Below are 57671 nucleotides of genomic sequence, written 5' to 3' on the forward strand. Positions count from 1 at the left end.
AACGTGATGGAGCTTTCCTGCCTCCTGCCTGCTCGACCGGATTGCTGCCAGGTGCTGGCAATCGTCCCCGGATATCCGTTAAGCACGCATGCCTGCAATTGTCCGATATCGATGCCCAGTTCAAGCGCATTCGTACTGACAACTCCGCGAATCTCCCCACTACGCAATCCGCGCTCGATCTCTCGTCGCAGCTGTGGCAAATAACCGCCGCGATAGCCGCGAATCGACTTGGTGCCCAGCTCATGCTTGGTCAGGTCCTGCAGATAGGTAAGCAGCAGTTCTACGCGTACACGACTTCTGGCAAATACGATCGTTTGTACACCTTGCTTGAGCAGCATGCCTGCTATTTTACGAGTTTCCAATACGCTGCTCTTCCTTATACCCAACTGTTGATTTACTACAGGCGGATTATAAAAAACAAAATGCTTTTCACCAGCCGGAGCTCCGTTGCGGTTCACCAATGAAACCGGTTCGCCGATTAGACGCTCGGCGTGCTCCTGTGGATTATCAATGGTTGCCGATGCACATATAAATTGTGGCGAGGATCCGTAGAATCGACAAATTCGCTTCAGCCTTCGAATCACATTGGCTACATGACTGCCGAATACGCCCCGATACGAATGTATTTCATCGATTACGATATATTTAATATTTTCGAATAGCTTAACCCACTTGGTATGGTGAGGAAGAATGGCGGAATGGAGCATATCCGGATTGGTCACAACAATGTGACCCGCATTCCGAATAGCCTGCCTCACCGTCGGAGGCGTATCCCCATCATAGGTGTGTGTCTTGATATCTGCTCCCATCCGGTTTACGGTTTCCTGAAGCTCCGATACCTGGTCTTGAGCCAATGCTTTGGTCGGAAACAAATAAAGCGCACGTGCGCTATCATTATTCAGTATTTCCTGTAAAACCGGCAGGTTATAGCAAAGGGTTTTACCGGATGCAGTTGGAGTTACAGTAACAACATGATGGCCTGCTGCTGCCTCACGAAACGATTCCGCCTGGTGCGTATACAGTCCTTCAATCCCTTTGACCTTCAGCGCAGCTAACAAAATCGGATGAAGCTCAGGCGGAAATGCATCATACATCGGATCACGCGGTGGAATCGTATGCCAGTATGTAACCTGAGACATCAGCTCTGGAGTATTTTTCACTAATTGGATCATTTCATCTATGGAATCAACCTTGCCGGTTAATGGGTTCATGGGATTCAAGCTCCTCATATAAAAGCCGGATTGTAGTAGCTTATATTATAGCGAATGTACGTTCTTATATCAATTATTTGTTTAATATTTATTTATCCCAATGCGCACATATAAAATAGCCCTGAACGGAATATCGTTCCGCCAAGGCCAGAAATTGAGCTTTTCAACAGTCAGAGTCCATATGTCATCTGTGTCTCTACGACCTATATTCACGCTAATTGCGATTTCATAGCAATCTCCTTTTCTTGTAAACCACTCGTAGCAATGAATTTCCCGAACTTACCAAGCGGTTTCTGACCTTTCGATTCGAAAAGGCAATATATAGGAGGCAGCCAAGTAATAGGCATCCCCCCCAAACAGTGAAGATAAATGAAGTAAAAACGCAGGAAATCATTAACAACCACGAACTCTTCTTAATTGTCCTTATAGGTCGGTTGATTAGAATCATTTCTCCAATTATGATAAACCATCCCTTTCCTTGTTTGTGTGATTCTCTAAATGGCTCAGATCGTCCACCTTGCTCGGCAGACTCTGTTTGTTGGAATAAAAATTAATAATGTCATCAATGGTCGAAAATACGACACTAACATTCGAATCGTTTGTATTTATTTTGATAAAAACCGCTTTTCTGATGTGGTCACATCTTTATTTAATAATAGCATGTGGTGGTATTTTACTTACTCATACTTGATGTCCGCTAATGTATCGGTTAAGATAAGAATATCATGTCCGCTAATGTAAGTCAAGATTTGGAGGCTTTGCTAATGATTAAGACGACCACCATTTCGGAACAAGGGGAGCAGACGATTCAAGATTTCATACACACTCTCACCATCCACGAGAATTTGAATCCCAAAACACTAAAGGAATACGCAAGCGACTTGAAACATTTTATTGGTTGGTTTGAGAACACCGAACACCAAGAGGAAGTAGTTGTATTTCACATTGAAGATGTCGCTACTCCAACATTGACACGATACCAGGAAGCCGCTCAAAAAGTAATGGAATTGAAACCGGCGACCATTAATCGGCGGCTTATAACACTGAAACGTTTTTTTGAGTGGGCTGCGTCGGAATCCAGGATTCGCCGTGATCCTTCAAAGCCGGTCAAATTGATTCCGGAAGAAAAAGTAAGCCCTCGACAGATGACAGACAAAGAAGAAGCTGCATTGATAGCTGCGGCTGAGCATGGTGGTTCTCTTCGGGATCAGACGATTCTTATCCTGATGTTTCATACCGGTTTACGAACAATGGAAGTGTGCGACCTGGCTCCTGGAGATATTCAAATCGGAAACCGCAGCGGCCAGCTCACGGTCCGATCCGGAAAACGGAATAAACAGCGGGAAGTACCTTTGAACGCTGCTTGCAAAGCTGCTTTAGAAAAATATTTGGCAGAACTCCCTCCGGACAGTCCTTATCTGTTTCCATCGGAGAAAACTGGCGATCGATTAACAGAACGTGCTTTGCGTCATTTGATTCAAAAATATATGAAAGCAGCTAGTCTCGAAGGATTGAGCTCCCACGATCTTCGGCACCGGTTCGGGTACGTGATGGCAGAGAACACGCCATTGCAACGCTTGGCGCAAATTATGGGACATGGTAGTTTGGGTACAACGATGATTTACGTCAAGGCAAATCGTGCAGATTTGCAATCTGAAGTCAAAAAATAGTATGGCAATGAGGGGATGAGAATGATATATCCGAGAGTAAGGGAACTGTTAGCTCCGAAGGAACGGCTGCAAGCTTAGAATATAAAAAAAACGCCCTCGATTCCGATAAAGGATGAGGGCTGTTCTCAATATATTGGCAAATATGCATCATTCTATAAGTTCAAGTTCATCAAGAGCAATAGTAAGTTTTAACGCAGCTTCTTTGCATTCTAATAATGCCTTTGTGACTCTTTCATCTGCTTTATTTGCCTTTAAAACCTTACACTTATTTAAAACATCAGCAGTGAGTGCTGCCATTTCGGCCGCGGCTGTGGCTTGAAATTGCTTTTTTATAGATTCTTACCTTAATTCATATGCAATTCTATTTGCTTCGTCAGCCTCTTTTCTAGCTCTGTTCATTAAAGTTATCAGTTCATTAAACTCTTCATACATCTTTAGTTTATGTCCCCCCAATTCTTGAGTGAAGATTAATGAAGGAATTATTTTCCAAAAGAGTAGAGGCCCATAAAGCGCGGCAAAATATTATACGCATGGAAAATCGCGTTAAGTATTACGAAGAAGATTCCGTATTTGCTAACTAAGGTAAATACTTAGGTTATTCAAATACTCAAAAAAGTATTGGATACTGAATGAGGAGAATTCTAAAGCTTGCTAAACTGAATACAAACCTTACTCCCCATTCATTTAGGCCACCCCTACAAGCTAGCTCGCTGAAGCTGGCGTGAGCTTAGAAGCAATCATGGAACGTCTTGGTCACCAAAACGACAGTACTACCAGATCCATTTCTTCACAAAAGTTCGCAGCACTCATGGATTCAATAAAATCAACCGATTACAGCAGGTCAGAAGAATCATCATAATCGTAGCGCAGTCCATCATGCTCTGCCTTTTGCAAGTAAGTACCGCCACTGAAGGCCGCAGCTGAATTGCTTTGCAGCTTGACTAACACTTCACGAAACTGCTGCGCTTTTGAATCGTTACCTCCCATGCTCATGGCCAGATGCAAGGCTTGTTCGATTACTGCAATATCGTGACTTGTAAAATCCATGCTGCAGCCCCTCCTGAGAGTAGTTTTTCACCTGAACTAGTATATCCCAAATCATGATCAATATGCCTAATTTCATGATGAAACGCGAAGTATTTTTTCGCGCTCCAGCTTCTGTTCAACTTCTTCCGTGAAATCGATTTTAAAACGTTCTTCTACATTGAACCAATAAAACCACTGCTCAGGGTGTTTGCGTATAACCGATTCCATATAACGATTGAGTAGTTGAGTAGCTTCAGACCGCTGAGAGCCCAGATAACAGGCATATAAATGCAGCGGCTGCTCGAATGTAAGACAGTGCTTGAATCCCTGATCTCTCCGTCCATAAAAGGGAATGATCGGTACACGTTGATCTATAGACAATAAGGCTGCACCCTCAGGTGTACGACTTTTTCTTCCAAAAAATTGAGATTGTGGAAAGGTAGGCCGCCAAAAATCTCCCAGAATGAACACAACCCCATTGCTCTTCAGATGCTTTTTCAGCTTACGAAGCAGCAGTAAAGGCGGGGTACGATCATAATCCAGGCCTTCACAGCCCATCAATTGAAACTGTTCGTAAAGGGGCCGCAGTTCAGGACTTTCGGCAGTAGCTATCGTGAGACAGTTATACTTTTGACTGAGGTACCAGTAGTAATAAAAAAAGTTCCCCTCATGTGGAGCGTAGATGATAGCACCTCGGCCAAGCTGGAGTGCCTCTTTAAGATGGTCTTCACCCTCAACCCGAAACCGCCAGGATTCACTGCCCTCCAGATATTTGGACTCCACTATGATTTCGTAAAGTGTGATGACCAAATTCCGAAAAAACTGATGGCGGATACGTGTTAACTCTTCTGCACTTCGATCCTTCAGCAATGTACTCAGGTTAGCCTCTACCTTGATACCCATTCCCTTGCTGAAAACTGACAGCTGCAAAATAGCCGCTGCGCATCCGAGCAGCATTAGCATACAAGATTTAGGTATCCATCTGCTCCATGCAGCCATTTTTTGTATCAATAGATGATTTTCCGTAATTTTACCAATCCAGTCATACATATAGAGGATGCCTCCCGGTTTACGATTTATTGATTAAGAAAATGCTTTTTATATTTACGAGCCAAGCGATCCTTTTCCAAAACAATGAAAAAATCTACCGTCTCAAACAACTTGTCGTAAGCTGGATCGCCTCCTATCTCTGCACCCAAGTATTGATAGCCCTTCATAAGCGGAGGCAGCTTACGGAATATTTCTTTTTCATTGAGTTCGCTTTGTATCTGCTGCAGACCTTGAATACGATGAGATTCCAGTGGTTGAATTCCGTAACTGTCAGTAATAACCTGCTTGAAGCGCAGCATGCTGTAGATGGTATTGAGATCCTCCAGAGAATTCACATGCATACTGGCACAGCCGATTAAATACTGATAATGATGCTCAGCGATATATTTGGCTATTCCTTCCCACAGCAGGTGAATCGCTTTACCACTTCGATAGGCAGGGGCAATGCAGCTGCGTCCCAACTCGAGCGTATGCGGTTTGTGCTCCTGAAACGATCTTAAGTCGAACTCTGTTTCCGAATAAAAGCCAACACCCGCCAATGCGCGTAAACCAGGCAAAAGCCTGTAAGTCCCCACAATTTGTTCCCGTTCCAAATCCGTTATAATCAAATGATCACAATACATATCATACGCATCCTGTTCCAAGCCACTTTCATTCAACATCTGCATATTCTTTTCCTCTTCTACAAACACCTGATACCTTAAACGCATGGCTTGCTCGATCTCCCATGAATTGGAAGTTACTTTCACAGACAAATTAGTTAGGGGAACAGGATTAGCTACAACTGGAATCATCATCAACACGCCCTTCTTCAAGAAAGTTGGTTTAGTGATATCCATAGCGTAGCAAAGAATTATTAAGTTGACGTTTGCGTGTTATGAATAATTTGTAAGGTTTTCGGGCAAATAAAAAAACCTCAAATCAATGAGGTTCTTCAGATAAATGCTAATGCAGCCAACTATATAGAGGAATAAATAATAGCGAAGTTATGATGGCAGCTGCTCCCATTGAAAATCCACTAATACTGCCTTGAAGCTCGGAATCTCTTATAACCCTCGCAGTTCCGATTCCGTGGGACGAGGTACCCATAGCCACCCCTATGGATATGTCGTCACGAACACCAACCAGCCGCAGCAGACTTCGTCCAAACATACTTCCGAACAGTCCGGTCAGTACCGTCAGTACAGCCGTTAGCTCGGGAATACCTCCCGCCTTACGCGAGATTTCGAGTGCTATCGGTGACGTTACTGACTTCGGCATCATGGTCACCATAAGCTCTGCCGTACCACCAAGACTCCATACCAGAACACCTGACAGCAGTAGAGCAGCAATGGAACCTATTGTGATTCCACTCATGATGGCAACAAGACTGGAACGGATGCGTCTAGCATTTTTATAGATCGGAATACCCAAAGCAACCGTTGCAGGTCCAAGCAGCAAAACCAGGAAATCACCACCAAGACGGTACGATTCATATGGAATATGTGCACACAGCATGAATCCTATAATAAGACCTGAGCTGATAAACAGCGGGTGAAGCCATTTCCATTGTTGATTTAATCGGAGAGCTATCGCGTAAGCAATAACTGATAGTGCTAATCCGAACATAGGCTGCTGCAGAAAGTCATGGAGACTCATTGCTTTTCTCCTTTCCCTTCAGGAGCTTGACACTCCAGCCTGTAATCATAAGAACTCCAATCGTGCTTACAAATAAACTTACTAGCAATTGAACCGCATTGGCTCCGATATACGGAAAGAAAACCATCGTTCCGACAACAAAAGGTATAAAAAATAATAGCATATGCTTGATTAAAAATTCCCCTGCTTCTTCCACCCATTCAAGTTTGATGATCTTAAAAAAAAGGCTCAATGTAAACAATATGAGCCCTATCACATTAGCCGGGATGGGAACCTGTAATCCGGTTTGAATCACCCATCCCAGTACATAATATCCAATTAATATAGAAAACCCTAACAATTAGTATCCCTCCGAAAGGCAGCTATAGCATATTGGAAACCAACAAACAGTTTACTTTACAATTTATCAAAAGCTACTTCTGGCTCGGTTTAACCCGCGGCACCTCATAGCTCCAATGGTCACGCGCCAAATAAACTTCGTCAAATATTTGTTGGGCCTCCCCACTCAAAAGGGCAGCCTCTTCCTTCTGATAACGTGAGCTAATGTGCGTTAAAATCAAAGCATGTGCGCCAGCATCTCGCGCTGTACGAGCGGCATCCACAGCTGTCGAATGATCGTAGGCAACAGCCAGATGCTTCTTACTCTCCGCAAAGGTTGCCTCGTGAACCAGTACATCCGCATCACGAGCAAGCTCCAATGAGTATTGGCAGGGCTGTGTGTCACCCAGAATGGTCACGATTCTTCCCTGAACATCAGGTCCGATATAATCCTTTGCCCTAAGTATTGTGCCATTCTCCAAGGTTATATCCATTCCCTGCTTGATTTTACCGAACAAGGGTCCTGAATTGATTCCAAGCTCCTTCAGCTTATCCGCTTGCAGGCTGCCTTTTTGTGGTTTCTCTACGATCCGGTAGCCATAGCTCTGAACCCGATGGACAAGTGGAGCGATGTACACCTCAAATTGCTTATCTTCAAACAACAGCTGCTGATCCACGGGTCCGAACTCAACAATCTTAAGCTCGTAGGTTAAATGAGCCTGACTTACAGCCAAAGCAGTGCGGATAAATAACTCCGTACCCTCAGGACCGTAAACAGTAAGCGTGTCATCGCCACCTTGATAAGAACGGCTCGTTAGAAGTCCTGGCAGACCATACAAATGATCCCCATGCAAATGAGTTATGAACAGCTTCTCCAGCTTGCTCGTCCGAATGGGTGAACGCAGAATCTGTTGCTGCGTCCCTTCTCCGCAATCGAACATCCAATAGCTGTTGTTTTCCGCCAACAGATTCAGAATGATCGAAGACACATTTCGTTCCTTCGAAGGCATACCTGCTCCTGTACCGAGAAAGTATATTTCCAAGCTCATCTTCTCCATTTCCTATGTCGTGCTGTATCCCTCTACATATAGTGAAGGAGTCGAGCCCCTATGACCCCACTCCTTCGCTAGTATATCCTAGACCTTATCCACGTTAAAATAGCGTGCTTCCGGATGTGAGAATACAATGGCTGATACCGAAGCTTCCGGCTCCATCATACTGCCTTCGGTCAACTCAATACCGATATCCTCCGGCTTCAACAATGCGAACAGCTGCTCCTGATCATCCAGATTCGGGCAGGCGGGATAACCAAAGGAGAAGCGTTGGCCGCGATACTTGGCACCAAACATCTCACCCATTGTCATGCCAGCCGGATCCGGGAATCCCCAAACATCGCGCATCATTTGGTGCACACGTTCAGCCAGCGCCTCCGCAGTTTCAAGTGCAGTGGATTGAAGAGCATGCGATCGTAAGTAGTCGCCTTTTTCTCTCCACTCTTGTGCCTTCTCACTTATGCCGTGACCAGCTGTAACGACCATAAAGCCAATATAGTCCATTTCGCCGCTGTCTGTCGATTTCAGGTAATCAGCAAGACAGAAAAAAGGTTCCGTCTGTTGTCTTGGGAAGGAGAACTTTTGCAGTACCTTGGTCAGATCATCCTTGTCATAAATGAAAATATCGTCACCCGATGACTGTGCCGGGAAAAACTGATACATACCATGCGCACGGATAATGCCTTCTTTTTGAGCTTCCGCCAAAATCCCGTCTACGGTTTCCTTGAGTTGAACCGCCTTCGGATCTTTATCAGCTAGAAGCTTATCGACTTTTCCTTTCAAGCCGAGATGATGTCCGAGCAGCATCTGCATATTAATATAAGGCATCACGTGACTCATAGGATAATCACGAATAACACGTCTCTCCAGACTTGGAGGTACCTGCACCGGTAAAGTACGATCAATCGTAGATTTCAACACCCGAGTCAAGACTGGCATTGCTTCTGTTTTCTTACCGGACTCCTTAACATCGGATTCCATCGCTTCACGTAATTCATCAATTAATTGCTGCTTCTGGAGTGGGTCGCTCAGCTTGTTCGCAATGTCCAGACCATCCATAGCATCTTTTGCATATAGAACAACACCTTCATATTCCGGTGCGATACGTGTTTTCGTGAATTTTCTTGTCAATGCGGCACCACCTACCAGAATAGGTACATCGATACCTGCATTTTTCAAATCCTGAGCGGTTATAACCATCTGCTGTGCAGATTTAACAAGTAGACCTGACAAACCAATAGCATCAGGCTTTTCTCTGCGGAATGCTTCAATAATTTGATCTGGCGGAACCTTAATACCCAGGTTAATAATTTTGTAGCCGTTGTTGGATAAAATGATTTCGACCAAGTTTTTACCGATATCGTGAACATCGCCTTTAACTGTAGCCAGCATGATCGTTCCTTTAACGGCACTGTCCGCTTTTTCCATAAACGGCTCGAGATGGGATACGGATGCTTTCATGACTTCCGCGCTTTGCAGCACCTCGGCAACAATCAGCTCATTGTTATTAAACAATCTGCCTACCTCTGCCATTCCTGTCATTAAAGGTCCATTAATAATATCCAGCGGCGCATACGTATTCATGGCTTCGTTCAAATCGGCTGCAAGGCCTTCTTTCGTACCTTCAACCACATAGGACGCCAATCGTTCTTCAAGCGTAAGATTAGAGATTTTCTCTTTCTTATCGACCTTTTTCTCACGGAAGTGAGCAACAAATTGGGCAAGTGTATCATCATTAGTTTCAAAGATCAGCTTCTCAGCAAGCTCTTTCTCATGATCACCTATGGATGCGTAACGCTCCAGGTTTTCTGTATTGACGATGGCAAAGTCCAGTCCGGCCTTGGTACAGTGATACAAGTACACCGAATTCAGAACCTCCCGCCCAGCAGGCGGAAGACCAAAGGAAATGTTACTAAGACCAAGAATGGTTTTACATTCAGGATATTTTTCTTTGATCATCCGAATACCTTCGATGGTCTCAACAGCAGATCCAATATACTGCGGATCGCCTGAGCCTACCGGGAACATATTCGGATCAAAAATAATATCTTCCGGATTCATCCCATACTTTTTGGTTAACAGCTCATAGGAACGTTCAGCAACTTCCATTTTGGCTTGCCGTGATACAGCTTGTCCGCGCTCATCGATGAGAATCATAACAACAGCTGCGCCATATCGATGGATTAACGGCAAAATAGCTTCAAACTTGCTCTCGCCATCTTCCAGGTTAATGGAGTTAATAATCGCCTTGCCTTGTGAATATTTCAAACCGAGCTCAATAATATGATCATAGGTCGAGTCGATCATCAATGGAACTTTAACCTTTTTGACAACCTCTTTCAAAAAGTTTTCCATCGCATACACTTCATCAATATCGGTATCCTGTACGTTGATATCAATGACATAAGCACCATTCTTCACTTGTGCACGCGCTATTTCTGCGCCTTCTTCAAACTTGCCTTCTTTCATCAATCGTTTGAACTTACGGGACCCTGAAATATTTGTACGTTCCCCAACCATGTAAGGACGGTTCGCATCTTCAATATAGACGGTTTCGATACCCGAAACTGCCGATAAGTGAGAAGCTGCATGCTCCCGAGGTTTATACTGGGATAAAGTCTCAGCCATCGCACGAATATGATCAGGAGTCGTTCCACAGCAGCCGCCAGCAATATTTAGCCAGCCTTGTTCGGCAAATCCAGCCATTTTTTTGGCAAGAGATTCAGGAGACTCATGATATTGCCCATTCTCGTCCGGCAATCCGGCATTTGGATAACAGCTGACAGCCGTAGTCGCGAGCTCAGACAAGGAACGGATATGATCACGCATAAACTCCGGACCCGTTGCACAGTTAAGACCAATAGAAATCGGATTTAAGTGCTCCAGGGAAATATAAAAGGATTCAATATTTTGACCCGCTAGCGTTGTGCCCATTGGCTCAATCGTTCCGGAAATCATTAATGGGAGTGTAATGCCAGTGGTCTCAAAAGCACGACGAATGCCAATACTACCCGCTTTAACATTCAACGTATCCTGAGAGGTCTCAAGAAGCATTGCGTCTACGCCAGCTTCGATCAGTGCTACAGATTGCTCGTAGTAGCTGTCAACGAGTTCGTCAAAGGTGACGCCTCCGGTTACGGAAAGTGTTTTGGTTGTTGGTCCCAAAGCACCTGCAACATAACGCGGCCACTCCGGTGTGCTGAATTTATTCGCTGCCTCAACTGCTAACCTGGCTGCTATCAGATTCAACTCTCTAGCTCGATCCTGTAAATCATATTCAGCAAGAACGACACTTGTCGATCCAAAAGTATTCGTTTCGATAATATCTGCGCCCGCTGCAAAATAAGCCTCATGTATTTTTGAAATGACATCAGGACGTGTAACTACCAAAATTTCATTACATCCATCCAGGTCTTCACTACCAAAATCTTCCTCGGTTAAGTTTTCCTGTTGGATCATTGTGCCCATTGCACCGTCCAAAATCATAATTTTCTTCTTAAGCTGTTCTTGCAAAGGTATTTTGCCCATGCTAATCTTCCTTTCAACGGCAACCGTCCAATTGTAACCTTTAGTGTACCAGAAACCTGTCATCATGAAAAGATAATGCGGACACAATTCGACAGAGATCAAATAAAGTTCAAACAATGCACATTTTCTTATTATTCATATCGGAATTATCAATGAAACAGATCGACAGCAGCCTGGAATTCTATTATAATATAGGTTAGAAACTTATTAAGTGTATAGAAAGAGGGATGACCGTGGCTGAAATCCGTATTCGCAATACTAATGAACGCATCTCTGGAGAAAGTAACGTTCAGGCATTTTTGGAAAAACAAGAGGTACTTTATGAGCACTGGAATGCAGGCAAGCTTCCTGCTGATTTACAAGAGAAATTCACTTTGACCGATGAGAATAAAGCGCAAATTCTGTCGACATTTGACGAAGAAATTCAGGAAATTGCGGCTAGACGCGGTTACAAAACATGGGATGTTATTGCTTTGTCCGAGGCTACACCTAATATCGAAGAACTTCTTACTAAATTTGAGCAGGTTCACACCCACACCGAAGATGAAGTAAGAGCTATTGTTTCAGGAAAAGGTATTTTTATTATAAAAGGCACTGAGGATGTTGGGTATTTTGATGTTGAATTGGAAGCAGGCGATGTTATTTCTGTTCCCGAGCACAAGGCACACTTCTTCACTTTAATGGACAATCGCCAAATTGTTGCTATTCGTTTGTTTATTGAAACCGATGGCTGGATCGCCCACCCTTATGCAGACGAATCCTTTCAGAAAGCATAAAAAGGTATTATCCATATACACAATATGAACAAAACCCGTCAGCCTGTTACTCAGCGCTGGCGGGTTTTTATTGCATTCAATAGTTTTTTTACACTTATGAACTTATGGAATCAATTACACCTTGAATATCTCGCAAACTTACAATCTCATAGGCAGGTATGATTTCATCGTCCCTTTGCAGCGCATGTCGATTAATCCACATGTTACGCATATTGATCCGGTTAGATCCCAAAATATCGGTTGTGAGCTTATCGCCAATCATTACTGCTTCATCAGCTGTAACCTGAAGCAGGTCAAGTGCATGATTGAATATTGAGGTTGCAGGTTTGCCCTCTCCGTGATTCCCTGATATGACAATATGGTCAAAATAAGGAGCAAGCTCAGGAACACCAGCCAGCTTTTCCTTCTGTAAATCCGGAGAACCATTGGTTAAGAGCAGCAGCTTATAGCTGCCTTTTAATTGATCCAGAACCTCGAACGTTTCCTCATATACAATAGGACGACTGCGACGTTCCATCGGGAATCTCTCCCCAAGCTCATAGCCAAGCTTTGCATCGTCTATACCTAAAGCTTTAAGACCAAGGGTCCATGATTCAGTACGATATTGAGGTGCAAGCTGCTCCAGTTTACGGAAATTCTCATTATCACCTTCTGTAAAGTTAGCCCACAACCCTTCAAAAGGGTTGATTCCAATCATTTTGGTAAAAGCAAATGTGTCGTATGACTCATATAGCTTCCGCGCCTCTTGTCTTACCGCCTGCTCGAGTTCGATAGGGTCAACTTCGACTTGCTCCGCTGCCGCTAAACATGTTGCCTGAAAGGCCTCTTTTACACTACGATCATCCCATAATAACGTATCATCCAAATCAAATAAAACTGCCTTAATAGCCATTGAGCCTCTCCCTTTCTACTCCACCTTCAAAGGTACTGCATGATTAGCGGCGAATTCCTTCAATCGCTCGGACATCGCCGAAATATCCATTCTATGATAAAAACGTGTAAACGACCATCTGATTTTGCTGCTCTTCAATGAAATGATGACAGCATCCGAAGATAATGCGATTTCTTTAATATCCGAAGCGGGCACTCTCTTGTCTCCCGTAAATCGACGGCTTCCCAAAAAGTCTTTGCCAATTTTAAGCTGCGGGCGTCTGACACCAAACATGAATAAGCTCAGCAGCATATAACTTCCGCCTGTTAGCCAGTACAAGTATTCATCCTGATTCGTGTTCTGAAAAGCTATAAAACAAAAAATACCTACGCAAAATAAAAATAACGATAACGTCCAATTGCGCCCTTTAATAGTAACCGAATCGTCTGATGATACGGTTTGGCTGATCGTTGGCTTGCCATGCTTGGCCCTACTTTTGTTAACTACTTTCGTATTCTTCTTGACCATTCGTTCCCACTTGCGAGACATAGGCAATCTCCTTTAATATACCGGCTACACTTCTCTTTTAAATTTTTCTATAAATCGGTATGGATAGTCATCCTCAAGCGCACTCACAGTATCCAAGCGGTTCCAATGATCTGTGGAGAGCTTCCAGCCAACTGCTCCCATATTCTCATGGTACTGCTCCAATGTCCTTGCACCAAATATAGGGGCGGTAATCCCCTTTTTATGTATAAGCCAATTCAAAGCCACCTGAACAGGTGTTTGATCAATTTCAGAGGAAACAGCAAGAACTTCTTCAAGTATACGGAAGTTTTTCTCCGAGTTGCGTAACATCCAGCTGCTTTCACCCGCTTTAGACGAGAGCCTACCTTCTGTCGGTGCTTCACCACGAGGGTATTTACCGCTTAGGAAACCGCCGCCGATAGGTCCCCATGGAATAATACCTACATTTTCTTCGATACATAAAGGCAGCACTTCTCTGTCCATCTGACGAGACACGAGACTATATTGCGGTTGATTGGAAATAAATCGGGCATATCGATTATGATCACTGATCCCAAGGGATTTCATAATTTGATACGCCAAAAAGTTGGAGCACCCGATGTATCTGACTTTTCCAGATGTCACCAAATCATCCAACGTACGTAATGTTTCTTCAATCGGTGTAATTTGATCCCAGACATGCATTTGATATAAATCGATATAATCGGTTTTTAAACGCCGTAAGCTGGCTTCTACCCCGTCTAAAATATGTTTGCGTGATAAGCCGACATGATTAACATTATTTGCTGTCGCAAAACGTACTTTAGTGGCCAGAATCACATCTGAGCGTCGACCGCTGATCGCTTTGCCAACGACTTCCTCAGAACGTCCTGATACATACACATCCGCAGTATCAAGAAAATTCCCGCCTTGATCCAAAAAATCGTGAATCATGGTCGTTGAGTCTTCCTCGCTGGTTGTATTGCCAAAGGTCATGGTTCCCAAACAAAGCTCAGAAACCATAACCCCGCTTTTGCCCAGTACTCGATATTGCACGCAATGGTTCACCCCTAATTATTTGTGCTGGTTCGTGTCACTATCCTCTTGTTCCTCATCAACAAATTTAATTGTCTCCAACTGACTGCGAAGATTGCCTTTAAAAGCTTCTATATAGCGTTTACGAAGCTCATTGCGTTCTTCCAGCTCATCGTCTGTCAGACCTACTGTTTTGGCTTTACGGGCCAATTCATTGATTCGTTGAATATATGGCTCTGTTCCATTATCCATGTAAAATCCTCCCGATCTTCTACAAAAATGCTTGATAAATGCATCAAAGTATACTTTGACATTATGGCCTACCATTGTCAAGAGTCAAGGAGGTGTTTCTATGTATTGTGTGCGTGAGAGTGTTAATTCCGACATACAAAATTAAGTCTACTCTTCAAGGAAGTCTAAGTGTTTGCCCTTCTTGAAGTAAGCTAGACTTTAATCCATTCACTTTCTTGAGGTTATAAATATATTCACGGACATCCTGTCCTTTATGTACATGTTTGCTGGCAATGGACCATAATGTATCACCATTAACGATCTCTACCGAATATTCAATAGGTGTGTGATCCGATGAAGCATAAGCATCCAGATCTCCGCCAAGCAATGAAACAGACAAGCTGATTAAAATAATAATTGACGCTGCTGCGAACAAGCCTGCATATCTCAAGAGCTTTTTTCGATAAGGAATAATGGAAGCTAGAAGCAGCGGAAAGGCAGAAGCATCCCTGGAAACAGACTCTCTCTTCGATAACAATTGTTCATTCATATACATAACAGCGCCCCCAAACATTTGTTCTGTTTTCAAAATAACACGAACAAATGTTTGTGTCAATCGAAAAATTAGAACTTATGTTTGTACGAACTCCGGTTCTATGTTATACTCTCACTAGTTATTACCAAGCATTGGAGTGATCCTAATGAGTAAGCTATCCATTCGACAATTGGCAATCCTGGATTTTATTAAGAATGAAGTGAAAGATAAAGGGTATCCACCTTCCGTTCGTGAAATTGGTGAAGCAGTTGGCCTCGCCTCCAGTTCTACTGTGCACGGACATCTGGAACGTTTGGAGAAAAAGGGACTCATTCGGCGTGATCCTACCAAGCCAAGAGCTATTGAAATTACGGACGGTACCCTGACAGAGGGCAGCAACTTTGCCTTATCCGTTGTTCGTGTTCCATTGATTGGACGCGTTACAGCTGGTATTCCGATTACTGCTACGGAAAATATCGAGGATTACTTCCCGCTTCCGAGTCATTATGTTGGCGATTACAATGTGTTCATGTTGAGTATCGAGGGCAACAGTATGATTGATGCCGGTATCAATGATGGGGATTATGTTATCGTCAGACAGCAGCAAACCGCCAATAACGGTGATATTGTTGTTGCAATGACCGAAGATGACGAAGCTACAGTCAAGCGGTTCTACAAGGAAAAAGATCATATACGTCTACAGCCTGAGAACTCTACTATGGAACCGATTCGTTTAAAGACTGTTACTATTTTAGGAAGAGTCGTAGGGTTGTTCCGAGACATCGTGTAATCATTATAATCAAGCACTTATTGAAGTCGACGTCAAGGCTACTTGACAGTCGGCTTTTTGCTATGAGCTGCAATCGCCTCCTCACATACAAAAAGAAGCTTTCCCGCAGTAAAATTTCTACATGGGGAGAGCTTCTTCTTGTCTATTCAAAGAAAAAAGAAATAATTCATATGGTGAACTAATTTTTAGTAAAGCGTCAAATACTGCTCGCGTTCCCATGCATGAACCTGAGTGCGATAGATATCCCATTCGATTTCTTTAAGCTCAATGAAGTGAGCCAGAGCGTGATCACCGAGCGCATCACAAATGACATCATCGCGCAGCATCTCTTCCAACGCAACCTTAAGGTTAACCGGCAGACTTGGAATTCCTTGATCCTCACGCTCTTCCTCGGTCATTACATAAATGTTACGATCCGTTGGCGGAGGCAGCTGCATTTTGTTCTTGATTCCGTCGAGACCAGCCTTCAGCATAACAGCTAACGCCAGATATGGATTAGCAGCTGGATCCGGATTACGGACCTCAACACGGGTGCTCAGTCCTCTGGATGCAGGAATACGAATCATTGGACTCCGATTGCTGGCAGACCAAGCAACATAACAAGGAGCTTCATAGCCTGGAACCAGACGCTTGTATGAGTTAACGGTTGGGTTGGTAATTGCTGCAAACGCACGGGCATGACGCAAAATGCCAGCCATATAATATCTTGCAGTTGCACTTAGACCCAGCTTGTCACTTTCATCATAGAACGTGTTCGTGGAACCATTAAATAACGATTGGTGAGCGTGCATACCCGATCCGTTCACACCAAACAATGGCTTTGGCATAAAAGTTGCGTGCAGGCCATGCTGTCTCGCTACCGTTTTAACAACCAGCTTGAACGTTTGAATTTGGTCAGCCGCTTTGATTGCATCTGCATATTTAAAATCAATCTCATGCTGACCCGGCGCTACTTCATGGTGGGAAGCTTCGATTTCAAAGCCCATTTCCTCCAAAGTCAATACGATCTCACGACGGCAGTTCTCTCCAAGATCCATAGGAGCCAAGTCAAAATATCCGCCTTGATCATTCAATTCCATAGAAGGATTGCCATTTTCATCGGTTTTGAACAGGAAAAATTCAGGCTCAGGTCCAACATTCATTGCTGTAAAGCCCATATCTTCGGCTTCCTTCAAAGCATTCTTCAGGATACCACGCGGGTCTCCAGGGAAGGGTCTGCCATCTGGCAAGTAAATATCACAGATTAAACGTGCAATGCGATCCTCAACCACCCATGGGAAAATAACCCAAGTGCTAAGATCAGGATACAAATACATATCAGACTCTTCAATACGAACGTAACCTTCAATCGAAGAACCATCAAACATCATTTTGTTGTCTAATGCTTTTTCCAGCTGGCTAATAGGAATTTCCACATTTTTGATCGTTCCAAGCAAGTCGGTAAATTGCAAGCGAATAAATCTTACATTTTGTTCCTTGGCAATCTTGATGATGTCCTCTTTTTTATAATTCTTTTCAGTCACTGTACATGTTCCTCCTTAAGTTGCGCAGTTTTATCAGTCTTTTTTGATAAGTCCGCATTTGAATCATTGGAAAGCGCTTATTTTTTGAAAAATCTGGATAGCTCGCCTTGGATCAGAGATACCTGCCCCAAACGTTTGCCTCCACCAAGCAGCTGCTGCTTTAACATGCGGTGAAGCTGTGAATCCGTCATTTCTCTGCGTTTAACTTCCGATTGCTCATTAAGAACAGTTGCGTCCTCTGAATCCTTGGACATAGGCAGCAGCACCTGTTTAATTCCGGCGATATTCACGCCTTTCTCAATCAAGTCTTTAATTTCCAGCAACCGCTCTACATCATTAAAAGAATAGAGACGCTGGTTCCCGCCTGTCCGGGCCGGTATGATCAACTCATGTTGTTCATAATACCGGATTTGCCTAGCTGTTAAATCTGTCAACTTCATTACGATACCAATGGGGAATAACGCCATATTACGACGTATATCATCAGCCACGATTCATCACCTCTGTGTACTTAAAACCTACCCCCATTCTACTCTTCCTACATAAACGTGTCAAGTTATGTTAGGTTCATGCAAAGTATAAGTCATTATTTTAATAAACCTTGTTCCATCATGCTACTCAGAGCTGTTAATACACCTAATTTACAATGGGAATAAGTTAATCCACCTTGCATATAAGCAATATACGGTTCACGGATCGGAGCATCTGCGGATAACTCCAGGCTCCCCCCTTGAATGAAAGTACCTGCAGCCATGATGACCGGATGCTCATAACCAGGCATGGCCCATGGTTCAGGTACCACATGTGCATCTATCGCTGAAGCTTGCTGAATACCTTGAACAAAGGCAATCAAATGCTCGGCACTTGTGAACTTAATCGCCTGTATTAAGTCCGTACGTTTGTCGTTCCAATGTGGATGTGTCACAAATCCAAGCTGTTCAAATACAGCCGCTGCAAATATAGAACCCTTGACCGCTTGTCCCACCAAATGTGGCGCCAAAAACAGACCTTGATAAATGCCGCGGGTAGTATCCAGCATGGCTCCAACTTCTCCGCCGATACCAGGCGCGGTCAAACGAAAGGAAGCCAGTTCCACATACTTGTGCTTTCCTACGATATATCCGCCCGTTGCCGCCAAGCCGCCCCCAGGGTTTTTAATTAAAGAACCTGCCATCAGATCTACGCCAACCTCTGTCGGCTCCTGAAGCTCCGTAAACTCTCCATAACAATTATCGACAAAAACAATAACATCGGATTTGAGTTCTTTTACAAAACGGGTCATCTCTTCAATTTGCGAGACGTTGAACGAAGAACGCCAGGAATAGCCGCGCGAGCGCTGAATACCGATAACCTTGGTACGTGTTGTAATGCTGCTGCCAATCGTTTCATAATCCGGGCTGCCGTCTTCCAGAAGAGCAACCTCGTTATAGATGATTCCCCAATCCTGTAAGGAGCCTTTGCCATCCTGAGGATGTCCAATCACCTTGTGCAGCGTATCGTAGGGACGTCCTGTGATCATCAGCAGCTCGTCACCTGGACGCAGCACACCGAATAAAGCTGTACTGATCGTGTGGGTCCCGGACACAAAATGAGGCCGCACCAGGGCAGCCTCCGCTCCAAACACATCTGCATACACCAGATCCAGCACCTCGCGGCCTCGATCATTATAGCCATAACCTGTAGAGCCAGCGAAGTGATAGTCACTGACCTTATGCTTTTGAAAGGCACGAATCACCTTCCACTGATTCTGATCAATGATCCGTTCCACTTCTTTAAACTTACCTTCAATCCGCTGTTCGGCAAGCTCCATCCATGCCGTTATGCGTTCATTAAACATACAACTCATTCTCTCCCTTATCCAGTGACTGATCTGTTGCATAAGAGGTTAACAAATGACTGATCTTTTCGTATTCCTGTTTATCTATGCGGACTTGAAACACCATATCATTGCCTTCCACTTCATTCTCCAGAACTTCGCCAATCCTGTACATTAATGAAATCATATCGCCTTTCTCCACAGGAATCCGAAATTTTTTGCTGTCTCCCATTAAGCGAGCTTCAATAAGTTCGCACACCAGTGCAAGATCGATTTCATTATAAGCGGACATCCGCAAGAAGTCACCCTCTGTAGAAAGCATTTGCATTTGTTCGGGTGTACACTGATCGATTTTGTTAAATAACGTAATCTGATCTTTCCCATGTGCATTGAGCTCAGTAAGTACCTGCTTAACGACATGCATCTGTGTTTCCATCATATCTGCTGAGCTATCCACGACATGTAAAATAAGGTCAGCTTCACAAACCTCTTCCAAGGTAGCTCGGAAAGCGGCAACCAAATCATGCGGCAAATTCTGAATAAATCCTACTGTATCCGTTAGCACAATTTCCTTGCCACCAGGCAGCTTCAGCATCCTTGATGTTGGGTCAAGCGTAGCGAACAGCTGGTTCTCGACGTAAACATCAGCGTCCGTCATTTGTCGGAGCAGCGTGGATTTTCCGGCATTCGTATACCCGACAATAGCAACCTGGAATACACCTGTTTTTTTGCGGCGTTCTCTGTGCAGATTACGATGCTTGACGAATTCAAACAGTTGCTGCTTGAGCTCATCAATCCGGTCACGAATGTGTCTGCGATCGGTTTCCAGCTTGCTTTCCCCTGGTCCCCTTGTTCCGATGCCACCGCCCAAACGTGACAAGTTCTTGCCTTGACCGGATAACCTTGGCAGCAAATAGCTAAGCTGGGCCAGCTCTACCTGTATAATCCCTTCACGGGTTTTGGCTCTTTGAGCAAAAATATCCAAAATTAATTGAGTTCGATCGATAATTTTCACATCCAGAAATTCTTCCAGATTCCGCACTTGGGCACCGGACAATTCTTGATCAAATATAGCTGTATTGGCTCCATACTCATCAATAAGCTCTTTGAGCTCAGCGGCTTTGCCTTTGCCTACAAACCATTTGGAGTCAATCTTTTCCTTGTTCTGCGATAAAGTTGTCAACACTTCTACACCTGCGGTCTCAGCCAAACTGACAAGCTCTGCCAAGGAATATTCTGCAGAATACGACTGCTCTCTTTTTTGCTGCGGGGTAACAAGGCTCATAAGAACAGCCCGTTCCAATTCGTGATCAATACTATGTGTGGTTGTTTTCATAAATATTTGTGGGTCTCCTTTGATTGTTTTCGTTCCAGCTTGACATCTTCGGCTCGAAGTGTCATTAAATCCTGTTTGCTAGGCTGCTGGACATGGCTGTTCAACAAACGTACGGCATGGTTTCGCATCGCTTTTTCAATCAAATTTCGCACAAAACGTGCATTACTGAAAGAAGCCTCGGAATCATTTTGCTGCTTTTCGCTGATGATTTGCTGACGTATTTTGCTCTCAGCTTGTGCATTCAATACATATTCCCGTTCCTTGATCATCATTTCAGTAATTTGCATGAGCTGTTCGACTGTGTAGTCAGGAAACTCCAGATGGATCGGAAACCGGGAAGGGAGTCCGGGATTGGTCTGCAAAAACTGATCCATTTCTTCAGAATACCCTGCCAAAATCAGAATAAAATGATTTTTGTGATCCTCCATTGCTTTGACCAGTGTATCAATGGCTTCCTTGCCAAAATCCTTTTCACCGCCGCGTGCCAGACTATAGGCTTCATCAATAAAAAGCACACCACCAAGAGCCTTTTTTACCATTTCCCGCGTTTTCAGTGCCGTATGCCCTATGTACTCACCTACCATGTCAGCACGCTCCACCTCGATAAGATGGCCTTTACTCAACACACCCATCGTTTGCAGCAGTTTCGCTATAATACGAGCTACAGTCGTCTTCCCCGTACCTGGATTTCCTTTAAAAACCATATGGTACACCTGCGAATTTGCCGTTAATCCGGCATCAGCCCGATAGCTGGCAACTCGCAGCAGCGCATAAATTTCAAATACAAGCTCCTTGATGGATTCCAAACCGACCATCCGGTCAAGCTCTTTCATGATTTCCCCAAAATGACCTTGCTGGGACAATGGCTTACCGTGAAATTGAGGCTCGGAATTAGGTGCAGTTAGGGGCTCCGAGTTGCGTAGAATCACATTGATTTGATGAGCATTTTGTGTAATTTGGATCTGATCTGTTGGCAGGACACGTCCACTCATGCATATCACCTCTTTACTTGGTGTTAGCAGTATACGCAGAAGCCCAGATGAATGTGCTCATTTTCTTCCTCTATTGTATAGTGAAACGTCAAAATTTCAAAACTAGCCCATCAACAACTGCTAAAAATGCTTGTCAGCATCCCAGATTCGTTCCATGGAGAGCAGACTACTTCGAGAGAAAGTCAGACGGTATACATCCGGATTGGTCAACCGACTCCAGGCTTCAAAACCAAACTGCTCATCATAATGGCCTAGCAGGAGAGCCATCACATTGCCATGAGTAGCTACAGCAAACGTATGTCTATCTGACGCAAGCAGTTCGTCAACTACCGATACCATGCGTTGTGATGCCGAATAACTGGACTCGCCATCAGGAAAGCACAGAAGCTTGTCATTGAAGGTCCGTTCCAATTGGATACGCCAATCCATCATCGACTCGCTGCTCAATATACGTTCGGACAAACGATGATCCACATGAATCTTTTGACCTGTTCGCAGGGCGGTGGGCTCCAGAGTTTGCTGTGCTCGCTTCATAGGACTTGCTCTGAACTCATCAATTTGAAGATGCGACAACAATCGGTCCAGCTGTTCCGACTGCTTCATGCCCAGAGGCGTCAGAATGGCTTCTGCCGCTTGCCCTTCAGCCTGGGCATGCCGAATTACGTATAAGGTCTTTAAAGCATCTGCAAGCTTATTGTAAGCCTCCCAGATCGGCCGTGTTACCTGATCCCATCTGTTCTCGTCCGATAGCGGCACCCATTCCAGAGAAACAATCGTTTGATTATCTGGATGCTCCACATCGACAGCCAGTTGACCACCAACAATATCCGCAAGATACGTATATTTAGATTCAGTGCGATGCAATAGATGCGTAATTTTCACATCATAGCCGGTTTCTTCCTTCACTTCACGAATACATGCCTGCTCAGGCGACTCTCCCAGCTCAATCCCGCCACCAGGAAAGTTCCATACCAAATCACCACGCTGGACATATTCGTGAAGCATCAGCACTGACCCATCTTTTATAAGCAAAGCTTGTGCAAGCATAGGGCACTCCACCTTTTGGATCAATCTGACAAACCTGTACTCAGTATCGTACAATGATCAGACAGAAGATGATAGAGATTTTTTATGTATTAGCCATTATTTCGTACAAAAAATTCGAATAAAACTTAAGTTTATGAGCTTTCATAATTTAATATTGAATTTTTATTCACTAAATAGTATATTTATACAATTATTATTAATTCATACATAGGAAGGATAGTGCGCGATGAACACTACAGGCTCCTCCACTGATCATTCTCAGCTTCAGCTTTTCCAGCAAATTGAACAATATGCTTTTAACACTTGGCCCGCTGCTACGAATACCAAACAGGGGAACTGGATTATGCGTGCGACAGACGGCATTACCAAGAGAGCCAACAGCATCTGGACAGGCGCTGGCGACTCCCTTCCTAAGGGAGAATGGCTGCAGGAAGCACGGCAATTTTACGACACACATGGGCTTCCAGTACGGTATCATATCAGCGATGCTTCTCCAAAGGGGCTCGACACCTTATTGGACCAGGCAGGCTTTCTCAAAGAAATCCCTTGTTCCGTACTAATTGCAGATACAGAGAAGGTCATATACCACACTTCCTCTGAATCCAGTAAGCTGAGTGTGGAAATACTGTCCGTTCATAATGAACAATGGTTGGAAGATTTCATCGATATGGAAGGCTTTGACAAGAGCAAGCTGCCTTTTTACGATTCTCTGTTTACACGCATTAACCAAACCAAATGCTTCTGTTCCCTTCAATGGAACGGCCAAAGTGTAGCAGTCGGTACGGCCGTTGTTGAGGGGGAATGGGCCGGACTTACCAATATCGTTGTCAACTCGGAGCTCAGAGGGCAAGGAATTGGCAAATTTCTGCTGAACGAGCTGGCTTCATGGAGTCTGAGCAATGGCGCTCAGCGAATTTACCTGCAGGTCGTTAATGATAATGTAGCGGCGCACCGTCTGTATCAAAAAGCAGGGTTTACTTCGTTGTTCCAGTTCCATTATCGTGTACAACCCTGAGAAAACCAAATGAATGGCAATAGCCTTCTTTCTCTCGCGTGGATTACAGCAAGGGAAAAAAGGCTTGTATGGTTTGAAGTCAATCCGATTGTACAAGCTATGTATCCATAAGTTAGCTACCTAATGCCATACGAAGTTTATCCAGCTTCCATTTAACATGAGCCAGCGTTTCACGAATCAGATTCCAGCTATTATTCACTGCTTTGGAATCTACCGGATAAGCCTCTACCTGCCTGTAATTTAAAAATTCTGCCATCTCCATTGCCCTGAGCATATGGTAACGGTGTGTAATAAGTACCGCTGAGTTCCATTTTTGCTGCAGCATGAACCGCTGACTGAACAATAAATTTTCATAAGTGCTGGTTGCTTCCTGTTCCATCATGATCACATTGTCCGCTATACCATGCTCCAACAAATAATTTCTCATTCCCTCAGCTTCGGTTAACTGGAACTCCGTACGATCCAAACCGCCAGATACAATAATATGCTTGATCTTCCCGTCTTTAAAAAGCTTAATCCCTCCATCCAGACGTTCCTGAAGTGAAGGAGTGGCTATGTTGTCTTTCAAGGAAGAACCTAGTATAATGCCTACTTCTCCGGCTGCTGAAGCATTGTCTGGAACATTCGCCATTCGGTACTGCAGTATGGACACCCACAACAAGCCTACGACAACACACAACCAAACGAATCTTCGTGTCCGTTTCCACGATGGCCGCTGCTTCTTCATTTAGTCAAGAAACGTTCGACAGAATGAAATACAGCCTGCGCTCCAGGCTCCAGACAAATCATATGACGAGCTTCGGGAAAAAACTCGATTTCCTTTTCCCCCTGAAGCTGATTAAATAAATAATGGGCACTCTTCGGATGAATAATGCCATCCTGCTCACCTTGTGCGATGAGTGTCGGCACTTTGATCATGGGCAGTTCGGGTCGCATCTGTTTATTCAGCATGATAAATTGCCTCGTAGCCTTCAACGGGGTCCTTCTTACCTTCCCCCAATTCGACCAGTCATCCATTTGAATTCTACGCACCAGTTCCCTCATAAATCGGTATGGACTAAAATAAAAAACAGCCGCGTTCAACAAAACAAGCCTGCGAATTGGATAACGATTCGCTATGTATGCCGAGATCAGTCCACCCATCGAAAAACCGATCAGATCGATCTCGCCATACTGCGCAGTTAAGCTGGAAGCCTCCAGAGCGGCAGCCTCCAGCCAATCATGCCAGTTTGTTTGTCCCAACGTCCTCAGCTCGGGGTCATGTCCTGGTAAAGTTGGCACATGGCATACAGTACCCTGCTCGGTTAAATACGCTGCCAAAGGAGTCAGTTCATAGGGTCCACCGGTAAAGCCGTGGAGCATAAGGCAATGTCTTTTTTCCAAGGCTGCACCTCTTTTACTTACAAAATAGGTCCTTTATTACTTTTCAGTAATGGCAACGGATTGGATGACAACTTTTTCAGTTGGAGAGCTCTTCTCACCTGAAGCGCCACCTGCAACTGGAGTTGCTGCGATTTTTTTGACAACATCCATGCCTTCAGTCACTTTACCAAAAATCGTATAGTTCGGTGATTTGTTCAAGTTCTTGCTGTCTTCGCCTGTGCAAATAAAGAACTGACTGCCGTTGGTGTTAGGCCCAGCGTTAGCCATAGCGACTATTCCCGGCTCATATTTATAGGGGGACTTCAACTCGTCTTGAAAGCTGTAGCCGGGTCCACCACTGCCAACTCCAAGCGGATCGCCAGTTTGAATCATAAACGATTCGATAATGCGGTGGAACACAATATCATTATAAAAGCCTTCTTTGGCTAGAAACACAAAATTGTTGACCGTAATCGGTGCATCTTTCGCATATAGATCGATTTTGAAGCTGCCTTTGGAGGTCGCAATTGTTGCCTGATATGTTTTCTTCACATCAATTGTCATCGCTGGTGGAGCCGTCCAGCTCTTCTTGGCTGCTGGCTTGGCAGTATTGGCTGGCTGCTGCGTATTGGCTGCTGGCTGACCGCCCTGCGTAGTTGTCTTTCCTGCATTGTCAGCAGGCTTTGTGCCGCAGGCCGACAGCATAAGCGCGCATACCACTGCGATAGCTGCCCACTTGGTCATCTTGGTTGTAGATATTGCTTTCATCTCTAATTCCTCCAGATCGTCATCTCTTATTGGGTAAGCCCCTAAAGTATTATACTACGACACGGTAAAAATTAACAAAGTCTCCTGATGATGAACCCATCGGAGACTTTGTTACCTTGCGTGCTAAAGCAGCTTCTCCATTCATTAATTAACGCACAACAGTTCCAGCAACAGGAGCTGTTCCCGTTCCGGCTCCTGGCGTCGTTCCCGTTCCGGCTCCTGGCGTCGTTCCCGTTCCAGCACCTGGCGTTGTTCCCGTTCCCGTACCTGGCGTCGTTCCCGTTCCCGCACCTGGTGTTGTTCCCGTTCCCGCACCTGGTGTTGTTCCCGCACCTGGCGTTGTTCCCGTTCCTGCACCTGGTGTTGTTCCCGTTCCCGCACCTGGCGTCGTTCCCGTTCCCGTTCCTGCACCTGGCGTTGTTCCCGTTCCCGCACCTGGCGTTGTTCCCGTTCCCGTACCTGGTGTTGTTCCTGTCCCCGCACCTGGCGTTGTTCCTGTTCCCGCACCTGGCGTTGTTCCCGTTCCCGCACCTGGCGTCGTTCCGTTTCCAGCTCCTGGCGTTGTTCCCGTACCTGTACCCGGCTTCGTTCCGGTACCTGGTGTTGTTCCGGTACCTGGTGTTGTTCCGGTACCTGGTGTCGTTCCGGTACCCTGACCTGGTACTTGCCCTGGTGGCAATGCACCATCGGCAGGGATAACCACAGTCACGGATGGTGATTGCGTCCCTGTCTTTTCGGTCTTCGGATCGTACGCTACAACTGCATACTGATAGGTTTCACCCGATTTTATTGTAATGTCTTTGACTTCCGTTTGAGTTGTTGTCAGCATCGGTTCAGACGAAAATTCCTTATCCTTATCTGTTTTACGCAATAAACGATAGGTCACGTTATCACCAAGCGATGACCATTTTAGTACGACAGATGGACCCCCATTGCTCTTAACATACTCCGCCTGAAGTTCACCCATATCCTTCACTGGAGGAGGCAGCTCTGGCTTAACCAAATCTGGAACTCCATCCGGTTTAACAAACTTCGTCATTGGGCGATTAGCCAGCGCCTTCTGCATCACTTCCTTGAATATAACCGCTGCACTGCCGCTGCTCATCGTAACATAATGCTTCGCATCGGACTTATCAAAGCCGATCCATACCGCTGCGCTCCACTCCGGTGTAAATCCGGTAAACCAGAGATCGCGGTTATATTTCTCCAGCCCTTTTATAACCGTTTGCGTGGAACCTGTTTTGCCTGATACCGGACGCTCGAATTTGGCCGCTGTCCCTGTACCGCCTGGCTCAACTACGCTTTGCATGAGCAAAGTCATGTAATAAGCAGTTTTGGCGCTCATCGCCGGAGTTACACGCTCCTGCTTGAACTCTTTGACCAAGGCGCCTTGGTCGTCAATAATTTTGATAATGGAGTGAGTCGTGTTCAAATATCCATTATTGGCGATTGCACCATAAGCTGCAGCCATTTGTAACGGTGACGCTCCTTTGGTCATACCTCCAAGGGCAATTGCAAGATTTCGATCCTTTTGCGGTTCAAAGGGAATTCCCAGCTTGGAGGCAAAATCCATCCCGGTTTTCACACCGATCTCATTGAACAACCATACAGCAGGCGCGTTAATGGATTTACGCACCGCTTCAAACATATCGACTTGTCCTCTATAGACACCATCATAATTTCGAGGCGCATAGCCATTGTAGTTAGCTTCCTTATCCTCCAGCATGCTGTAAGGATTGTACTTGCCACTTTCTAATGCAGGTGCATAAATCAATAACGGCTTGATCGAGGAGCCCGGCTGCTGCGGAACTACCGCACGATCCAATCCGGTTTGCACATAATCCCGTCCACCAATAATGCCAACTACCCCGCCATCCTTGTGATTGATGATAGCCATAGCTCCCTGCATCTTTTGCTCAGGACCGTTCTTTTGGAAAAATTTATCATTGGCAAACGTTTGCTCCATAATTTTCTGTGCATTGGAATCCATTGTCGTATAGATTTTGTAGCCATTGCTCAGCAATTCGGCCTCGGGAATACCATACACTTTCTCGGCTTCATTAATCGCGTAGTCGATAAAGGTCAGGTAGTCCTTGTTTCCTGTAGTCGGAGGGGCTTCGTAATCGACTGCAGCCGCTTCAGCACGCTCAGCTTCTGTAATATACCCCTGATCCTGCATAAGTTTCAGGACAACAGCACGTCGCTCCTTCGACTTATCCGGATTGGCAATCGGATTGTATACGCTGGGTGCCTTAGGAATTGCCGCTAGCGTAGCCATTTGCCATATTTTCAAATCCTTCAATTCACTTACATTAAAATATTTCTTTGCTGCCGCCTTAACTCCAAACACCCGGTTTCCAAAAAAGATCCGGTTTACATACAAGGCCAAAATTTCGTCTTTCGTTTTACGGTCTTCCAGAGCAACTGCTATGGACATTTCAGTAGCTTTACGGAAAAAGGTTTTATTATTATTCAAAAACATGTTTTTGGCGACCTGCTGCGTGATGGTACTGCCACCTTCAACTGCACTTCGAGCCACGACATCCTTCACAAGGGCACGTCCTATACCCAGAAAATCTATACCGGTATGCTGCTCGAATCTGCGATCCTCTGTTGCTATAAAAGCTTGTTGGAGCTTTGTAGGAATCTCTTCAGGCTTAACAATTTCCCTATTGTCATGCTCACCATGAAGAACAGCTACTTCGGTTCCATTCACATCAAACAAATGCGAGGCTTCGTCCATATCGAGCTTATCAAGATTTGCATCCAATATCTTGTTACCGTTGATTATGATAAAAATGTAGACGCCCAAGGCGCATATAATTCCAAGAACAGCCGTTACAAAAGCAAACATTAAAGCTTTACCAAAGCTGAACTTCTTTTTTTTCTTTTTAGCTGGTGTTTTTTTTGCAGGTGGTTTTGCTGTCGTTGTTTTTTTGTCAGTTGCCATCCTCTGCCTCCCCTAATTCTCTCTTTACAATAAAAGAACAACCCTAGCGGAACGGGTTGCTCTCATGGTTCCTATTCATTATACGAATGCTCGACTCAAAAAGTTGCCAAGTTGCAGTAACAAAGCTGTTTAATTGTCAGAGCTGCTGTCCGGTTGCTGCATTAAAGAAACCGAACGCTGTGGTGTGAAGGTAGAAATAGCATGCTTGTATACCATTTGCTGACGGCCTTCACTATCAATGATAATCGTAAAATTATCGAACGCCCGAATGACCCCACGGATCTGAAACCCATTGGTCAGGTATACCGTAACGGGAATATTTTCCTTGCGCAGCTGGTTCAAAAATGTATCCTGAATATTGATCGATTTATTCATCATGGGCCCCCTTGTGAGTTTAACGTTCGAATTTTAACTTATCTGCTATTATAGCATGAACTTCATTAAATTGCGTAGTAGAATTTGTCAATTCAGTCATATCCACCCAATTAATGTCCTTCATATGACGAAACCAGGAAAGCTGTCTTTTGGCAAATCTGCGGGTATCCCGCTTCAACAGATACACAGTCTCTTCCCAGGAACTTCTGCCTTCCAAAAAATCGATGATTTCCTTGTAGCCCAACCCCTGCATCGATATGTACTGCTTGCCATAGCCTTGATCCATCAGATGCTTAACCTCATCCACAAGACCTTCCTGAAGCATTAAATCAATTCGCTCTTCTATACGTTTATATAGCAAAGCTCTATCCATTGTCAACCCGACGATACATAGTTCGTATGGAGACTGTTTTTTCTGTTCCTTTAACCGCTCAGACAACCGTTCACCCGTTAAATGGAACATTTCCATTGCACGAATTATACGCCGTTGGTCATTGGGATGCAGCCGCTCTGCACTTGCAGGATCGATTTCCCGCAGCTTCTCCCACAACGCTTCGGGACCAAAAGTGTCCGCATAAGCCTGCTGCTCTTCACGGTATGCTTCATCAGAACCGGATTCACTAAACTGAAAATCATAGCAAACCGACTCCACGTAAAGTCCGGTTCCGCCCACAATGAACGGCAGTTTGCCGCGACTGGCAATGTCAAGGATCAATTTACGTGCGGTATCCTGAAATTCAGCTACAGAAAACGGGTGATCCGGTTCATGGATGTCAATCATATGGTGTGGCACCTGCTGCCGCTCCCAGGCGGTAGCCTTTGCTGTGCCAATGTCCATTCCCCGATAAACCTGCATCGAATCTCCGGAAATAATTTCCGCACTAAATTCTGCGGCTAATTTAAGGCTTAATCCTGTTTTCCCTACTGCCGTCGGTCCTACCAGCACAAGCAGCTTGGGTTTGGGTGGTGCCTTTGTCACAATCGTATCACTCCGTAAGCTATTTTCGTGGTGGAACGTCTTACTTCCTCAAATCCCAGACGATCAAATTCATCACTGCTTCTGTGCTCCTTCATAATTACGGCCCTACGCGCTACACGTAGCGCTTCCTTAATGGTCTGTTCGCTTACAGGTCTGGAATTTGCCAATGTACGAATCGCACTGATGGAGCTGGACTCATGGATCGGTTGTCGAAACATCGGATCCACATAAACGACGTCAAAGGCATTATCAGGCTGTCGCTGCAAATATTCACTATGATCCATCTGGATAACCTGTATACGGCGCATAGCCTCGTTCATACCAGGAATGTCGGAATCGTAAGTCATCAGACCTTGCTGAAGAATCAAATAAGGAATGGGCTCGCTCTCCAGAGCTACCACTTCTCCATTACCCTGCACTGCATAAGAATAAACAAGCGCATCAGAGCCAAGACCTGCTGTGCAGTCCAACACACGATCACCCGGCTGTATAGCTGAAAGCTCCATAAGCGGATCATGCTCACCATTCACAAGCCTTTTGACTCGAATCGCTGCCGTGCTTGGATGGAAAAATAAAGCAGACTGATCTTCATGATAATACTCTATCCGCTCCTTTGAAACAAGCAGGATATCCGAATCGTCATACAACGTCCGCAGTCGGGCTAACGAATGCCGCTTTCTTGGGACGAGTCGTACCGGATTATCTATCCCCTGGAGCTGCTTGATCGACCTGGCAAGCTGGGCTGCAGCTTCCAGGTGTTCAGCTTGAGGGTCGTAAGAGGTCGTTATGAGCACTTACATCACCCTTTTAAATAATTTTTCAAGTTCATAGGTAGAAAAGCTGATGACAATGGGACGACCATGCGGACATGTGTAAGGATTGCGGCATGATGCCAACCGATCCAATAGAGTTTCCATTTCGTTCACCCGCATGCTTTGATTCGCTTTTATGGAGGCCTTGCATGAGCACATAATCGCCGCTTTTTCCCGCAATCGACTTACATCTACACTCTTGCGCTCAGCTAACAGCCATTCCGTCATCTCATCGATCAGTGCTTTCTCATCGCCATCCGGAAACCAATGGGGATAGGCTCTTACCAGGAAAGAGTTGCCGCCGAAGGGCTCCACATACACACCAGCCTGCTCCAGCAGTGGCAGCTTGTCTTGGATTCGCACAGCATCCGATGAGGTGAATTCCAAGGTGATCGGTACGAGCAGCTCCTGGCTTGCCTCCGCTGGATTACCGAATTTTTCAAAATAATACTCATAATTAATACGCTCATGAGCAGCATGCTGATCAATCAGGAACAAGCCTTCCTCATTCTGGGCAATGATATAAGTCCCATGCATTTGCCCGATGGGAGATAGCTTTGGAAACGATGGGAGCACAGGGGCAGTCGTCTGCTCGTCAGCAGCCATGGTACGCAAAAGCACCTCATTAGCTGCTGCCTGCTCATTGAAGGAATGTACAGGCTCATTACGTAGCTGCTTGTCCCTCTGTTCGGTATCACGGGCAGTAGAATTGAACATATTGACCGTACGCTTCACATCCAATTCCCTTTCAGATCGGAGATCTGCCTGCGACCAGCGATTCAAGGCCTCAACGTCCTGCTTGCGATCATATGCCTTATCGATATTACCGTTGGCTGACGATGCAGGCGGAGAAGACCGGTACAGCTCCAGCTGCTCCTGAATATGATTAATCGGTTTGGACTTGGAAGGAGCTGCCCCTGTTGGAATTAGAACCTGTTGATTAAGCACATGGCGCACCTGCTCTTCAACAAATTGAATAAGCTCCTGCTCCTTGCTGAATCGCACCTCCAGCTTAGCCGGATGGACATTGACATCCACCAACGTCGGGTCCATTTCAATATGAATCGCAGCAACAGGAAACCGGTTAATCGGCAAAAAGGTATGGTAGCCCTGCAGCAGCGCATGAATTAAAGTGAAATTGCGGACGTAGCGTCCATTGATAAAAGTAGAAATTCCATTGCGATTAGCGCGTGTTGTCTCCGGCTTACCGATAAACCCGCGAATCGAATAGTCCAGCTGCTCACCCTCAATAGGAAGCATGGTTTTGGCCACAGTGGTTCCATAAATGGCAGCAATTACGCCGCGCATATCCTCATTTCCGAGTGTCTGGATCATCACGCTGCCGTTGTGCTTCAACGTGAAAGCTATTTCGGGATGGGCTAATGCAAGGCGATAAATAAAATCGGATACATGCCCTAGCTCGGTTTGTACGGTTTTCATATATTTCAAGCGTGCAGGTGTATTATAAAATAACTCACGCACCTGAATATCCGTTCCACGTTGAGCTGCCGTTTCCTCAGAAACCTTAACGGTTCCACCTTCAATAACAAGCTGATGACCAAGCCCGCTTGAATTCGTTGAAGTTAGGCAAGTAACCTTGGAAACAGCTGCGATACTCGGGAGTGCTTCGCCCCGAAATCCAAGTGTCCGAATGGAAAACAAGTCCTGACTGCTGACAATTTTGCTCGTTGCATGGCGAAAGAAGGCTGCTTCACAATCGTCGGACTGCATTCCAGAGCCATTGTCGCTTACACGAATCAGCGCAAGACCGCCTTCCTCGATCGTAACATCGATCCGGCTGCTCCCGGCATCGACTGCATTTTCCACAAGCTCCTTAACGACTGAGGAAGGGCGCTCAACGACCTCACCTGCGGCGATCTGATTGGCAATATGTTCATCAAGTACTCTGATTATTCCCATAGCCTATGCTCCTAACTCTTACTTCGTGGCGGTCAGGGTGAGCTGCTCACCATCATCCGACCAGCTTAATTGCGGAAAGCTTTCTGCAAATTGATTGACACTTACATAGCCGAAGCCATTCTTGAGTAACAATTCACCCGTTGTTGAAGGATAAGACTTGGTAACGCCAAATGCGGATACATCGATAGATTTTAAAGTATCGTTCCACGAGATGGTTCCCCCGAGCAATGAACTAAGCACTCTGGAAGGTACATAGACGTTGCCATTCTCACGAATGACATTAAAGCTATCCACCACAGATGTATCGTTCACGGTAACCCCTTTTTTGTTCAGACCAACTTTGATTTGGGAGATACCAGCTTCATGCAGTGCTGTAATCAGCTGTGGAACCTCACCATCAACCTCAATGTCAGGGCTTATGCCAATCTTGTTGACCTTGCGCAGCTTGGGTGTTAAATATTCTTCGATCGTAATTTTCATTGCCCCGCCGCTTGCCATCGGAAAGATCGTCTGCACGCTGCCCTTTCCATAAGTTTTCATCCCGATTACCTTGGTCGCCACATTATAGTCCTGAAGAGCTCCTGTCAGTACCTCGGAGGCGCTGGCACTGTATTCATTGACCAAAATATACAGTGGAAAAGGTTGTGTTGTGCCATTACTGAATTTTATGGGTTCATCCACATTGTTTTTATCCTTCGTGTGAATCATAATGCCTTCCTTAACGAACAGCTTGACCATGTTTAACGCCGTATCCAGCAAGCCGCCGGGATTGTCGCGCAGGTCAAGGATCAGGCTGTTAATACCCTGTGCTTTTAACTCCGCTAACTGTGCCGTTGTCTCTTCATCCGCATCGCCAGAAAATCCGGTTACACTCAAGTAGCCCACACCTGGATCAAATCTTTTGTGTGTTACAGAAGGCAGCTGGATCGTTTGACGCGTCAGCGACAACGGTATGCTTTGCTCACCCCGTTCAACGGTAACCGATACCTTGGAATTCTCGGGACCTGTAATTTTCTTTATAATATCATCGACATTAATTCCTTTTACCGATTCTCCATTAACCGCAGTAATACGGTCTCCCGACTTCATCCCCGCTTTGGAAGCAGGCCCTTCAAATACTTCCGTCACAAACACACCTTCGGGAACCTCAGTAACACGGATACCAATGCCCACATAGTTGTTTTGCACGGCATTCTCAAAGCTTTTTAATTCTTCAGGTGTAAAATAAACCGTATACGGATCATTAAGAGAGCTTATCATCTCTTTAATAGGCTTGTCTGCTAGATTCTTTTTGATAGGAGCGCTAACGTGATATTTTTCCAAAAGCTCCATAACTTCTTTAGTTCTGGCAGTCTCCACGTCTGCTTGTCCCGCTCCCCAGGTAGCAGAAGCTGTAGGAAGAAGAAGGGATAGCGCGATTGCGATGGATGTTGTGTGCCGCCAAAAGGCGCGATTGCTGTTATTTTTCATGTAATAAGGCCATCCTCTCATCTAAATAAAGGTTATAAATCTATGAATTCCAAACCTGTGAACAAATAAATACTATAATTGCTTTTTCAAATCAAATAAAAAGTTCATCGCCATCATAGGTGTCATATTCATTAAATCCGCCGTCTTTAGCTGCTCGATAAGCTGCTCAGTTCGGGCATCCGTCTTTTTCTTCGAACGATTGGAGGCTGAGGCATCTTCCTGGAACAAGCTTAGCTGAACGGCCGCAGCGGTTTCATGAATTTGTTCTGACAATATCGGAGCAGCAGCTGCAGATATGGAATAAGTCTGCTTAACTGAAGGTACAGCCTGTACAGGTGTAGCAGCAGTAGAAGCAGAAACAACAGGCGAGGTCTGATCCGCAAGAAGTTCCGCCCTCTGTTCAAAGGCATGAAGCAGCTCGTAAGAGCGATCGATGATGCCGTCCGGCAGACCGGCAATTTGCGCACAATAAATACCGTAACTGGTACTCGCCGCACCAGGGACCAGCTTGCGAAGAAAGGTGACTTGTCTGCCGCTTTCCTTGACAGCCATGCAGTAGTTGCGCAGCGACTGCAGCGATTCTTCCAGATGAGCCAATTCGTGAAAATGGGTGGACACGAGCGTTTTGCAGCCGATTTGATCATGCAAGTGCTCAATCACCGCTTGAGCAATAGCCATCCCTTCACCGGTCGAAGTTCCACGCCCCAGCTCATCAATAATAACGAGGCTTTTGGAGGTCGCTTTATCGGTCATCACCTGAATGTCCATCATCTCCACCATAAACGTGCTCTGACCGCCAATTAAATCATCGGCTGCGCCAATCCTCGTGAATATCCGGTCAATGATAGGTACGGTTGCGGCTTTCGCTGGCACGAAGCAGCCAATCTGCGCCATCAGGCAAATAATAGCCACTTGGCGCATATAAGTGCTTTTCCCCGCCATATTCGGTCCAGTGATCAACAGCATGCTGCCATCATTCGTGTTCAACACCGTGTCGTTCGCGACAAAAAAACCATCCTGCATCACAGCTTCCACTACAGGGTGCCGACCTTCTTCGATATGCAGCTCATAGAACTCGCCAATTTCCGGTCTTGAGTAACGATTAGCCGCACTTACCGCTGCCATCGATTGATACACATCAACAGCCGCAATCTGCTCGGCAAGCTTCTGCAATCTGGATATATGTACGGATAGCTTGTCCCGCAGCTGCATGAACAGCTCGTATTCCAGATCAACCATCTTTTCCTGCGCTTCGAGAATCAAGCCTTCCTTTTCCTTCAATTCCGGGGTAATAAATCGTTCCGCATTGGCAAGTGTCTGCTTCCGTTCATAACGGCTTGCTTCCAGTGTAGACAGATTCGATTTACTAACCTCGATATAATAGCCGAACACTTTGTTATAGCCAATTTTCAAAGATTTAACGCCAGTTCGTTCACGTTCCTGCTTCTCCAGCGCCGCTATCCACTGCTTGCCATTCGTGCTAGCTTCACGCAGTTGATCCAAATAAGCATGGTAACCCGGCTTAATCATACCGCCATCACGAATCGATATCGGGGGTTCATCGCTAATCGCTTCTTCAATCCAGTTCATCACATCCGCACAAGGATCCATCTGTGCAGCCAGCTTGGCAAGTGTCGTGGAGCCTGACGATTCGCACTCCTGCTTCAAGAGCGGTACCTGCTGCAAAGTCACCTTTAAGGAGCATAAGTCTCTTGCATTGGCGTTTCCGTAAGCAATACGGGCAACGAGCCGCTCCAGATCATACACTTCCTTTAACGATTGCTTAAGTCCATCACGAACGATCAGTTGGTTATACAATCGGTCTACAGCTTCCAGACGCTCATGTATGGCCGCGGAGCTCGTCAGTGGCTTCTCTATCCAACGGCGCAGCAGTCTGCCGCCCATTGCCGTCACCGTCTTGTCGAGCAGCCACAAAAGTGTGCCCTTCTTTTCACGATCACGTACCGTCTCGATCAATTCGAGGTTACGTCGGGTAAAAGGGTCCATGATCATATATTGATTCTGTTCATAGACACGAATATGCTTAATATGTCCGAGCGAGCGCTTCTGGGTTTCTATGAGATACGCCATCAGCTGTCGAACAACAGCTTCCCCGCCATTCGGTAAGGGGGCTAGCTCAGATTCCGCAAAAAAGGCGCTCAGCGCCAGATTTTCTTGCCCTTGCAGAGGCTCACGCGGCGTTAATACCGTCGAACCCGCCCAAGCATTGCCTTGCTCTCCCAACTGTTCCAGCAGGGCAGGAGTCGCCAGCAGCTCCGAGGGATGATACACATTCATTTCGTCCAGAACCAGGGCCAATGTGCCCTCTAACCGGGTCACGAACAGTTCACCCGTGGATATGTCGCAAGCCGCAAAACCAAAGCTTCCCTCATCTGTTTCTATGACCGACACGATGTAATTATTGGTCTCGCTCAGAGACCTTGCATCCATCACCGTACCCGGTGTTACAATGCGGACGACCTCGCGGCGTACTACCCCTTTGGCTTGTGACGGATCCTCAACCTGTTCACAAATCGCAACTTTGTAGCCCTTTTCGATTAATCGGGCGATATAGTTATCTGCCGCATGATGAGGGATTCCGCACATCGGTATGCGTTCCTCGGCTCCCCCTTCCCTGCCGGTCAGCGTTATTTCCAACTCTCTGGAAGCCAGAATCGCATCCTCAAAAAACATTTCATAGAAATCACCTAAACGAAAAAACAAAAAAGCATCCAATACCTCCGCCTTGATGGCCAGATATTGCTCGATCATCGGCGTGTATGTCGCCATGCTGCAACCTCCATGCACGTGTGCATTCATAATGTAGTCTCTATTTTTCCCTATACCTTTCCCATTATATCATGAATGCACTGACGATTCTTCTTTTCTGTGATAAGGACCGATTTGCCATTTCCTGCGAATATCCTGCTGTTCATCCCATGCGTCCATTTTCAGCAGCATAGCTTTAAGTGGTACAAGCCAGCGTTCATACTTGCGATAAGTAGGAAGACGTACCAGATCGTTCCACAATGCAGGCAGTAAAGGGCGAATCGCCAGCTTATCACCTGTATAATAGGCTTCCTGAACCGATACATCCTGAAGAGGGCGCGACGGCAGCAGGCGATAATGATCGGCTATCAGTTTGGCTAGCGCGAACACACCCTTGGTAACCTTCGGGGAGATGAGCCAGCTTGGGAGTACCCGGTATTCGAAGCCTCCGTGACGCTGCTTGCGATAATCACCCAGAAAGCCGTATTTGGGCTTTCTTCTGCCTGTTGTAGGGGCTTCAATCAAGGTGAGCGGCAAAGCTAGATAGTTATCCAATGTACGCAGCAGCTCAACGTTTAACCAGACGCCGCTAAAATGGAGATGCCCCCCTAAAGGAAAGCCTTGCACCGGCATCCCGCCTGCCACCCATTCGAGCGTATCGTCCGTTATTCTTCTTGATGCCATTTGCATCGTACGGTACAGCTGGTTAGCCAATTGATCGACCTCGACGCTTGGTTCAGGCCGCAGCTCCGCCAGCGGATAAATTTTGCGGAAGCTCGGCAGTACAATAGCATCACAGCCAACCGGTCCGTCTTTAGTCAAAAACTTGGAAGCAAAGGTAACCTTGCCTCTCATGTCGCGCAGTAAAAATTCCGGGTCGGCTCCCAATAAAGCTACCTCTTTGCCTATGTAGGAAGCGTCTAATTCTTCTGCAAACTGGTGGATCGCATCCGCGAACAGCTCCGCAAGGCGCTCCGTCAGTTGAGGGGCAGCCTGTATCTCCAGCACGACAAGCTCCCCTCCGGGACGTACCCCGATATGAACGACACCGTAGTCGAGACCAAGCGCATAGAGTGCCTTCACAGCCTCACGTTTTGAGCGAACTGCATGGTAAGAAAGAGTTTCAATAGACAATTCCTCAAAGCCCCCTTCCTCTGATTTTGGCAATGATGGGGGCAGCTGCGTTCCATAAAAAACCGCGGATTGCTTTTGGAAAACACTTAGAGCCTGCAGATGAAACACGGGAATCCTGTATTCATATGAAAAACGCTGTCCCTCGGACTTCCAATTACTCTGAATACCATGAAGCTTCAGCAAGGCAGAGGCCTTCTCAGGCTTCGCAGCACGAAGCTGGCTTTTTACCGGTTGCAGAGTCAGTTGCTCCTGTCTTTGTGGCTGAAAGCAGCCCCAATGGATAATACAGGTTGATTCGAGCTGAACCGGCAAACGTGTACCGTTAGGCACCTGCAGCCGATCTAATAGTAGCGGTAGCGTCGGTTCGTTCGAGTGCAAGAGCCATACACGCATGTTAATTCCCCCCAAGCACAAAATTTCTGAAATTAAATTAAATTCTGAAATTATAACAAAAAGAGGGCTGACGCCCTCTGCCGAAATGAACCTAAGTGTCATATAATAAAAGCAGGAGCATCAGTTCAAATCGTCATCCAGCAGATCCGGATCCAAATCCTCATAATCATCGCTGCCTGTATCATCAAATTCCACATGCTTGTCGTCAAAATCATTGCAGCCGTTCGCGGACACCACTACGCAAACTTTTGTTTCAGCGATCATTTCCACCTTGAATTCACGTTCTACCCGGACAATCACACTGTCTCCACGAGAAGAGACACTGGCTTCCACACAATTGGGTTCCTGAGTAGCTACAGCCGATACTTCAGCGGTTATCGGCTTGTGGCGCTTATCCAGGAAAGAGAGCCCTACTACCTCCACGTACGAAATCGTTTCTTTGGCAACATCCGTCTTGGTATTTTTATTGTAGGAGTACCAAATATTGATATCGTAAGTACCCACCACCTCGACGTTTTCGCCAGATTTCACCGCCTCATACTGGTTGTTGATAATCCATGCACCCAGTATACTTGTCGGAGCATGAGGCGGAGTGACCGTATTGGTGACTTGCGAAAATTTGCGTCCTTTTCCGCAGACAGCTTTGGTATAGATCTCTCTGGTTTGCAAATCTTTATCTATTGACATCTGTTCTACCTCCTCCATTCAATCATTCATTACATTTGTATGCAGGACATGGGCGAATGTTGATAAAATAAGCATAGATAAATCTAGATAGTTATTAAAATTCATATGCTATGCGGATTGAATTTATATTAAGGTCCAACGAATATAGTTGAGAGTTGCCCATTTTCGCACCAGAATCGATCAAAATCGGCTTTGTGAGCAAAGAATTATAACTTTATAATTGAAGTCGGGCTGCTTCTGCTAGCCGGCTTTTTTGATACTGGACAACCTGCAGTGCACTCTGGCAATTGTTCCATGCAAATAGATTCGTCAGCATCGCCTCATCAAACAAAAAACAGAAGGTGTACGAAGGCTCCGTCTGTTCATTTAGAATCGGGGAGAACCACCCATTTTATGAACCGTCCAATCACAAAGACACTGGCATTCATACCATACTAAAGGTAAGGCGAAAGGAGGGGTCAATATGGGTGTAGTAGCCGGAGTTGGTGGAAGTTGTGGCGGTTATGGTTTGGGCACTACGACAGGTGTCATACTTGTACTCTTCATTTTATTGGTTATCATTAGCCGCACATTTATCTAAACAAATGGTCGAATCGCCTTCCAGTTAACTGGAAGGCGATTTTTCTTTGACTGTATTTCATTTGCGTTAATTTTCAATAGTCATTCATCTATATGATTTAATCATGGCTAATATGGTTAAGAAAGAACATGAAGTTGCAAACATCCTGAAATACTGAGAGGAAGTGTCGATATGCTCTGGACTATTTTTGTAGTGATACTTGTTCTATGGGGCCTTGGCTTTGCATTTGATGTAGCAGGTAACTTAATACATATTTTACTTGTTATTGCCGCCATTTCACTTGTGTTCAATCTGATCAGCGGCAGAAAAACCCGTTAGCCAAAAGCATCATCCATTAAGGAATTTATCCTTGCATGATCGGCAGCTGCTCATTGAGCGGCTGCTTTTTGTTTTTTCTCCCGCTTCGCAACGGCCAGGAAAGCGTCCAGTTCTACGGCCAGCTGCAGCAGAGCCGCCCGCACTTCAAATTCAACACGGGTTACAGGCAGCGGCATTTGCCGAAATTCCCCTTGCAGAAGACGAAGCTTACTCTCTGATCTGCCTGTGTAATACTCGACCTTGACATCCTCGCTCAATTCGTCAAATACGGACGCTAACAGCTCACCGTGAGGTAGCGTCTGGTACACCTGTGCCACGTACTCCAGCATTCTGTCAATCGAATCCAGATGTTGTTTGCGCATATAGAAATATACCATCCACAAAGCGTCCTCTTGCAGTAATGTATTCTCCTGATTGCGCCGTGCCACCAAAAGTGCCTCCTGTACAATATCATGTGCCTCCAAGAGTTCTCTTCCGCTCCAAATGTGCCCGTTATCCCGTAAATGATTGGCTATTTCAGAAAAAATATGAGAAAAACAGCTTTCCAGTCTGACTCGCATGTCTGATAATTGTTTATCCGCCTTGGGCATATACACAATATTGATCAATGTAGCCGCGCCCAGACCCACCAGCAGCAAAGCGATCTCATTAATAATCAGATCTAATCCGTATCTTTGCTCGTTAAAGATATGAAACATAATAACAGAGCTTGTTACAATGCCTTCTTTCAATTTAAAGCGGGAGAGGATCGGATACAGAATAAGAACAAACAGTCCGGCCACCCAAACCTCAAAGCCCAGGAGCCAGAACAAAAATACCGCAACAAAAAGCCCAATGGATGAAGCAATCAACCGTTGGAATGACGTTTGTAGTCCCCTTTTTTTGGTTACATCAATACCGAGGATCGCTAATAAACCTGCCGCGTTGGGCGTATGTAAACCTAACAAATGAGCCAAATAGATAGCTGCTATGACAGCTGCAGCGGTCTTCATTATTCGAATTCCCATTAGATCCTCCGGTAGTATAAGTGTTATGAAGTATGCTGACATGGATAGTGCTGTAACGACAAAAAAAGATAAGATTATGAATTATCTTATCTTTTATCTGACGATGATTCAACCACCATTCAATCATGCGGCGAAACACTGCATGGGTGCTGCCATCCCACTTTTTTTTTTACCTTCGCCCCATCAGCTTTCGCTCCAGAAAGGCTACACCTTGATACATAACTGCAGCTGCTATAGCTATCAAGATCACACTCCCGATGACCAACGTAAAATTAAATACTTGAAACCCATAAATAATTAAATAACCAAGTCCTTCTTTGGAAACAAGAAACTCCCCTACGATCACACCGACCCAGGAAAGTCCGACATTGACTTTTAACGTGGAAAGAATAGTTGGATAAGTTGCTGGCAGGATAACCTTCTGGAATATATGTCCGCGTGTCCCCCCAAAGATCTTGACAACCTTGGAGTAGTTCGAATCTACCTCTTTAAAGCTGTTAGACACAACAAGAAGTGTAATGATCACGGTCAAGGATAGAGTTGTTGCAATAATGGCGAGTTGTCCCGCACCGAAAGCAACAATAAACAGCGGTCCTAATGCTACCTTCGGCAGACTATTAAGCACGACAATATAAGGATCAAGTACACGGGACAAAAAAGGCGACCACCAAATTATCGCTGCTGCCGCTGTGCCAAATAATGTCCCCAGAACAAATCCGATGATCGTTTCCCAAATGGTTACCTGCAGATGGATGAATATAGAACCATCCATTGCCTTGCTGTATATAAGCACCGCTATCCGGCTCGGATAGCTGAACAATAAAGCATCGATCCATTGCAACCTGCCTGCCAATTCCCACCAAATCATGAATACAAACAGAATCGATAATTGCGTGAATCGGGCAATCCAGGTGATTCGCCTTGCATTCTTCCTGAATCGGCCAAGCTCCTGCTCGGCTAATTGAGCTGTGAAACCTGCTTGTTCAGTTGTACTGAGCTGCTTAACTGCCTCATCCTTCATTTACCGGGTGCACCTCCTTCTCCTCCAGATGCTTCCACAGCTCATGAAACAGCTCATGGAAACCTGATTGCTCACGGGCTGTTAAAGGAAGCGCTTGGCGAATCGCGGTCGGAACTTTAACCTCAGTCCTTATCCGCCCGGGATTTGCCTGCAGCACAACAATCCGATCACTCATAGCGATCGCCTCTGTGATATCATGAGTGACCAAAATTACCGTTTTGTTCAATGCACCCAGTGTACTGGCAACCAAATCCTCCAGTTGCAGCTTGGTCTGATAATCGAGTGCCGAGAACGGTTCATCGAGCAGTAAAATATCGGGCTCGGTCGCCAAGGTTCGTACCAGCGCGACACGCTGACGCATACCTCCAGATAACTGATGCGGATAGCTGCCGATAGCACGGGATAAACCCATGTCATCCAGCAGCTGATTTACGATTTCCTTATCCGCGGCAGTCTTTCGACCCATCAATTCAAGACCTATGGACGCATTTTCGTAGATCGTACGCCAAGGAAACAAGTAATCCTGTTGCAGCATATAGCCGACTTTGGAGGTAGGCTGGCTTACAGGCTCACCTGCAACATATACCGTACCTGCGGTGGGTTTGATGAGCCCGCTGACGAGTGATAGCAGCGTGGTTTTTCCACATCCACTCGGGCCAATCAAGCTAACAAACTCCCCCTGCGCTACATTCAGGTTCATATGCTCCACAGCAAGAAAGGCGCCGCGATTGTTCACATAAACATGGGAGACATCTTGAAGAACTACTGTATCCTGCCGCATATTCCACCCCTCCAAAGTGTATTTTTGGTTCATTTCACCGATTTTTTGGCTTGCTCAGCGAATTGATTATTGACCAATGTTTTATAATCGGCACGTTGCTTCAATTCCCCTGCTGCTTGCATAACATCCTGCAGGTTATTCCATTCCTGCTCGTCGATCAGTCCATCTGTGGCAAAAGAGCCCTGGTCCTTATATCGTTTAACTACACCTTGAATAATCTCACTTTGGGTATCCGGGAAATAAGAGCTGATCGCCTTGGAAATATCGTCAACACTAGCTGAAGCTACCCAATTTTGTGCTTTCTGAATGGCATTGGCAAACTTCTGGATCGTATCCTTGCTTTTATTGATATAGCTTTGTTTAGCCATAAATGCCGTATAAGGCAGCTTTCCGCTTTCCACTCCAAAGGAGGCAATCACATAACCCTTTCCTTCCTTTTCCAGCATCGTCGCCTGAGGCTCAAATAGCTGCACATAATCCCCCGTACCGGATACAAACGCAGATGGAATATTGGCAAAATCAATATTCTGGATCAGCTTCAAATCCTGCTTAGGGTTAATGCCAAACTTTTTCAAAGTGAATTCACCGGCCATTTGCGGCATGCCACCAACACGCTGCCCCAGAAACACACTGCCCTTTAGCTGACTCCAATCAAACTTACCTTGCAGGGGTTTGCGTGTAACCAGAAAAGTCCCATCTGTCTGGGTGAGCTGAGAGAAATTAATTACCGGGTCTCCACTTCCCTGCTGCTGGACATAGATCGAGGTTTCGGAGCCGACCAAGGCAACATCAATTCCGCCGGAAAGCAGAGCTGTCATCGTTTTGTCTCCACCAGGAGTTGTGGTAAGCTCCACATCCAGTCCCTGTTCTGCAAAGAAACCTTTGGATATGGCTACATATTGAGGAGCATAAAAGATGGATCGAGTGACTTCGCCAATTCTCACCTTCGTTTTCTCTTCCGCTTTTTTCGGTCCGCATGCTGTAATCATCAATGATAGTATCAACGTGACCGCAAGTATGATGCCTAAGCTTTTCTTGTTCATAGGCCAGTCCCTCCATATTCGTGCTTCTTTTAATGCTTTAGCCTATGCGGCAGCCTATAAAAAGGTTAAAGACATATAAGAAGACTTTATTTTTGCAAATCACAGCCCAACCTGTGTATGATAAGAAAATACATAGAGGATGGAGACTTACGAAGTAAGTTTTCTACGAAAATTTTCAGGAGGGGCTAACCATGTCTTTTGGCGCAAGGGTATTAAAAACAGGGATCGCAGTGACGTTGTCCCTCTACATTAGTATTTGGCTGAATTTTCCACTTCCGGTTATTGCCGCAGTAGCCGCGATTTTTGCGATGCAGCCATCTATTTATCGTTCGTGGCGCTATTTTTTGGATCAAATTCAGACCAATACGCTTGGTGCTGCATTGGCCATGCTTGCAGGTACTTTTTTATCGAAAGAACCGATAGCCATTGGACTTGTTTGTATTCTCGTTATTATGATTTGCCTGAAGCTCAAAATGGAAGAAACGATCGGTCTGACTCTAGTCACGGTAATCGCGGTTATGGAGGCATCTGGTCAGTGGGATTTCGCGCTCAACCGCTTTCTACTCAGCTTGATTGGAATTGGTTCGGCTTTTTTAATCAATATTCTGTTTTTCCCGCCGAATCCGAAGGAACAGATCGTGAAACAAATTCATACCGTATTCGCCAAAATGTCACTGCTCCTGCGGACCGCTGTATCCGATGAAATCAAGGAAAAGGTATTCCGTGATGAGCTATTGGCGTTGGAGGACTCGTTCAAATCGCTCTCGGCCAAATATAATTTGTTTGAGGAAGAGCTCAAGAAGCTCAAACGCGCCAAATACAGCACTTCACAGCATCTGGTCGTATTCAAACAAATGCTGCTCACGCTGCAAAAGGGCTTGGAAACGCTAGAATCTGTTGAACAGCACTATTTCAGGTCAACGCGGACAGCGGAAACAAATCTCTATTTTGATCAACATTTGGAAAAGCTGATTAAATACCATGAGCATGTACTGCTTAAGTTTGAAAATATGCTTAAACCGGAAATTTCCGAAGCCTCCAAAATGGAAGAGGCTAACGACCAGTTTATGGAGACGATGATTGCGAGCTACACCCAGGGTCATAAGGATGTTTTACGACTTTCCATCGTTGCTGCTGGAATGTACGACTACTGTATACAAATCGCCCGACTCGACAAGCTGATCGAACAGTTCAATCGCGGGCAAGATGAGAAAGAGCCGCTCGGCGCACTGTTTTTTTGGATGAAAAAATAACAAACTCACTTTCACCTATTGACGCCGCCACGAAATCGTGGCAATAATATAGTTAGCCGACTAAATAAAAGGGGTGACCCATGGATATTTATACGTCCGATTCGCTGCATTTCGTGTTTTCCAAGGTTATGCGAACACATTGGCACAAGATGCATGAGCTGCTGCAGGATCAAGAAGTGTACCCCGGTCAACCTCCGCTGCTGTTTGCCTTGAAACGCAAGGACGGACAAAGTCAGAAGGAACTGGCCGAACAACTGCATATACAACCAGCTACCATCACGGTCATGCTAAACCGCATGGTTAAGACCGGACTTGTTGAACGTAGGCAGGATGCGAAGGATCAGCGGGTTTCGAGGGTATATCTCACGGAGAAAGGCAAGCTTGCCCATACAGAGGTTAGAGAAACATTCCGCGCCATGGACGCCCAATGCTTTGGCAACTTTTCCGAGGAGGATAAGGTGCTGCTTCGCAGATTGATGCTGCAGGTGTACGAGAACCTGGCTACCGATCGGGATACGAGTTGTTCGGGGAAACCAGTCAGCCCCATCCGATGAGACTTGAATGGAATCAAAGCATTGCGCAAGTCACTACATTGAGCATTCTACAATGATTACAAGGAGTTGACACATGCTAAAGCTTTTACCTTATTTAAAGCCTTACTGGAAAGCTACCCTGCTTGCCCCGTTGTTCATGCTGCTTGAGGTCTATATGGATCTCCTCCAGCCCAAGTACATGGCCAGTATCGTCGATCAAGGTATCCTGACAGGAGACCTTGCCCATATCCAAAAGACAGGTGCACTCATGTTAGGCGTCGCATTAATTGGACTGATCGGCGGTATCGGATGTACGGTCTTTTCCAGTACCGCGTCACAAAATTTTGGAGCCGACGTACGCAAGGATTTGTTTACCAAGGTTCAATCGTTTTCTTTTGGTGTTCTGGATACATTCAAGGCAGGGTCACTTGTTACCCGACTAACGAACGATGTGGTTCAAGTCCAGGGGGTCGTACTGATGACGCTGAGGATGCTGGTACGTGCTCCTCTGCTAGCCGTTGGCAGTATCCTTATGGCGGTTATCATCAGTCCTCGTCTTGCATTGATACTGGCAGTCGTTATTCCATTACTGGTTCTGGTCCTGGTCATCATTATTCGCAAGGGCTTTCCGTTGTTCAGTAAGGTTCAAAAGAAGCTCGACATCGTCAATACCGTTCTGCAAGAAAACTTGACCGGAATTCGTGTCGTCAAAGCTTTTGTTCGTGCTAATTATGAAATTAAGCGCTTCCGTAAATCCAACGATGCTCTGATGGACATATCCATTAAAGCTACGCGGATTGTCATGCTGATCATGCCGATTATGATGCTCATCATGAACGCAAGCATAGCAGCAGTTATTTGGTTCGGAGGCTTGCAAACCTGGCAAGGAACGATTCAGGTAGGCGATCTGGTCGCTTTTATCAATTATGTCACACAAGTTCTTTTCTCCCTGATGATGGTCAGCATGGTTCTGATGAATGTTTCACGTGCCAAAGCTTCGGCTGAGCGGATTCATGAAGTCATGGAAACCGAGCCGGAAATTACGAACAAAGCACATGCACAAACCAATGTGATCCGCGCAGGTAAGATCGAATTTGATCATGTATCGTTCGCCTACAACACTTACACCGATGATAAGGACCCGAATGGGCCTACACGGCAGGAAAATGCGCTGACCAACATTAATCTCGTATTTGAACCTGGTCAAACTGTCGCTATTCTGGGTGCAACAGGCTCTGGTAAAAGCTCGCTGGTGAACCTGATCCCAAGGCTCTATGACGCGACCGAAGGAACGGTGCGCATTGACGGTATCGATGTCCGTGATATGGACCTGACCCATTTGCGCAGTGAAATCGGAGTCGTTTTGCAGGAAGCTATTCTCTTTACGGGAACGATCAGTGAAAATATTGCCTTCGGTAAGCCCAATGCCTCACAGGAAGAGATTGAGGAAGCGGCCAAGGCGGCGCAGATCCATGATTATATAGCCAGTCTCCCTGATGGTTATCAAACGATCATTGGTCAACGTGGTGTGAACCTGTCCGGTGGTCAAAAGCAGCGGGTATCGATCTCACGGGCTATCCTTGTCCAGCCCGCCATTCTTATTCTCGACGACAGCACGAGTGCGGTTGATCTTGGTACGGAATCACGAATTCAAAAAGCATTGAAAAATCAAACCAAACGAAGCACGCGAATCATCATTGCACAGCGGATTTCTTCCGTGCTGGAGGCAGACACGATCGTAGTGCTGGACGAAGGCAGCGTTGTTGCTCAAGGCACGCATAATGAGCTGATGGAATCAAGTCCTGTTTATCAGGAAATTTATAGATCCCAATTAGGAAAGGAGGCGGTTGTCAGTGGCTAACGATAACAATCGGCAGCGCGGGCACGAAGAAACCACTGCAAGACCTGCAGGTGGACCTCCTGGTGGTATGTCTCCGATGGGTATGGGCGGCGGTCCGATGGGTGGCGGTCCCGGCCGCGGCATGATGATGCAGAAGGCACGTGCCAAGAATACCAAGGGAACACTGCGGCGGCTATGGAATTATTTGCGGCGTCAACGGCTCGGTTTGATTGCTATCGTTGTGCTTACGCTTTGCAGTACGTGCCTGACGCTGGCTGGACCTTACCTGATCGGAGTTGCTATCGACCAATATATCATTCCGCGGAATTATAGCGGCCTGCTCTGGCTGTGCCTCTCTCTACTCGGTGTGTATGTGCTCAGCTCAGCTATGTCCTGGATTCAATTGTATGTCATGACCGGCGTGTCGCAGCGTACGGTTTGGGAACTGCGCAATGATTTGTTCGCGCACTTGCAGCAGCTGCCGCTCCCTTATTTCGATAGCAAGACACATGGCGAGCTCATGAGCCGGACGACCAACGATATCGAAAACGTGAGCAATACTTTGAATCAGACGGTGACACAGCTGCTTTCAAGCTTTTTGACGGTAATTGGCGCCATTGTTTTAATGCTTAGTCTGAACGTATGGCTGACGCTCGTTAGTCTTGTGGTCATACCGATGGCAATGCTGCTAACGAGTCAAATTGCCAAACGGACCCGAAAGCATTTTTCCAGTCAGCAAAAAAGTCTCGGTGAATTGAATGGATTTATTGAAGAAACGGTTTCCGGACAAAAGGTTGTCAAAACCTTCAATCGCGAAGCCAAAGCAACCGAGCAGTTCCATGCCATCAACTCCAAGCTGCGGGATGTCGGCAGCAAGGCGCAGATCTTATCCGGGTTTATCGGCCCTGTGATGAACGTTATTAACAATATCAGCTACGCGTTGGTGGCAACCGTAGGTGGCTGGATGGCATTTAACGGCTTGGTTACTATCGGTGTTATTGTCAGCTTCCTGAATTATTCGAAGCAGCTGGGACGGCCAATCAATGAGCTGGCCAATCAATTTAATATGATCCAGTCGGCCTTGGCCGGTGCGGAAAGAGTGTTCGAGGTCATGGATACACCAACCGAATATGAAAAAACCGATGATCAGGAGAAACAACTGCAAGCGGTCAAGGGCGAGGTTGTTTTCAACGACGTGTCCTTCAGCTATAAAAAAGAAGTTCCCATTCTCAAACACATTTCGTTAACGGCCCTGCCAGGGCAGACGATTGCCCTTGTTGGACCTACCGGAGCCGGCAAAACCACGATCGTTAATTTGCTCACGCGCTTTTATGATATTGATAACGGGATCATTACCATAGATGGAGAGAACCTGCGTAATCTGGAAAAAGACAGTCTGCGCAGTCAGCTCGGAATCGTTCTGCAGGATGCCTACTTGTTCTCGGATACGATACGTGAAAACATTCGATACGGAAGGCTGGATGCAACCGAAGCCGAGGTCGAGAAAGCCGCTCAAATGGCCAATGCTGACAGCTTCATCCGCAAGCTGCCTCAAGGCTATGATACGCTGCTGAGCGCTGAGGGCAGCAATCTCAGTCAAGGACAACGCCAGTTGATTACGATTGCACGAGCCATACTGGCTGATCCTGCTATTCTGATTCTCGATGAAGCTACAAGCTCAGTGGATACAAGAACCGAGATGATCATTCAGGAAGCGATGAACCTGCTGATGAAAGGTCGTACCAGCTTCGTAATTGCGCATCGACTCAGCACGATTCGAGAGGCCGATCTCATACTGGTGATGAACGGCGGGGAAATTATTGAGCGAGGCTCGCACCAGGAGTTACTGGAGGTTAAAGGCTTCTACTACGATTTATACACGAGCCAGTTTAATCGGGCTGGTTAGCCCGTTGTCCATCTCTACTCAAACTCAGACAAACAAGAGCCTTCAGGCCACGATATCGTGGTTACTGAAGGCTTTTTCTAGTCCTATGCTTGTTATCCGATTATGGTTTCACATCGTAAATTTTGTACATATCGTCCAGCATCAGGTTCGCTGCTTTCACGCCCCCGGATGTATTCCACGTTGCATCACTAACCTTGACCAGCTTGTTCTCTTTCACAACCTTAAGGTTTTTCCAAAGCGGGTCGTTCATCCATTCTTCTTCTTGCTTCTTGCCTTTGCCATCCCCAACATCATAGGTGAAATAAAACACCTTATCGGCCGTATCCAGCTCAGTCAAACGCTCCTTCGTAATATCTTCAAACGATTTCTCATCGCTTTTCGGATCGTTCCGAGGAATACCAATTTGCCTGAAAATAACGCCTGTAAACATTTCACCGTAATAATATCTCGTTTTGCCGCCCATGAAGCGAACTACCGCTACTTTTTCCTTCAGCTTGTCGCCAGCTTTTTGTTTGAAATCATCGATACGTTTATCGAATGCGCTGATAACTTTATCGCCCTCAGCCTTTTTGTTCAAAGCGTCCGCATAAACTTGAAAATTACTCTTCCACTCACCACGAAGTGTTTCTGTATATACCGTAGGCGCGATCGCCTTCAATTGCTCGTAAATTTTCTCATGGCGCATTTTGTTGCCGAGGATCAAATCCGGCTTTAATGAAGCAATAAGCTCCAGATTCGGCTGTGATTCGCCACCGATGTTTTTTACACCTTCCATATCGGCTTTAATATGATCATACCAAGGGTTTCCATAATAGGAATCTACTGCGGCAATCGGCTTGACTCCCAGTGCAAGCAGAGCTTCCGTTCCCTCATTTGTCAGTACGATGACCTTCTTCGGTTGTGCAGGTACTTCCGTCTCACCCATAATATGCTTAATTTTACGAGGACCTTCGGTAGTTGCAGCCGCAGGTGCCGCTCCTTGCTTGGATGTGTCTGCCGGCTGAGGTGCCGCAGATTGTCCGCAAGCTGCTAATACGATAGATAATGCAAAAACAACGGCAATCAGTGCTGCCGATTTGATTCGAAATGAACCATTTCCAGAAAACATGTAATGAACCCCCTATTTTTCTCATCAAAGATGCACGATAAATAAATGATAATAGTTATCATTTGTCACGGTTCATTTTAGGGGAAGCACACGCCGCTTGTCAATCTTTTTTTGATAATGATTCTCAAAGTCATTGACAGGTGATCACTAGCCTCATTACAATATACGTAAGCTAGATCATCTAATTTTATTATTTATCAATAAGCTTAACTCAGACAGGAAGCAGGCAAACGACTGAATGATGCGAAAAGAACTTCTAACATCCCCCTTTAAAATCGCAGGCTTGGTGATTGCCCTTCTCTTATTGGCAGTTGCATTTGTTTGCAGCCTTAAGTTCGGCATTAACACCTATTCGTGGGCCAAGATTGTTGAAGCCTACACAGCATTTAATGGGTCCAACGAGCACATCATTATCCAGACAACCCGCATGCCACGGGCATTAATCGGAGCACTTGTCGGCGGAAGCCTGGCTGTAGCCGGAGCTCTAATGCAGGCCATTACCCGCAATCCGTTGGCATCTCCCAGTATTTTTGGAGTTAATGCCGGAGCCGCTTTTGCCATTGTGTTGGCTGTCGTGTTTTTTAACGTCACCAATTTGACACAATATACGTGGATCGCTTTTTTCGGAGCAGCGATTAGTGCTGGCGGCGTATATCTATTAGGTTCAATTGGGCGCGATGGCTTGACTCCTATCAAGATTACACTTGCCGGCTCAGCGATGACTGCTTTCTTCGCGTCCTTGACACAGGGAGTACTGCTTTCCAACGGCAAGGCATTTGATCAGGTGCTGGTGTGGCTGGTCGGCTCGGTTGCAGGGCGTACGATGGAGATGTTTGATTCGGTCTTCCTTTATATGCTCGCAGCCTTAATCGGCGCTATTATACTCGCACCGCACATTAACGTGTTAGCGATGGGAGACGATGTTGCCAAGGGGCTTGGACAAAGCACGATATTTATTAAAGCGTCCGCCGCGATAGTCATTGTCATACTTGCCGGGGGCTCCGTTGCTCTTGCAGGTCCGGTTGTATTTATCGGCATCATCATTCCCCATATTGCACGCTTTCTGGTTGGCGGGGATCATCGCTGGCTTATCCCTTATTGTGCCGTTCTGGGGGCGCTGCTGCTCGTTAGTGCTGATGTAGGTTCTCGTTTTATTGCCATGCCGAAGGAAGTCCATGTTGGTGTGACGACTGCATTGATTGGTGTTCCTTTCTTTGTATATATTGCTCGCAAAGGAGGGCGCTTCTAAATGACCACATCCAGCAAATATATGACGGTTCGCAGCAAAGCGTATTCGTTTCTCGTCAGTAAAAAAGCAATAATCGTTTCTCTAGCACTCTTCATAGCCGTAATCGTGATTTTCATTCTGAGTACAGGCATTGGCAGTGTATACATAACGCCTATACAGGTTATTCGCTCCATATTCGGTTCGGGTGAAGACTCCAATATGATGATTGTTCGTTCTCTGCGGCTTCCACGTATTGTTATTGCTGTATTGGTCGGTGCTGCTCTGGCGGTTGCCGGCGCACTTCTGCAAGGGGTTATACGTAATCCATTAGCCTCTCCTGATACCGTAGGTATAACTGGAGGAGCTACACTTGGGGCGGTCTCATTCTTTTATTTCTTTTCTGACAAAATCAGTATTCATCTGCTGCCGGTTTTTGCTGTAGCTGGAGCCTTTGCGGCTGCTTTGATTGTATATGTATTGTCCTGGAAGCAAGGTGTGACACCGCTGCGACTGGTTCTGATCGGTATCGGCTTCTCGGCGGCTATGAGCGCTCTGTCGTATATGATGATGATTTCAGGACCTATTATTCTTGCCAATCAGTCCATGACCTTCATGACTGGCAGTGTGTATGGTGTGTCCTGGGCCAAGTCTGTCATCCCTCTGCTGCCTTGGATTGTCGTGCTGCTCCCTCTGATGTTCGTATATTCACGACATATTAACATTCAGGAATTCGGTGAGGACATTGCCCGCAGTGTGGGCAGCCATGTTCAACGTCAAAGATTCCTGTTATTAATTTTCAGTGTAGCTCTCGCAGGTGCGGCTGTAGCCTTCGGTGGGGCTATCGGATTCATCGGACTGATGGGTCCGCATATTGCCCGTAAGCTTGTAGGTCCAAGCTTCGGTGCTCTGCTGCCAGTATCCGCGCTAATGGGAGCCATTGTGCTGCTGGTGGCTGATTTGATCGGCAGAACGATATTTACGCCGCTCGATATACCTGCTGGTGTGTTTACAGCTTGTATTGGCGCTCCATTTTTTGTTTATCTGCTCTATCGTACTCGCAATCGGTAGTTAACAGTGTGCTGCGGCGTAACTAAACCTTTTAACCATACTGCTTTATATAAGGAGATCTGAACATGACGGCTATTCAATCCAAGGATTTGAGTTTATTTTACGGGGATACATGCATTTTCAAAGATCTAGATATAGCCATTCCAAAAGGAAAAATCACCGTATTTATCGGTAGTAACGGCTGCGGCAAGTCCACACTGCTCCGCTCGCTTGCAAGGCTGCTCAAGCCGAAGAGCGGCCAGGTCGTGCTGGCCGGCAGCGATATTGCCACACTCTCCACCAAAGAGGTTGCCCGCCGTATGTCCATTTTGCCGCAGGGGCCATCCGCTCCTGAAGGGTTAACCGTGCTGCAGTTGGTGAAACAAGGTAGATATCCTTATCAAAATTGGCTGCAGCAATGGTCGGTTGAGGATGAAAAAGAAGTACGCCGCGCATTGGAGCTGACCCATATGGACTCGTTGTCCGAGCGTACCGTGGATTCGTTATCCGGGGGACAGCGGCAACGGGCCTGGATTGCGATGACATTAGCCCAAGGCACACCGACGATCTTGCTGGATGAGCCTACAACTTATCTGGATCTGGCTCATCAGATTGAAGTACTGGACCTCCTCTACGATTTGAACCAAAAGGAGCAGAGAACTATCGTAATGGTGCTGCATGATATTAACCTTGCCTGCCGTTATGCCCATCACGTGGTCGCGATCAAGGACCGCAAGGTGTATGCCGAAGGACGCCCGGAGCAAGTGATCAACGAAAAGCTCATCCTGGATGTGTTCGATCTGCCTTGCCAAATCATTCAAGACCCCTTGTTCCAGACCCCATTAGTTGTCCCTTATGGCAAAGGCGTTAAACCGACCCAACAGCAGCCGTTAGAGCCTGTTAGTGTCCATTAAATAGAACCGAAAGAAATTGCAAAAGCCGATCAAAGCGACTTATGTCCCTTTTGACCGGCTTTTATCATTGAATTCAATCCTGTTGAACTCAATCTTATTTAAATCTTATCCCATTTTTATCTCAACCTGATCTCACAGCTTGTAAATATCCCCGTACTTCTCCTGGAAATAGTCAACCAAATAATCGGGATTCAGCTCTTCCCCTGTCACTTCAGTAATAATTTCAGTTGGCGTGAGCAGCTTGCCATGACGATATACCTTCTCAGACAGCCACTCCTTGATTGGAATCAGATTTCCTGCCTCCAGTAAGCCATCAAAATCCGGAAGTTCCTTGCGGATCGTCCTCATCATCTGAGCCGCGTACATATTCCCCAGTGCATAGGAAGGGAAATAACCGAAGGCTCCACCAGACCAATGAACGTCCTGCAGCACGCCTTCTCCATTAGTAGTAGGTGCAATACCCAAATAATCCCGATACTTCTCGTTCCATACCTCAGGCAGATCCGCCACCCGAACCGATTCGCTGAACAGTTCTTTTTCAATTTCATAACGGACCATAATATGTAAATTATAAGTCAGCTCATCTGCTTCAATTCGGATCAGGGAAGGTTTAACTTCGTTCGTAGCCCGATAAAAATCCTCAACACGTACAGAGTCAAATTGCCCAGGATAATGCTTCTGCACATCCTGATAATATCGATTCCAGAATGGGCGGCTGCGTCCGATCATATTTTCCCAAAAACGCGACTGCGATTCATGAATCCCCATCGAAGTGCCGGTGCATAGTGGTGTGCCGATCAAATCAGGCGAAATATTTTGCTCATACAAGGCATGACCGCCCTCATGGATCGTACCAAATAAAGCGCTGTTCACATCATCCAGTAAATATCTGGTCGTGATTCGCACATCTCCCGGATTTAAGCCTGTTGCAAATGGGTGCACGGTCTCATCAAGTCTTCCCGCGTCAAAGTCATAGCCCATTTGTCCCAAAATGAACAGACTGAATTTCTTTTGCTGCTCTTTATCAAAGGTCTGCTTTAAAAATCCGGTTTCCGGCTTATGCTTAGAGGCTTGAATGGCACTCAGCAATGGGACTACCTTCTCACGCAGTGCTCCGAATACTTGATCCAGCTTGGCTACGGTCATACCCGGCTCGTACATGTCCAGCAGCGTGTTATATTTGTGCCCCTGATATCCCCACAAATCAATAAATTCGAGATTGGTTGCCACGATTTTTTCCAAATAAGGCTGAAATATCGCATAGTTGGAGTTATGCTTGGCCTCTTCCCAGACTGATTCAGACTGTGAGGTCAACACCACATAATCCTGGTATTTTTGCGGGGGAATGCGTTTGCTCCGGTCGTAATCCTTTTTACATTCGGCAACAATCTTTCGCTCGACGCGGTTTAACCTGGCATCCTGCTCCGGCTCTGAAAAGTAATCCAGCCATTCTCCCATTTCGCTTGCAACCGACATTTTGAAATGCTCACCTGACAATACTCCGACGACTTCGGAACGGGTAGCTATCCCTTTCTTGGGAGCGCCGGTTCGCATATCCCAATAAATCAGGCCAATGGCTTCCTCATAGCTTTTCATTTTTTGGAGATACTGCTTGAATTCATGCAATTTGTGTTCAAACTGATTGGTTGTCATTGAACTTCCCCCTTTATTCAAGTTACTATGATCATACTTCTTAACTAAAAGAGAAGCAAACCCTTTAAGATTGTGGTAAAATATAAGGATGTAAACTGATGTCACATCGTATCCATTCAGTTATGCTACACACAACACTTATGGAGGAAACCATATGCATATTACATTTACGGACGAAGCCGTTCAACAAATTACTCATCAATTGCCTGCTGGATCGGGTGAGCTCAAGCTCGTATTTGATTCTGAAGGCTGTGGCTGTTCAGCCAATGGTGTGCCTTCCTTGTGGATCGTCGACAAACCCGAAGAGAATGACCTTAGAGCAGGCGGTTCTCCCTTTGAATTGTGGTATGAAAAGAAACAAGAGGTATATTTCGAGGACAACATGACATTGGACTACCGCAGCGCCAATAGAAGTTATATCTTAAAGAGCAATGGGCAAATTTACAACAGTCTCATGCAGCTGATAGATAAAAGAGAACAAGCAAACTGATTTCAGATAGAATTAGCAGCATAAGGTTATACTGCACACCAATAATCGGAGGGGTACCATGGACTCGTTAATGTCTACCATTATTAATCACAATCAGCAGTTTGTTGACAATAAAGATTATGAACAATATCTTACAACCAGATTTCCCGATAAAAAGATGGTTATCGTTACGTGTATGGATACACGACTGACTGAGCTGCTGCCGCGGGCCATGAATTTGCGTAACGGCGATGCCAAAATTATTAAAAATGCCGGGGCCGTCGTTACCCATCCGTTCGGAAGTATTATGCGGAGTATTATCGTGGCCGTATATGAGCTTCAAGCCAAGGAAATTTTCGTTGTTGGCCACCATCAATGCGGCATGATCGGTCTGAACGCACCTGAGGTTCTGGAGAAAGCCAAGGAGCGTGGAGTAACCCAGGAAATGATCGAAACCCTTCATCATGCAGGCATTGATCTGGCACGATTCCTTAGAGGCTTCGATGATGTTCAGGACAGCGTGCTCAGCAGTGTGAAGCTGATTCGCAACCATCCCTTGTTACCCAAAAATCTGCCTGTTCACGGTTTAATTATTGATCCTGAAACCGGTAAGCTGGACCTCGTTGACAACGGATATGACTGGGGAACGACAACTACAGTCTGAAGCCATAGATCTACATACACAAAGGACTGTCGGCGTTATAGCCAGACAGTCCTTTTAACGTTCGGGTAATGGTTCCTTCTTGATCTTCGCTTGAAGTAAATCGATAAGCTGCTGCTCGACATTTTTACCGCTCCCGAGTCCACCAGACGAAGAAGGCGGGTGTGGCGTGTTATCTCGGGTACCCTCCTCTGATGGTGGCAACGGCTTTTTGTCAAATTCAGCATCCCGCTCCCGCCGCCGCACTTCGAACTCATGGATCATGGCTTCGCGTTCCTCGACACTGGAAGGATCCTTTTTCTTGAATTCCTTCATGTTTTGCTCCTTGCTACGAATCCGTTCCTGGAACTCATTAACAAATCCCTTCTGTTCGGTTGAAAGCAGCCCGATAATCAGCAGTTGATCCGCTTGTTCCAGCTCTCCGACACGACTATTGCGTTCAACCATCGGCAGCAGCTCTTTGGCTTGCTTGATGCTTAATCCCAAATTTTCACGACGATCCATCTGAATCAGGCTTTGAAATAATATGACCATTTGCCGTTCGAACGTATTCTGGATTTCGTCTCTTTGAACTACAGCTTCCGGGAGCTGGAGGCTGACTGGTGCTGGATGGATACACCCGTTTAACAGCATGATGAAGCTAATGCCAATCCATCGCAGCCGCCAATTCCCCATGGGATCGCCTCCTAAAATTATCGCAGTAAATTAACTGCATAAGCAGAT

The 57671-nt window shown here is 45.9% G+C and carries 54 protein-coding genes (1 of these 54 running past the window's edge); 15 read left to right on the forward strand and 39 right to left on the reverse strand.

The features are described 5' to 3' along the window. Window positions 1–1211 carry the 5' portion of a DEAD/DEAH box helicase gene (locus OB236_RS38325; protein ID WP_262688731.1) on the reverse strand. 1075 nt of this gene lie to the left of the window's left edge, so only the first 1211 of its 2286 coding nucleotides appear in the window; the start codon lies at window positions 1209–1211; its stop codon lies beyond the left edge, outside the window. A 764-nt stretch (window positions 1212–1975) separates the two neighbouring features. Here OB236_RS38325 and OB236_RS38330 point away from each other — a divergent pair. Continuing rightward, the gene (locus tag OB236_RS38330; protein WP_262688732.1) at window positions 1976–2881 is read left to right on the forward strand and encodes a tyrosine-type recombinase/integrase; all 906 of its coding nucleotides are present in this window, start codon (window positions 1976–1978) and stop codon (window positions 2879–2881) included. 147 nt (window positions 2882–3028) lie between these two features. On the opposite strand, the gene OB236_RS38335 is transcribed toward OB236_RS38330, so the two are convergent. The 8 genes from OB236_RS38335 to metH all read right to left on the reverse strand — a co-directional run bounded on the left by OB236_RS38335 (window position 3029) and on the right by metH (window position 11493). Beyond that, window positions 3029–3178 (reverse strand): hypothetical protein, encoded by a 150-nt coding sequence (locus tag OB236_RS38335; protein ID WP_262688733.1) that lies wholly within the window; start codon window positions 3176–3178, stop codon window positions 3029–3031. 534 nt (window positions 3179–3712) lie between these two features. Further along, window positions 3713–3928: a hypothetical protein gene (locus OB236_RS38340; protein ID WP_076228538.1), complete on the reverse strand. Its 216-nt coding sequence runs from the start codon at window positions 3926–3928 to the stop codon at window positions 3713–3715. A 72-nt stretch (window positions 3929–4000) separates the two neighbouring features. Beyond that, entirely contained in the window at window positions 4001–4957 is a 957-nt protein-coding gene (locus OB236_RS38345; RefSeq protein WP_262688734.1) for a lysophospholipid acyltransferase family protein, read from the reverse strand. A 26-nt stretch (window positions 4958–4983) separates the two neighbouring features. Then, window positions 4984–5754, reverse strand: a complete 771-nt coding sequence (locus OB236_RS38350; protein ID WP_262688735.1) for a GNAT family N-acetyltransferase — start codon at window positions 5752–5754, stop codon at window positions 4984–4986. A gap of 148 nt (window positions 5755–5902) precedes the next feature. Continuing rightward, window positions 5903–6595: an LrgB family protein gene (locus OB236_RS38355; RefSeq protein ID WP_262688736.1), complete on the reverse strand. Its 693-nt coding sequence runs from the start codon at window positions 6593–6595 to the stop codon at window positions 5903–5905. After that, complete coding sequence (locus OB236_RS38360) at window positions 6582–6935, reverse strand: CidA/LrgA family protein (protein ID WP_262688737.1); 354 nt, start codon at window positions 6933–6935, stop codon at window positions 6582–6584. Before OB236_RS38360 ends, OB236_RS38355 begins: the two co-directional genes overlap by 14 nt. Window positions 6936–7008: 73 nt before the next feature. Further along, complete coding sequence (gene rnz / locus OB236_RS38365; protein WP_262688817.1) at window positions 7009–7956, reverse strand: ribonuclease Z; 948 nt, start codon at window positions 7954–7956, stop codon at window positions 7009–7011. Window positions 7957–8049: 93 nt separating this feature from the next. After that, the gene (gene metH / locus OB236_RS38370; protein ID WP_262688738.1) at window positions 8050–11493 is read right to left on the reverse strand and encodes a methionine synthase; all 3444 of its coding nucleotides are present in this window, start codon (window positions 11491–11493) and stop codon (window positions 8050–8052) included. Between the two features lie 233 nt (window positions 11494–11726). Here metH and OB236_RS38375 point away from each other — a divergent pair, with 233 nt between their 5' ends. After that, on the forward strand, window positions 11727–12269 hold the full coding sequence (locus tag OB236_RS38375; protein ID WP_317259421.1) for a 1,2-dihydroxy-3-keto-5-methylthiopentene dioxygenase: 543 nt from the start codon (window positions 11727–11729) through the stop codon (window positions 12267–12269). 94 nt (window positions 12270–12363) lie between these two features. Here the strand turns inward: OB236_RS38375 and OB236_RS38380 are convergent, their stop codons facing one another. The 5 genes from OB236_RS38380 to OB236_RS38400 form a co-directional block, all read right to left on the reverse strand. Continuing rightward, window positions 12364–13161: an HAD-IA family hydrolase gene (locus OB236_RS38380; protein WP_262688740.1), complete on the reverse strand. Its 798-nt coding sequence runs from the start codon at window positions 13159–13161 to the stop codon at window positions 12364–12366. 15 nt (window positions 13162–13176) lie between these two features. Further along, a complete protein-coding gene (locus OB236_RS38385) occupies window positions 13177–13689 on the reverse strand; it encodes a hypothetical protein (RefSeq protein WP_083689023.1) in 513 nt (170 codons plus the stop codon). A gap of 24 nt (window positions 13690–13713) precedes the next feature. Next, window positions 13714–14703: an aldo/keto reductase gene (locus OB236_RS38390; protein ID WP_262688741.1), complete on the reverse strand. Its 990-nt coding sequence runs from the start codon at window positions 14701–14703 to the stop codon at window positions 13714–13716. Between the two features lie 18 nt (window positions 14704–14721). Continuing rightward, complete coding sequence (locus OB236_RS38395; protein WP_076228530.1) at window positions 14722–14934, reverse strand: DUF896 domain-containing protein; 213 nt, start codon at window positions 14932–14934, stop codon at window positions 14722–14724. Window positions 14935–15088: 154 nt separating this feature from the next. After that, entirely contained in the window at window positions 15089–15469 is a 381-nt protein-coding gene (locus OB236_RS38400) for a LysM peptidoglycan-binding domain-containing protein (protein ID WP_262688742.1), read from the reverse strand. A gap of 145 nt (window positions 15470–15614) precedes the next feature. Here OB236_RS38400 and lexA point away from each other — a divergent pair, with 145 nt between their 5' ends. Next, window positions 15615–16238: a transcriptional repressor LexA gene (gene lexA / locus OB236_RS38405; protein WP_076228529.1), complete on the forward strand. Its 624-nt coding sequence runs from the start codon at window positions 15615–15617 to the stop codon at window positions 16236–16238. Window positions 16239–16423: 185 nt separating this feature from the next. Here the strand turns inward: lexA and glnA are convergent, their stop codons facing one another. The 6 genes from glnA to OB236_RS38435 all read right to left on the reverse strand — a co-directional run bounded on the left by glnA (window position 16424) and on the right by OB236_RS38435 (window position 22952). Further along, on the reverse strand, window positions 16424–17761 hold the full coding sequence (glnA, locus tag OB236_RS38410; protein ID WP_076228528.1) for a type I glutamate--ammonia ligase: 1338 nt from the start codon (window positions 17759–17761) through the stop codon (window positions 16424–16426). A 77-nt stretch (window positions 17762–17838) separates the two neighbouring features. Then, window positions 17839–18252, reverse strand: a complete 414-nt coding sequence (locus OB236_RS38415; RefSeq protein ID WP_076228527.1) for a MerR family transcriptional regulator — start codon at window positions 18250–18252, stop codon at window positions 17839–17841. Between the two features lie 95 nt (window positions 18253–18347). Beyond that, the gene (locus tag OB236_RS38420) at window positions 18348–19571 is read right to left on the reverse strand and encodes a methionine gamma-lyase family protein (RefSeq protein ID WP_408638571.1); all 1224 of its coding nucleotides are present in this window, start codon (window positions 19569–19571) and stop codon (window positions 18348–18350) included. 19 nt (window positions 19572–19590) lie between these two features. Further along, window positions 19591–20913 (reverse strand): GTPase HflX, encoded by a 1323-nt coding sequence (gene hflX, locus OB236_RS38425; RefSeq protein WP_262688744.1) that lies wholly within the window; start codon window positions 20911–20913, stop codon window positions 19591–19593. Further along, the gene (locus OB236_RS38430; RefSeq protein WP_262688745.1) at window positions 20910–21905 is read right to left on the reverse strand and encodes an AAA family ATPase; all 996 of its coding nucleotides are present in this window, start codon (window positions 21903–21905) and stop codon (window positions 20910–20912) included. Before OB236_RS38430 ends, hflX begins: the two co-directional genes overlap by 4 nt. Before the next feature lie 120 nt (window positions 21906–22025). Then, window positions 22026–22952, reverse strand: a complete 927-nt coding sequence (locus OB236_RS38435; RefSeq protein WP_262688746.1) for a histidine phosphatase family protein — start codon at window positions 22950–22952, stop codon at window positions 22026–22028. 226 nt (window positions 22953–23178) lie between these two features. Here OB236_RS38435 and OB236_RS38440 point away from each other — a divergent pair, with 226 nt between their 5' ends. Then, window positions 23179–23967 (forward strand): GNAT family N-acetyltransferase, encoded by a 789-nt coding sequence (locus OB236_RS38440; protein WP_262688747.1) that lies wholly within the window; start codon window positions 23179–23181, stop codon window positions 23965–23967. Between the two features lie 112 nt (window positions 23968–24079). On the opposite strand, the gene OB236_RS38445 is transcribed toward OB236_RS38440, so the two are convergent. From OB236_RS38445 to OB236_RS38500, 12 genes are all read right to left on the reverse strand, one after another. Then, entirely contained in the window at window positions 24080–24646 is a 567-nt protein-coding gene (locus OB236_RS38445; protein WP_262688748.1) for a YdcF family protein, read from the reverse strand. Between the two features lie 44 nt (window positions 24647–24690). Beyond that, window positions 24691–25350, reverse strand: coding sequence for an alpha/beta hydrolase (locus OB236_RS38450; RefSeq protein WP_256711149.1), 660 nt, complete (start codon window positions 25348–25350; stop codon window positions 24691–24693). A gap of 36 nt (window positions 25351–25386) precedes the next feature. Further along, the gene (locus OB236_RS38455) at window positions 25387–26097 is read right to left on the reverse strand and encodes a peptidylprolyl isomerase (RefSeq protein ID WP_262688749.1); all 711 of its coding nucleotides are present in this window, start codon (window positions 26095–26097) and stop codon (window positions 25387–25389) included. A 148-nt stretch (window positions 26098–26245) separates the two neighbouring features. Beyond that, window positions 26246–29047, reverse strand: a complete 2802-nt coding sequence (locus OB236_RS38460; protein ID WP_262688750.1) for a transglycosylase domain-containing protein — start codon at window positions 29045–29047, stop codon at window positions 26246–26248. Between the two features lie 129 nt (window positions 29048–29176). Then, a complete protein-coding gene (hfq, locus tag OB236_RS38465; protein WP_076228519.1) occupies window positions 29177–29422 on the reverse strand; it encodes an RNA chaperone Hfq in 246 nt (81 codons plus the stop codon). A gap of 19 nt (window positions 29423–29441) precedes the next feature. Next, complete coding sequence (gene miaA / locus OB236_RS38470; protein WP_262688818.1) at window positions 29442–30404, reverse strand: tRNA (adenosine(37)-N6)-dimethylallyltransferase MiaA; 963 nt, start codon at window positions 30402–30404, stop codon at window positions 29442–29444. After that, window positions 30398–31195 (reverse strand): class I SAM-dependent methyltransferase, encoded by a 798-nt coding sequence (locus OB236_RS38475; RefSeq protein WP_262688751.1) that lies wholly within the window; start codon window positions 31193–31195, stop codon window positions 30398–30400. The genes miaA and OB236_RS38475 overlap by 7 nt, the downstream gene beginning before the upstream one ends. Next, window positions 31196–33133: a DNA mismatch repair endonuclease MutL gene (mutL, locus tag OB236_RS38480; protein WP_262688752.1), complete on the reverse strand. Its 1938-nt coding sequence runs from the start codon at window positions 33131–33133 to the stop codon at window positions 31196–31198. It abuts the gene before it with no gap. 18 nt (window positions 33134–33151) lie between these two features. Then, window positions 33152–34603: a S41 family peptidase gene (locus OB236_RS38485; protein ID WP_262688753.1), complete on the reverse strand. Its 1452-nt coding sequence runs from the start codon at window positions 34601–34603 to the stop codon at window positions 33152–33154. 72 nt (window positions 34604–34675) lie between these two features. After that, a complete protein-coding gene (gene mutS, locus OB236_RS38490; protein ID WP_262688754.1) occupies window positions 34676–37393 on the reverse strand; it encodes a DNA mismatch repair protein MutS in 2718 nt (905 codons plus the stop codon). Between the two features lie 69 nt (window positions 37394–37462). Next, window positions 37463–38899, reverse strand: a complete 1437-nt coding sequence (locus OB236_RS38495; RefSeq protein ID WP_262688755.1) for a putative amidoligase domain-containing protein — start codon at window positions 38897–38899, stop codon at window positions 37463–37465. A gap of 120 nt (window positions 38900–39019) precedes the next feature. Next, window positions 39020–39586, reverse strand: coding sequence for an outer spore coat protein CotE (locus OB236_RS38500; protein ID WP_076228506.1), 567 nt, complete (start codon window positions 39584–39586; stop codon window positions 39020–39022). A gap of 463 nt (window positions 39587–40049) precedes the next feature. Between OB236_RS38500 and OB236_RS38505 the strand changes: the two genes are divergently transcribed. Both OB236_RS38505 and OB236_RS38510 read left to right on the forward strand, forming a co-directional pair. Further along, on the forward strand, window positions 40050–40166 hold the full coding sequence (locus OB236_RS38505) for a YjcZ family sporulation protein (protein ID WP_218638991.1): 117 nt from the start codon (window positions 40050–40052) through the stop codon (window positions 40164–40166). Between the two features lie 171 nt (window positions 40167–40337). Next, complete coding sequence (locus OB236_RS38510) at window positions 40338–40484, forward strand: lmo0937 family membrane protein (RefSeq protein ID WP_144026350.1); 147 nt, start codon at window positions 40338–40340, stop codon at window positions 40482–40484. Between the two features lie 50 nt (window positions 40485–40534). On the opposite strand, the gene OB236_RS38515 is transcribed toward OB236_RS38510, so the two are convergent. From OB236_RS38515 to OB236_RS38530, 4 genes are all read right to left on the reverse strand, one after another. Next, the gene (locus OB236_RS38515; RefSeq protein ID WP_262688756.1) at window positions 40535–41491 is read right to left on the reverse strand and encodes an aromatic acid exporter family protein; all 957 of its coding nucleotides are present in this window, start codon (window positions 41489–41491) and stop codon (window positions 40535–40537) included. A gap of 169 nt (window positions 41492–41660) precedes the next feature. Continuing rightward, on the reverse strand, window positions 41661–42512 hold the full coding sequence (locus OB236_RS38520; protein WP_262688757.1) for an ABC transporter permease: 852 nt from the start codon (window positions 42510–42512) through the stop codon (window positions 41661–41663). Further along, window positions 42502–43293, reverse strand: coding sequence for an ABC transporter ATP-binding protein (locus OB236_RS38525; protein ID WP_262688758.1), 792 nt, complete (start codon window positions 43291–43293; stop codon window positions 42502–42504). Before OB236_RS38525 ends, OB236_RS38520 begins: the two co-directional genes overlap by 11 nt. A gap of 29 nt (window positions 43294–43322) precedes the next feature. Beyond that, a complete protein-coding gene (locus tag OB236_RS38530; RefSeq protein WP_076228497.1) occupies window positions 43323–44336 on the reverse strand; it encodes an ABC transporter substrate-binding protein in 1014 nt (337 codons plus the stop codon). Window positions 44337–44527: 191 nt separating this feature from the next. Between OB236_RS38530 and OB236_RS38535 the strand changes: the two genes are divergently transcribed. From OB236_RS38535 to OB236_RS38550, 4 genes are all read left to right on the forward strand, one after another. Further along, window positions 44528–45589: an FUSC family protein gene (locus OB236_RS38535; RefSeq protein WP_262688759.1), complete on the forward strand. Its 1062-nt coding sequence runs from the start codon at window positions 44528–44530 to the stop codon at window positions 45587–45589. Between the two features lie 80 nt (window positions 45590–45669). Then, window positions 45670–46143 (forward strand): MarR family winged helix-turn-helix transcriptional regulator, encoded by a 474-nt coding sequence (locus tag OB236_RS38540; protein ID WP_262688760.1) that lies wholly within the window; start codon window positions 45670–45672, stop codon window positions 46141–46143. Window positions 46144–46216: 73 nt separating this feature from the next. Next, the gene (locus tag OB236_RS38545) at window positions 46217–47983 is read left to right on the forward strand and encodes an ABC transporter ATP-binding protein (RefSeq protein WP_262688761.1); all 1767 of its coding nucleotides are present in this window, start codon (window positions 46217–46219) and stop codon (window positions 47981–47983) included. A 67-nt stretch (window positions 47984–48050) separates the two neighbouring features. Beyond that, entirely contained in the window at window positions 48051–49868 is a 1818-nt protein-coding gene (locus OB236_RS38550) for an ABC transporter ATP-binding protein (RefSeq protein WP_408638572.1), read from the forward strand. A gap of 100 nt (window positions 49869–49968) precedes the next feature. On the opposite strand, the gene OB236_RS38555 is transcribed toward OB236_RS38550, so the two are convergent. Continuing rightward, window positions 49969–50976, reverse strand: coding sequence for an ABC transporter substrate-binding protein (locus tag OB236_RS38555; protein ID WP_262688762.1), 1008 nt, complete (start codon window positions 50974–50976; stop codon window positions 49969–49971). A 241-nt stretch (window positions 50977–51217) separates the two neighbouring features. On the opposite strand from OB236_RS38555, the gene OB236_RS38560 reads away from it, so the two are divergent. The 3 genes from OB236_RS38560 (at window position 51218) to OB236_RS38570 (ending at window position 54165) form a co-directional block, all read left to right on the forward strand. Then, on the forward strand, window positions 51218–52225 hold the full coding sequence (locus OB236_RS38560) for a FecCD family ABC transporter permease (protein ID WP_262688820.1): 1008 nt from the start codon (window positions 51218–51220) through the stop codon (window positions 52223–52225). After that, the gene (locus tag OB236_RS38565) at window positions 52226–53272 is read left to right on the forward strand and encodes a FecCD family ABC transporter permease (protein WP_262688763.1); all 1047 of its coding nucleotides are present in this window, start codon (window positions 52226–52228) and stop codon (window positions 53270–53272) included. A gap of 65 nt (window positions 53273–53337) precedes the next feature. Beyond that, on the forward strand, window positions 53338–54165 hold the full coding sequence (locus tag OB236_RS38570; protein ID WP_262688764.1) for an ABC transporter ATP-binding protein: 828 nt from the start codon (window positions 53338–53340) through the stop codon (window positions 54163–54165). Window positions 54166–54297: 132 nt separating this feature from the next. Here OB236_RS38570 and OB236_RS38575 read toward each other — a convergent pair whose 3' ends face one another. Then, a complete protein-coding gene (locus OB236_RS38575; protein WP_262688765.1) occupies window positions 54298–55818 on the reverse strand; it encodes a carboxypeptidase M32 in 1521 nt (506 codons plus the stop codon). A gap of 154 nt (window positions 55819–55972) precedes the next feature. Between OB236_RS38575 and OB236_RS38580 the strand changes: the two genes are divergently transcribed. Further along, complete coding sequence (locus tag OB236_RS38580) at window positions 55973–56308, forward strand: iron-sulfur cluster biosynthesis family protein (RefSeq protein WP_076228483.1); 336 nt, start codon at window positions 55973–55975, stop codon at window positions 56306–56308. A gap of 58 nt (window positions 56309–56366) precedes the next feature. Next, on the forward strand, window positions 56367–56951 hold the full coding sequence (locus OB236_RS38585; protein ID WP_262688766.1) for a beta-class carbonic anhydrase: 585 nt from the start codon (window positions 56367–56369) through the stop codon (window positions 56949–56951). A 54-nt stretch (window positions 56952–57005) separates the two neighbouring features. Here OB236_RS38585 and OB236_RS38590 read toward each other — a convergent pair whose 3' ends face one another. After that, entirely contained in the window at window positions 57006–57623 is a 618-nt protein-coding gene (locus OB236_RS38590) for a hypothetical protein (RefSeq protein WP_262688767.1), read from the reverse strand. Window positions 57624–57671 lie beyond the last annotated feature (48 nt).

Source organism: Paenibacillus baimaensis (assembly GCF_025567575.1).

Bases quoted from the DNA above. Each gene is read 5' to 3' on its own strand.
- OB236_RS38330 (WP_262688732.1), top strand. From the start codon at position 1,976: ATGATTAAGACGACCACCATTTCGGAACAAGGGGAGCAGACGATTCAA.
- OB236_RS38335 (WP_262688733.1), bottom strand. From the start codon at position 3,178: ATGGCAGCACTCACTGCTGATGTTTTAAATAAGTGTAAGGTTTTAAAG.
- OB236_RS38340 (WP_076228538.1), bottom strand. From the start codon at position 3,928: ATGGATTTTACAAGTCACGATATTGCAGTAATCGAACAAGCCTTGCAT.
- OB236_RS38345 (WP_262688734.1), bottom strand. From the start codon at position 4,957: ATGTATGACTGGATTGGTAAAATTACGGAAAATCATCTATTGATACAA.
- OB236_RS38350 (WP_262688735.1), bottom strand. From the start codon at position 5,754: ATGATGATTCCAGTTGTAGCTAATCCTGTTCCCCTAACTAATTTGTCT.
- OB236_RS38355 (WP_262688736.1), bottom strand. From the start codon at position 6,595: ATGAGTCTCCATGACTTTCTGCAGCAGCCTATGTTCGGATTAGCACTA.
- metH (WP_262688738.1), bottom strand. From the start codon at position 11,493: ATGGGCAAAATACCTTTGCAAGAACAGCTTAAGAAGAAAATTATGATT.
- OB236_RS38380 (WP_262688740.1), bottom strand. From the start codon at position 13,161: ATGGCTATTAAGGCAGTTTTATTTGATTTGGATGATACGTTATTATGG.
- OB236_RS38385 (WP_083689023.1), bottom strand. From the start codon at position 13,689: ATGTCTCGCAAGTGGGAACGAATGGTCAAGAAGAATACGAAAGTAGTT.
- OB236_RS38395 (WP_076228530.1), bottom strand. From the start codon at position 14,934: ATGGATAATGGAACAGAGCCATATATTCAACGAATCAATGAATTGGCC.
- OB236_RS38400 (WP_262688742.1), bottom strand. From the start codon at position 15,469: ATGTATATGAATGAACAATTGTTATCGAAGAGAGAGTCTGTTTCCAGG.
- lexA (WP_076228529.1), top strand. From the start codon at position 15,615: ATGAGTAAGCTATCCATTCGACAATTGGCAATCCTGGATTTTATTAAG.
- OB236_RS38420 (WP_408638571.1), bottom strand. From the start codon at position 19,571: ATGGAGCTTGCCGAACAGCGGATTGAAGGTAAGTTTAAAGAAGTGGAA.
- hflX (WP_262688744.1), bottom strand. From the start codon at position 20,913: ATGAAAACAACCACACATAGTATTGATCACGAATTGGAACGGGCTGTT.
- OB236_RS38430 (WP_262688745.1), bottom strand. From the start codon at position 21,905: ATGAGTGGACGTGTCCTGCCAACAGATCAGATCCAAATTACACAAAAT.
- OB236_RS38435 (WP_262688746.1), bottom strand. From the start codon at position 22,952: ATGCTTGCACAAGCTTTGCTTATAAAAGATGGGTCAGTGCTGATGCTT.
- OB236_RS38440 (WP_262688747.1), top strand. From the start codon at position 23,179: ATGAACACTACAGGCTCCTCCACTGATCATTCTCAGCTTCAGCTTTTC.
- OB236_RS38455 (WP_262688749.1), bottom strand. From the start codon at position 26,097: ATGAAAGCAATATCTACAACCAAGATGACCAAGTGGGCAGCTATCGCA.
- OB236_RS38460 (WP_262688750.1), bottom strand. From the start codon at position 29,047: ATGGCAACTGACAAAAAAACAACGACAGCAAAACCACCTGCAAAAAAA.
- hfq (WP_076228519.1), bottom strand. From the start codon at position 29,422: ATGAATAAATCGATCAATATTCAGGATACATTTTTGAACCAGCTGCGC.
- mutL (WP_262688752.1), bottom strand. From the start codon at position 33,133: ATGGGAATAATCAGAGTACTTGATGAACATATTGCCAATCAGATCGCC.
- OB236_RS38485 (WP_262688753.1), bottom strand. From the start codon at position 34,603: ATGAAAAATAACAGCAATCGCGCCTTTTGGCGGCACACAACATCCATC.
- mutS (WP_262688754.1), bottom strand. From the start codon at position 37,393: ATGGCGACATACACGCCGATGATCGAGCAATATCTGGCCATCAAGGCG.
- OB236_RS38495 (WP_262688755.1), bottom strand. From the start codon at position 38,899: ATGCGTGTATGGCTCTTGCACTCGAACGAACCGACGCTACCGCTACTA.
- OB236_RS38500 (WP_076228506.1), bottom strand. From the start codon at position 39,586: ATGTCAATAGATAAAGATTTGCAAACCAGAGAGATCTATACCAAAGCT.
- OB236_RS38505 (WP_218638991.1), top strand. From the start codon at position 40,050: ATGGGTGTAGTAGCCGGAGTTGGTGGAAGTTGTGGCGGTTATGGTTTG.
- OB236_RS38510 (WP_144026350.1), top strand. From the start codon at position 40,338: ATGCTCTGGACTATTTTTGTAGTGATACTTGTTCTATGGGGCCTTGGC.
- OB236_RS38515 (WP_262688756.1), bottom strand. From the start codon at position 41,491: ATGGGAATTCGAATAATGAAGACCGCTGCAGCTGTCATAGCAGCTATC.
- OB236_RS38520 (WP_262688757.1), bottom strand. From the start codon at position 42,512: ATGAAGGATGAGGCAGTTAAGCAGCTCAGTACAACTGAACAAGCAGGT.
- OB236_RS38525 (WP_262688758.1), bottom strand. From the start codon at position 43,293: ATGCGGCAGGATACAGTAGTTCTTCAAGATGTCTCCCATGTTTATGTG.
- OB236_RS38530 (WP_076228497.1), bottom strand. From the start codon at position 44,336: ATGAACAAGAAAAGCTTAGGCATCATACTTGCGGTCACGTTGATACTA.
- OB236_RS38535 (WP_262688759.1), top strand. From the start codon at position 44,528: ATGTCTTTTGGCGCAAGGGTATTAAAAACAGGGATCGCAGTGACGTTG.
- OB236_RS38540 (WP_262688760.1), top strand. From the start codon at position 45,670: ATGGATATTTATACGTCCGATTCGCTGCATTTCGTGTTTTCCAAGGTT.
- OB236_RS38545 (WP_262688761.1), top strand. From the start codon at position 46,217: ATGCTAAAGCTTTTACCTTATTTAAAGCCTTACTGGAAAGCTACCCTG.
- OB236_RS38550 (WP_408638572.1), top strand. From the start codon at position 48,051: ATGTCTCCGATGGGTATGGGCGGCGGTCCGATGGGTGGCGGTCCCGGC.
- OB236_RS38555 (WP_262688762.1), bottom strand. From the start codon at position 50,976: ATGTTTTCTGGAAATGGTTCATTTCGAATCAAATCGGCAGCACTGATT.
- OB236_RS38560 (WP_262688820.1), top strand. From the start codon at position 51,218: ATGCGAAAAGAACTTCTAACATCCCCCTTTAAAATCGCAGGCTTGGTG.
- OB236_RS38565 (WP_262688763.1), top strand. From the start codon at position 52,226: ATGACCACATCCAGCAAATATATGACGGTTCGCAGCAAAGCGTATTCG.
- OB236_RS38570 (WP_262688764.1), top strand. From the start codon at position 53,338: ATGACGGCTATTCAATCCAAGGATTTGAGTTTATTTTACGGGGATACA.
- OB236_RS38575 (WP_262688765.1), bottom strand. From the start codon at position 55,818: ATGACAACCAATCAGTTTGAACACAAATTGCATGAATTCAAGCAGTAT.
- OB236_RS38580 (WP_076228483.1), top strand. From the start codon at position 55,973: ATGCATATTACATTTACGGACGAAGCCGTTCAACAAATTACTCATCAA.
- OB236_RS38585 (WP_262688766.1), top strand. From the start codon at position 56,367: ATGGACTCGTTAATGTCTACCATTATTAATCACAATCAGCAGTTTGTT.
- OB236_RS38590 (WP_262688767.1), bottom strand. From the start codon at position 57,623: ATGGGGAATTGGCGGCTGCGATGGATTGGCATTAGCTTCATCATGCTG.